At 65.2% G+C, this 56,959-nt stretch carries 50 protein-coding genes and 5 pseudogenes (1 of these 55 cut by a window edge); 18 read left to right on the top strand and 37 right to left on the bottom strand.

What is annotated here, in order from left to right:
* The 7 genes and pseudogenes from ALC15_RS23255 to ALC15_RS23230 all read right to left on the bottom strand — a co-directional run.
* Positions 1-903, bottom strand: a pseudogene (locus ALC15_RS23255) (ABC transporter permease) (it extends 179 nt beyond the left edge of the window).
* Positions 903-1,667: an ATP-binding cassette domain-containing protein gene (locus tag ALC15_RS23250; RefSeq protein ID WP_050629265.1), complete on the bottom strand. Its 765-nt coding sequence runs from the start codon at positions 1,665-1,667 to the stop codon at positions 903-905. The pseudogene ALC15_RS23255 and the gene ALC15_RS23250 overlap by 1 nt, the downstream one beginning before the upstream one ends.
* A gap of 38 nt (positions 1,668-1,705) precedes the next feature.
* The gene (locus ALC15_RS23245; protein ID WP_050629264.1) at positions 1,706-3,055 is read right to left on the bottom strand and encodes a carbohydrate porin; all 1,350 of its coding nucleotides are present in this window, start codon (positions 3,053-3,055) and stop codon (positions 1,706-1,708) included.
* Positions 3,056-3,138: 83 nt separating this feature from the next.
* Entirely contained in the window at positions 3,139-3,282 is a 144-nt protein-coding gene (locus tag ALC15_RS45500) for a hypothetical protein (RefSeq protein ID WP_158226457.1), read from the bottom strand.
* A gap of 74 nt (positions 3,283-3,356) precedes the next feature.
* Positions 3,357-4,418, bottom strand: coding sequence for an ABC transporter permease (locus tag ALC15_RS23240; protein WP_050629263.1), 1,062 nt, complete (start codon positions 4,416-4,418; stop codon positions 3,357-3,359).
* A pseudogene (locus tag ALC15_RS23235) lies at positions 4,415-5,940 on the bottom strand (sugar ABC transporter ATP-binding protein). Before ALC15_RS23235 ends, ALC15_RS23240 begins: the two are co-directional and overlap by 4 nt.
* A gap of 61 nt (positions 5,941-6,001) precedes the next feature.
* On the bottom strand, positions 6,002-6,967 hold the full coding sequence (locus tag ALC15_RS23230) for a sugar-binding protein (RefSeq protein WP_050629262.1): 966 nt from the start codon (positions 6,965-6,967) through the stop codon (positions 6,002-6,004).
* A gap of 242 nt (positions 6,968-7,209) precedes the next feature.
* Between ALC15_RS23230 and ALC15_RS23225 the strand changes: the two genes are divergently transcribed.
* Both ALC15_RS23225 and ALC15_RS23220 read left to right on the top strand, forming a co-directional pair.
* Positions 7,210-8,481, top strand: a complete 1,272-nt coding sequence (locus tag ALC15_RS23225; protein WP_050629261.1) for an ROK family protein — start codon at positions 7,210-7,212, stop codon at positions 8,479-8,481.
* Between the two features lie 79 nt (positions 8,482-8,560).
* Positions 8,561-9,319, top strand: coding sequence for an SDR family NAD(P)-dependent oxidoreductase (locus tag ALC15_RS23220; RefSeq protein WP_050629260.1), 759 nt, complete (start codon positions 8,561-8,563; stop codon positions 9,317-9,319).
* Positions 9,320-9,367: 48 nt separating this feature from the next.
* On the opposite strand, the gene ALC15_RS47245 is transcribed toward ALC15_RS23220, so the two are convergent.
* From ALC15_RS47245 to ALC15_RS23115, 23 genes are all read right to left on the bottom strand, one after another.
* Positions 9,368-10,132: a xanthine dehydrogenase family protein molybdopterin-binding subunit gene (locus tag ALC15_RS47245; RefSeq protein WP_283806287.1), complete on the bottom strand. Its 765-nt coding sequence runs from the start codon at positions 10,130-10,132 to the stop codon at positions 9,368-9,370.
* On the bottom strand, positions 10,114-11,736 hold the full coding sequence (locus ALC15_RS47240; RefSeq protein ID WP_283806286.1) for a xanthine dehydrogenase family protein molybdopterin-binding subunit: 1,623 nt from the start codon (positions 11,734-11,736) through the stop codon (positions 10,114-10,116). The genes ALC15_RS47245 and ALC15_RS47240 overlap by 19 nt, the downstream gene beginning before the upstream one ends.
* A gap of 16 nt (positions 11,737-11,752) precedes the next feature.
* On the bottom strand, positions 11,753-12,193 hold the full coding sequence (locus ALC15_RS23210; protein ID WP_430649187.1) for a (2Fe-2S)-binding protein: 441 nt from the start codon (positions 12,191-12,193) through the stop codon (positions 11,753-11,755).
* Between the two features lie 33 nt (positions 12,194-12,226).
* Positions 12,227-13,120, bottom strand: a complete 894-nt coding sequence (locus tag ALC15_RS23205; RefSeq protein ID WP_244486221.1) for an FAD binding domain-containing protein — start codon at positions 13,118-13,120, stop codon at positions 12,227-12,229.
* Positions 13,117-14,130 carry an ABC transporter permease gene (locus ALC15_RS23200; RefSeq protein WP_050629257.1) on the bottom strand — a complete coding sequence of 338 codons (1,014 nt, stop codon included), beginning with the start codon at positions 14,128-14,130 and terminating at the stop codon, positions 13,117-13,119. Before ALC15_RS23200 ends, ALC15_RS23205 begins: the two co-directional genes overlap by 4 nt.
* Positions 14,123-15,139, bottom strand: a complete 1,017-nt coding sequence (locus tag ALC15_RS23195) for an ABC transporter permease (RefSeq protein WP_050629256.1) — start codon at positions 15,137-15,139, stop codon at positions 14,123-14,125. Before ALC15_RS23195 ends, ALC15_RS23200 begins: the two co-directional genes overlap by 8 nt.
* On the bottom strand, positions 15,136-16,674 hold the full coding sequence (locus tag ALC15_RS23190; protein ID WP_050629255.1) for a sugar ABC transporter ATP-binding protein: 1,539 nt from the start codon (positions 16,672-16,674) through the stop codon (positions 15,136-15,138). Before ALC15_RS23190 ends, ALC15_RS23195 begins: the two co-directional genes overlap by 4 nt.
* Positions 16,675-16,735: 61 nt before the next feature.
* The gene (gene torT / locus ALC15_RS23185; protein ID WP_050629254.1) at positions 16,736-17,842 is read right to left on the bottom strand and encodes a TMAO reductase system periplasmic protein TorT; all 1,107 of its coding nucleotides are present in this window, start codon (positions 17,840-17,842) and stop codon (positions 16,736-16,738) included.
* A 105-nt stretch (positions 17,843-17,947) separates the two neighbouring features.
* The gene (locus ALC15_RS23180; protein WP_050629253.1) at positions 17,948-19,909 is read right to left on the bottom strand and encodes a hydantoinase B/oxoprolinase family protein; all 1,962 of its coding nucleotides are present in this window, start codon (positions 19,907-19,909) and stop codon (positions 17,948-17,950) included.
* Positions 19,910-19,912: 3 nt separating this feature from the next.
* Positions 19,913-20,464, bottom strand: coding sequence for a hydantoinase/oxoprolinase family protein (locus tag ALC15_RS46425; RefSeq protein WP_244486220.1), 552 nt, complete (start codon positions 20,462-20,464; stop codon positions 19,913-19,915).
* Positions 20,376-21,935: a hydantoinase/oxoprolinase family protein gene (locus ALC15_RS23175; protein WP_244486219.1), complete on the bottom strand. Its 1,560-nt coding sequence runs from the start codon at positions 21,933-21,935 to the stop codon at positions 20,376-20,378. The genes ALC15_RS46425 and ALC15_RS23175 overlap by 89 nt, the downstream gene beginning before the upstream one ends.
* A gap of 182 nt (positions 21,936-22,117) precedes the next feature.
* Complete coding sequence (locus ALC15_RS23170; protein WP_050629252.1) at positions 22,118-23,077, bottom strand: AraC-like ligand-binding domain-containing protein; 960 nt, start codon at positions 23,075-23,077, stop codon at positions 22,118-22,120.
* 106 nt (positions 23,078-23,183) lie between these two features.
* The gene (locus ALC15_RS23165) at positions 23,184-24,149 is read right to left on the bottom strand and encodes a LysR family transcriptional regulator (RefSeq protein WP_050629251.1); all 966 of its coding nucleotides are present in this window, start codon (positions 24,147-24,149) and stop codon (positions 23,184-23,186) included.
* A gap of 210 nt (positions 24,150-24,359) precedes the next feature.
* On the bottom strand, positions 24,360-25,337 hold the full coding sequence (locus ALC15_RS23160) for a 5-oxoprolinase subunit C family protein (protein WP_050629250.1): 978 nt from the start codon (positions 25,335-25,337) through the stop codon (positions 24,360-24,362).
* A complete protein-coding gene (locus ALC15_RS23155; RefSeq protein ID WP_050629249.1) occupies positions 25,327-26,202 on the bottom strand; it encodes a 5-oxoprolinase subunit B family protein in 876 nt (291 codons plus the stop codon). The genes ALC15_RS23160 and ALC15_RS23155 overlap by 11 nt, the downstream gene beginning before the upstream one ends.
* A gap of 42 nt (positions 26,203-26,244) precedes the next feature.
* Positions 26,245-27,645 (bottom strand): acetyl-CoA carboxylase biotin carboxylase subunit, encoded by a 1,401-nt coding sequence (locus ALC15_RS23150; RefSeq protein ID WP_050629248.1) that lies wholly within the window; start codon positions 27,643-27,645, stop codon positions 26,245-26,247.
* A 13-nt stretch (positions 27,646-27,658) separates the two neighbouring features.
* A complete protein-coding gene (locus ALC15_RS23145; RefSeq protein ID WP_050423756.1) occupies positions 27,659-27,901 on the bottom strand; it encodes an acetyl-CoA carboxylase in 243 nt (80 codons plus the stop codon).
* A 39-nt stretch (positions 27,902-27,940) separates the two neighbouring features.
* Complete coding sequence (locus tag ALC15_RS23140; protein WP_050629247.1) at positions 27,941-28,669, bottom strand: LamB/YcsF family protein; 729 nt, start codon at positions 28,667-28,669, stop codon at positions 27,941-27,943.
* 90 nt (positions 28,670-28,759) lie between these two features.
* Positions 28,760-29,947 (bottom strand): ABC transporter substrate-binding protein, encoded by a 1,188-nt coding sequence (locus ALC15_RS23135; RefSeq protein WP_094194042.1) that lies wholly within the window; start codon positions 29,945-29,947, stop codon positions 28,760-28,762.
* A gap of 31 nt (positions 29,948-29,978) precedes the next feature.
* Positions 29,979-31,052 carry a branched-chain amino acid ABC transporter permease gene (locus tag ALC15_RS23130; RefSeq protein ID WP_050629246.1) on the bottom strand — a complete coding sequence of 358 codons (1,074 nt, stop codon included), beginning with the start codon at positions 31,050-31,052 and terminating at the stop codon, positions 29,979-29,981.
* Positions 31,053-31,055: 3 nt separating this feature from the next.
* Entirely contained in the window at positions 31,056-31,970 is a 915-nt protein-coding gene (locus tag ALC15_RS23125; protein WP_050629245.1) for a branched-chain amino acid ABC transporter permease, read from the bottom strand.
* 1 nt (position 31,971) lies between these two features.
* Positions 31,972-32,694 (bottom strand): ABC transporter ATP-binding protein, encoded by a 723-nt coding sequence (locus ALC15_RS23120; protein ID WP_050629244.1) that lies wholly within the window; start codon positions 32,692-32,694, stop codon positions 31,972-31,974.
* Positions 32,691-33,464: an ABC transporter ATP-binding protein gene (locus ALC15_RS23115; RefSeq protein WP_050629318.1), complete on the bottom strand. Its 774-nt coding sequence runs from the start codon at positions 33,462-33,464 to the stop codon at positions 32,691-32,693. Before ALC15_RS23115 ends, ALC15_RS23120 begins: the two co-directional genes overlap by 4 nt.
* Positions 33,465-33,564: 100 nt before the next feature.
* On the opposite strand from ALC15_RS23115, the gene ALC15_RS23110 reads away from it, so the two are divergent.
* Positions 33,565-34,485 (top strand): LysR substrate-binding domain-containing protein, encoded by a 921-nt coding sequence (locus tag ALC15_RS23110; RefSeq protein ID WP_050629243.1) that lies wholly within the window; start codon positions 33,565-33,567, stop codon positions 34,483-34,485.
* A 188-nt stretch (positions 34,486-34,673) separates the two neighbouring features.
* A complete protein-coding gene (locus ALC15_RS23105; RefSeq protein ID WP_050629317.1) occupies positions 34,674-35,327 on the top strand; it encodes a TetR/AcrR family transcriptional regulator in 654 nt (217 codons plus the stop codon).
* A 9-nt stretch (positions 35,328-35,336) separates the two neighbouring features.
* Here the strand turns inward: ALC15_RS23105 and paaZ are convergent.
* Both paaZ and paaG read right to left on the bottom strand, forming a co-directional pair.
* A pseudogene (gene paaZ / locus ALC15_RS23100) lies at positions 35,337-37,363 on the bottom strand (phenylacetic acid degradation bifunctional protein PaaZ).
* Positions 37,364-37,476: 113 nt separating this feature from the next.
* Positions 37,477-38,268: a 2-(1,2-epoxy-1,2-dihydrophenyl)acetyl-CoA isomerase PaaG gene (paaG, locus tag ALC15_RS23095; protein ID WP_050629242.1), complete on the bottom strand. Its 792-nt coding sequence runs from the start codon at positions 38,266-38,268 to the stop codon at positions 37,477-37,479.
* Between the two features lie 388 nt (positions 38,269-38,656).
* Between paaG and ALC15_RS23090 the strand changes: the two genes are divergently transcribed.
* Complete coding sequence (locus ALC15_RS23090) at positions 38,657-39,637, top strand: AraC family transcriptional regulator (protein WP_063781864.1); 981 nt, start codon at positions 38,657-38,659, stop codon at positions 39,635-39,637.
* Here ALC15_RS23090 and ALC15_RS23085 read toward each other — a convergent pair.
* On the bottom strand, positions 39,634-40,065 hold the full coding sequence (locus tag ALC15_RS23085; RefSeq protein WP_244486218.1) for a hypothetical protein: 432 nt from the start codon (positions 40,063-40,065) through the stop codon (positions 39,634-39,636). The genes ALC15_RS23090 and ALC15_RS23085 overlap by 4 nt on opposite strands.
* A gap of 210 nt (positions 40,066-40,275) precedes the next feature.
* On the opposite strand from ALC15_RS23085, the gene ALC15_RS46420 reads away from it, so the two are divergent.
* On the top strand, positions 40,276-40,497 hold the full coding sequence (locus ALC15_RS46420) for a helix-turn-helix transcriptional regulator (RefSeq protein WP_094194055.1): 222 nt from the start codon (positions 40,276-40,278) through the stop codon (positions 40,495-40,497).
* Positions 40,498-40,534: 37 nt separating this feature from the next.
* Here ALC15_RS46420 and ALC15_RS23075 read toward each other — a convergent pair whose 3' ends face one another.
* Positions 40,535-40,759: a hypothetical protein gene (locus ALC15_RS23075; RefSeq protein ID WP_128089561.1), complete on the bottom strand. Its 225-nt coding sequence runs from the start codon at positions 40,757-40,759 to the stop codon at positions 40,535-40,537.
* Positions 40,760-41,066: 307 nt separating this feature from the next.
* Between ALC15_RS23075 and ALC15_RS23070 the strand changes: the two genes are divergently transcribed.
* The 8 genes and pseudogenes from ALC15_RS23070 (at position 41,067) to ALC15_RS23035 (ending at position 48,995) form a co-directional block, all read left to right on the top strand.
* Positions 41,067-41,633, top strand: coding sequence for a hypothetical protein (locus ALC15_RS23070; protein ID WP_128089560.1), 567 nt, complete (start codon positions 41,067-41,069; stop codon positions 41,631-41,633).
* Between the two features lie 85 nt (positions 41,634-41,718).
* Entirely contained in the window at positions 41,719-42,690 is a 972-nt protein-coding gene (locus ALC15_RS23065) for a DUF4424 domain-containing protein (RefSeq protein WP_050629237.1), read from the top strand.
* A gap of 163 nt (positions 42,691-42,853) precedes the next feature.
* The gene (locus ALC15_RS23060) at positions 42,854-44,068 is read left to right on the top strand and encodes an acyl-CoA dehydrogenase family protein (protein WP_050629236.1); all 1,215 of its coding nucleotides are present in this window, start codon (positions 42,854-42,856) and stop codon (positions 44,066-44,068) included.
* A gap of 31 nt (positions 44,069-44,099) precedes the next feature.
* On the top strand, positions 44,100-44,588 hold the full coding sequence (locus tag ALC15_RS23055; RefSeq protein ID WP_050629235.1) for a hypothetical protein: 489 nt from the start codon (positions 44,100-44,102) through the stop codon (positions 44,586-44,588).
* A 227-nt stretch (positions 44,589-44,815) separates the two neighbouring features.
* Positions 44,816-45,936: pseudogene (locus tag ALC15_RS23050) on the top strand (branched-chain amino acid ABC transporter substrate-binding protein).
* 192 nt (positions 45,937-46,128) lie between these two features.
* Positions 46,129-47,178: a hypothetical protein gene (locus tag ALC15_RS23045; protein ID WP_128089559.1), complete on the top strand. Its 1,050-nt coding sequence runs from the start codon at positions 46,129-46,131 to the stop codon at positions 47,176-47,178.
* 68 nt (positions 47,179-47,246) lie between these two features.
* Positions 47,247-48,104, top strand: a complete 858-nt coding sequence (locus ALC15_RS23040; RefSeq protein ID WP_050629233.1) for an alpha/beta fold hydrolase — start codon at positions 47,247-47,249, stop codon at positions 48,102-48,104.
* Positions 48,105-48,155: 51 nt separating this feature from the next.
* A complete protein-coding gene (locus ALC15_RS23035) occupies positions 48,156-48,995 on the top strand; it encodes a class I SAM-dependent methyltransferase (protein WP_050629232.1) in 840 nt (279 codons plus the stop codon).
* A 14-nt stretch (positions 48,996-49,009) separates the two neighbouring features.
* Here the strand turns inward: ALC15_RS23035 and ALC15_RS23030 are convergent, their stop codons facing one another.
* On the bottom strand, positions 49,010-49,414 hold the full coding sequence (locus tag ALC15_RS23030) for a GFA family protein (RefSeq protein WP_050629231.1): 405 nt from the start codon (positions 49,412-49,414) through the stop codon (positions 49,010-49,012).
* A 37-nt stretch (positions 49,415-49,451) separates the two neighbouring features.
* A complete protein-coding gene (locus ALC15_RS23025; RefSeq protein ID WP_050629230.1) occupies positions 49,452-50,027 on the bottom strand; it encodes a TetR/AcrR family transcriptional regulator in 576 nt (191 codons plus the stop codon).
* A gap of 82 nt (positions 50,028-50,109) precedes the next feature.
* On the opposite strand from ALC15_RS23025, the gene ALC15_RS23020 reads away from it, so the two are divergent.
* The 4 genes and pseudogenes from ALC15_RS23020 to ALC15_RS23005 all read left to right on the top strand — a co-directional run bounded on the left by ALC15_RS23020 (position 50,110) and on the right by ALC15_RS23005 (position 54,927).
* A complete protein-coding gene (locus tag ALC15_RS23020; protein ID WP_050629229.1) occupies positions 50,110-50,424 on the top strand; it encodes a hypothetical protein in 315 nt (104 codons plus the stop codon).
* 157 nt (positions 50,425-50,581) lie between these two features.
* The gene (locus ALC15_RS23015; protein WP_050629315.1) at positions 50,582-51,619 is read left to right on the top strand and encodes an aldo/keto reductase; all 1,038 of its coding nucleotides are present in this window, start codon (positions 50,582-50,584) and stop codon (positions 51,617-51,619) included.
* The gene (locus tag ALC15_RS23010; RefSeq protein ID WP_050629228.1) at positions 51,616-52,470 is read left to right on the top strand and encodes an amidohydrolase family protein; all 855 of its coding nucleotides are present in this window, start codon (positions 51,616-51,618) and stop codon (positions 52,468-52,470) included. The genes ALC15_RS23015 and ALC15_RS23010 overlap by 4 nt, the downstream gene beginning before the upstream one ends.
* Before the next feature lie 118 nt (positions 52,471-52,588).
* A pseudogene (locus ALC15_RS23005) lies at positions 52,589-54,927 on the top strand (Tex family protein).
* 45 nt (positions 54,928-54,972) lie between these two features.
* On the opposite strand, the gene ALC15_RS23000 reads toward ALC15_RS23005, so the two are convergent.
* Positions 54,973-56,436, bottom strand: coding sequence for a catalase (locus ALC15_RS23000; RefSeq protein ID WP_050629314.1), 1,464 nt, complete (start codon positions 56,434-56,436; stop codon positions 54,973-54,975).
* Positions 56,437-56,959: the final 523 nt, after the last annotated feature.

Raw genomic sequence — 56,959 nt, 5'->3', positions numbered from 1 at the left:
CGCCGCCGATCACGGCGGCCGCGATGACGTTGAGCTCGTAGGAGGTCGCCATGTTGGCCGGCGCGGATCCGAGCCAGCCGCAGACGATGATGCCCTGCAGGCCGGCCGCGAGAGCGCAGATCACGTAGACCTCGATCTTGACGCGCACCACCGAAATGCCGGTCAACGCCGCCGCCTTCTCGTTGCCGCCGAGGGCAAAGACGTGGCGGCCGAAGCCGGTGTGATGCAGCACGACCGCCATCGCCGCGGCGAGCACCACGAGGTAGATGAAGGGCGCGGGCATACCGAACACGACGCCCGATGTCAGCTTGTAGAAGGAATCGGCGTCGGGCCCGCTGGGAAAGCTGCCCCGGCCGTTGGAGACGACGTAGCCAAGGCCGCGTACGATCGAGAGCATGCCGAGCGTGGTGACGAAGGGCGACAGTCCGAGCGCTGCGATGCAGAAGCCATTGACAAGGCCGACCACGAGCGCAACGCCTAGCCCTGCCAGGATCGAGACCAGCAGGATCAGCCCGGGCATGTTGGCGATCACGGTCTTGCCGTCAGGCGCAAGATGCACGAACCAGTCCGCGCCCGGCATGCCCGGCGTCGAGATGGACGTCATGACCATCGAGTGATCATCGCGGAGAAGCACATCACCGAGCCCACCGAGAGGTCAATGCCACCCGTGATGATGACGAGGGTTACGCCGAGCGTGGCGATGGCGATGAAGGAAAAGTTCTTCGCCACATTCTGCAGATTACCTTGGGTGAGGAAGTAAGGGCTGGCGAAGTTCATCACCACGAACAGCGCCACCAGCGTCAGCAGGACGTAGCCGGTCTGCGAGGCGAAGAAGCCGCTTCGCCACCATTGGGTCTTGCCGACATTGGTGAAGGTGAGGGGAGATTCCACGGGCGTGGCCATCACGCAGCCTCCTTCGCTCCCGTGATCAGGGAGGTGACTTCCTCGGGGCTGGTGTCGCCGATCGACTTGTCGGCGCGCTTCTCGCCGCGCCGCATGACGACGACGCGATCGCAGACCGCGAACACGTCGGGCATGCGGTGCGAGATCAGCATGACGGCGACGCCCTGTTCCTTCAGGCGATGGATCAGGCCCAGGACCTGCTCGACCTGGCGGACCGAGATTGCGGCCGTCGGCTCGTCCATCATGACGAGCTTGGCGTTGGAGAGCCGGGTCCGCGCGATCGCGACCGCCTGGCGCTGGCCGCCCGACATCTGCTTGACGAGATCGTGCGGCCGGGTTTCCGAGCGCAGCTCGCCGAACAGCTCCAGCGCACGCGCGGCCATCGCCTTGTGGTCGAGAAGCGCGAACGGACCAAGCTTGCGCTTGAGCTCACGGCCGAGGAATACGTTGGCCGCTGCCGTGAGATTGTCGGCGAGCGCGAGGTCCTGATAGACCACTTCGATCCCGACCGCGCGGGCATCGATCGGACGGGCGAATTGCACCGGCTTGCCGTCGAAGCGGATCTCGCCGTGGCTTGGCGGGAAGTTGCCGGCGATGATCTTGACCAGCGTCGACTTGCCGGCGCCGTTGTCGCCCATCAGGCCGACAACTTCGCCGGGAGAGATACGCAGGTCGACGCCATGCAAAGCACGAATGGCGCCGAACTCCTTGCCAATACCCTTCAGCTCCAGGACTGCCAGCCCGGCGTCGTGAGGGGTCACCATGGCTGGCCTCGCTCAGGCATGCTGGCAACACCTTCGGCTCAGAAGTGCACCAGCGTGCGCAGACCAAGCACCCAGGCGTTCTCGGTCTTGACGCCTGCAGCGTTGTAGCCGCGTCCGCCAGGATTGATCACATACTGGGCGTCGAACTTGAGGTTCATCCAGCCGGTCGCCTGCCAGCCGTACCAGGCCTCGATCGGCACTTCATTGCCGCCGGCATTCGGGGTGAGCGCGGCCGAATTCACGTGGGTCGTACCCACTGCGAAGCCGACTTCGTCTTCAGGGCGCCAGGAGAACGTTCCGGTGTGCCTGACGCCCAGGGCGACCTGGTAGTCCTGATACGACGTCCGATGATCGGCGACCGTCGTATTGAGGAACATGTACCAACCCTGTGCCTTTGCACCGTCGACGGTCAGCCGCTGCAGGATCGACTCATAAACGCCATAGCGGCCGCGCTGATCTCCGAGATTCTGGCCCGGGACACCATCGACGCCGGGGATAGCCGCAATGATGCCCGGCAGGCCGCCGTCAATCGTCGAAGCGCTGTCATACCAGCCGCCGAATCTCCAGGTTCCGTTCAAGGGACCGCTCGGCGCCCAGACCACCTCGACCGGCACCAGCACGCCGGAGGCCCGGCTCGAGCCGGGGACGCCCGGCAGGAAGTAGGTCGCGGAATCCGACGTCGTCAGATAATTCGGATTGGCGTCGTAGACGCCGACCGACAGCTGCCATTCCTTGGCGAAGTTGTAGTGGGCCACACCGGCCCATTGGCTCACCGGCCAATTGTAGATGTAGCCACCCTGGATGTTGCCGGGCTGGCCGCCGCAGAAGGTCAGGTTGATGAACTCGCACAGGCCGAAGAAGAAGTCGGAGCCGACCGGCAGACGGCCGCCCTTTAGTTCGAGGCGGTCATCGAACAGCTTTTGCGAGTAGTAGAGTTCTGTGAGGCGCAGGATATTGCCGCGGCCGAACACTTCGTTAGTCAGCTGCAAGGCCGGAATGCCTGCGTCGTCGTTCAGATTGTGGCCGAAGCGGTCGACCAACGTGAGGCCGACGGTGCCGCCCTGGATGCCGGCGAGCTTCGCCATGTCAAACTTTGCCTGGAAGAACAGCTGTCCGGCGTTAGCCCCGACATTCTTGTTGCCGCCCGAAAGATTGCCTACCGCTTCATCGCCCAACGTCAGGGCCAGCGAGATGCCCCATTCCTTGAGCTGCGTTCTGCCGAGATCGCCGAACAGATACGGTCTCGTCCAGAAATCATCGGTTTCCGTGTAAGGCACAGGCGGAGCCTTCGTTAACAGATCGGCAGCATGTGCGCCGCCGCCGAACAGAGATAACAAGGCGATCCCCACGCCGCACGCCCGCGCGGTGCTTTCAGACCAAAGTGACATTTTCTGCACTCCCAGCGTCCCCGGCTTTGTCGATTTTCGTGTCGCGTCCCCGCCCAAAGCCCTTCAGCCGGAACGCGCTCCGTTCAGTGCATGGAACTTTCAACGTTAGATAGAAAACTCAAGCACACCAAAGCCTTCGAGGCGGCGGTGAGCCCGAGCTGCGGCCGCCCTCGGGCCGCAGCGCCGACCTGCACGCGAGCGCCGTGTGCTTCATCGGTCATGCGCATCGAACTTCTCCCCTTGGTCCTCTACCTGCGTCACCGCGCTCATATTCCCGATCGCGGCTCTCGGTATCGTGTTTTCACGCCTGATCACCCGCGCTCGTCGGCAACGCGGCCGCGCCGTGTGCGGACGCGCTCTGCCTAATCGTGGGTTCCTTCGATTTGGGTGCCGTGCGGGCGAGGCCGGCCAGCGCGGCCTTGCGCCGCCGCCGGGCCTGCAATTGCTGATCCGCCAGCACGCCGATCAGAATCACGGTGCCCATCACCGCGAAGTTCAGCGAGTTCGGAATGCCGAGGATGTTGACGAGGTTCTGCAGCACCTGCAGCAGCGCCGTCCCGAGCACTATGCCGAGAATGGAGCCTTCACCGCCGCGCAGGCTGCAGCCGCCGAGGACGGCCGCCGCAATCGCATAGAGTTCGTAGAAATTGCCGAAGGAACTCGGCGAGACCGAGTTGGTGTAGAAGACGAACAGGACGGTCGAGACGCCGGCAAGGCCGCCGCTGATGACATAGGCGGTCGCGATCACGAGGTTAGTCCTGATGCCGGAGTAGCGCGCCGCTTCCTCGTTCTTGCCTACGGCATAGAGCCAGCGCCCGTAGACCGAACGGTGCAGCAGCACGCCGAGGATCACCGCCAGGATGATCAGGAAGATGAAGGTGTTCGGAATACCGGCAACATTGCCGGAAGCGATGTTGCTCAGCGTGCTGGCCTCGTCGCCGTAGCCGAAGCCGCGTGTGGAATCGCTGGTGTAGTAGCGCGCGGCGCCGCGATAGATCAAAAGCCCGCACAGCGTCACGATGAAGGGCTGCATCCTCAGCCGGGTGATCAGGAAACCCTGGATACCGCCCAGCGCAAGCCCACCCATCAGGACCAGCAGCAGCGCGAACGGCCAGGGCACCTGATAGGTCGTCAGCAGGTCGATGAAGACGACGCCGAGCAGCGCGAACATCGAGCCGAGCGAAAGATCGATGCCTCCGGTGATAATGACGAGCCCTTCACCCAGCGCGAACACACCGAACAGGCCGATCAGATTGGCCATGTTCAACAGGTTCACGAACGACAGAAAGGCCGGGTTGATCGCGCCGGTGATGGCGGAGATCACCGCCAGCAGCAAGAACAGGCCGAGTTCTTTCTTCATCATGGCGTTGCGGCCTCCACGGTTTCGAGCGCTTGGCCGACCGCCAGCCGCAACACGTTGTATTCGCTGAACTGATCACGCTCGAGCACGCCGCTGACGCTACCTTCATGCATCACCGCGACGCGGTCGGAGACGCCGATGACCTCTTCCATGTCGGAGGAGATCATCACGATCGCGACACCCTGGTCGGCGAGGCTGCGCATCAGCGCGTAGATCTCGCTCTTGGCGCCGACGTCGATGCCGCGGGTCGGCTCATCGAAGAACATCACGCGGGGCTGCATCGAGAGCCACTTGCCCAGCACCACTTTCTGCTGGTTGCCGCCGGAGAGCGTCACCGCTTCGATGTCGATGCTCGGCGCCTTGATCGACAGGCGCCTCGCCTGGTCCTTTGCGACCTTGCGCTCGGCCGTGCCGTTGACCAGCCACATCCGCGCGTGGTCCAGCAGGCTCGCGAGCGTCACGTTTTCGCGGATCGGCAGTTCCAGAACCAGCCCGGATTTCTTGCGATCCTCCGGCACCAGGTAGATTCCCTGCCTGATCGCCTCGCGCGGCGAGGTGACATCGACCGGCGCGTTGTCGATCCTGATCTCGCCGCCCAGCACCGGATCGATGCCGAACACCGCGCGGGCCAGCGAGGTGCGGCCGGCGCCCACGAGTCCGGCGAGGCCGAGGATTTCGCCGCGCCGCACCGAAAGGTCGATCTGCCGATCGGGAAACGCCGTCGTCACCACGCCGGCGATGTCGCAGCCGCCCGGCTGCGGCGAATGCGCCGGCGGCGTATAAAGCGCCTTCAGGTCGCGGCCGATCATCAGGCGGATCATGGCAGCATGGCTCAGCTCGTTCCGCGCCAGCTCGCCCACGGTGCGCCCGTCGCGCAGCACGACGACGCGATCGGCGCAGCTCATGATCTCGCCGAGCCGATGCGAGATGTAGATCACCGAGATGCCGTGCGCCTTCAGGTCGGCGATCACCTCGAGCAGCCGTTCCGTCTCCGAAATCGTCAGGCTCGAGGTCGGCTCGTCCATGATGATCACGCGGGCGTCGATGGAGAGCGCTTGGCGATCTCCACCATCTGGCGCTCCGCGATCGACAGATTGTCGACCAGCGTGCCCGGCGTGAAATCGGCGCCCAGCCGTTCCAGCAGCGGCGTCACGCGGGCGCGCATCTCCGCATTGTCGACCAGCTTCAGTGGGCCGCCGACAAGCTTCTCGCGCCCGATGAAGACGTTAGCTGCGACGTCGAGATTCTCGAACAGGTTCAGCTCCTGGTGCACAAAGGCGATGCCGGCGAGCGTCGCCTCGTTCACCGTCATCCGGGCGTGCTCGGTGCCACCGATGCGGATCGCGCCCGCGCTTGGCGCGATCACGCCGGCCAGCACGCGCATCAGCGTCGATTTGCCGGCGCCGTTCTCGCCGATCAGGCCCAGCACCTCGCCGCGGCCGACGCGCAGATTGACGTCGTCGAGCGCCCTGACGCCGGGATAGGTCTTACTGATTCCGCTGAGTTCGAGCAGCGTCTCCGCCATTCGGCATATCCTCCTGCGCATCGCCCGGCCTGTCGCGGCCGGGCGATGAAGCCGACTGAAGTTACTTCTTCAGCAGCTCTTTCAGATGGGCGGCGAACTCCGCGACGTTGGCCTTGGTGATCACCTTGGTCGGCACGATCAGCTTGCTGTCCTTCGGGATCCAGGACTTGTCGCCATTCAGCGTCTTGATGATGTTGGTGGCGGAGAGGTAGCCGAACTCGTAGGGCTGCTGCACGACGGTGGATTCGATCGTGCCGTCGGAGATGCCGCGTAGCGTGCGCTGATCCTCGTCGAAGCCGACGATCTTCACCTTGCCGGCCTTGCCCGCGGCCTTCACCGCGTCATAGATCAGCGGGGTCTCGTAGCTCCACAGGCCGGACAGCAGCGCGATGTCGGGGTATTTGACGAGCACGTTCTCCATGTTCGCCTTGGCCTTGGCGAAGTCCACCTGGTCGGTGAACACGTCGACCAGCTCGACCTTGGTGCCGGCGATCGATTCCTTGATGCCCTGCACGCGCTCGCGGGCGTTATCGGCGTCCATCGTTCCGACGAACAGCGCGATCTTGCCGCCGTTCGGCAGCGCCTTCTTGATCTCCTCGCCGGCCTGCCGTCCGGCCGCGACGTTGTCGGTGCCGATATAGGCGAGGCGATTGCTCTGCGGCGCGTCGCTGTCGGTCGTGATCAGCACGGTCTTGGCCGCAACCTTGTTGAGTTCTTCGGTCGCATGCGGTGCATCGTCGACGGAGATCGAGATGCCGGCGACGCCGCGCACCAGCAGGTCGTCCAGCTCGCGCCTTTGGCCGGCCGCAGTGCCTTCGTTGGTGACGATCAGCTCGATATTGTAGTCGGAGTGCTCTTTCTGCGCCTTCTCGAGCCCGCGGCCCGCGATGGTCCAGAAGTCGGCCGCGACGTTGGTCACCAGCGCGATGGTCTTTTTTTGCTGCGCCTGTGCTATCCCCGTGGCCATCGCGAGCGCGGCTGCGCCCGCCAACAACGGCACGATCAATCTTCTTGTTGAGTCATTCATATGCACCTCCCTGTCGACACCCCCGGTGAGGGGATTTCACACCCGGCGCTTTTCACGCCTTATTTTATTCACGTAACTAATAAATTAGCGCGACAAAATGTCCAGTCAAGGATGTTCGAGTCCATACCTTGCAAGCAAGAATAGTAGGAAGGTGATGTATTTCGGCCGCTATCGACGCTTTCTGGCCAATATTTGAGGCGTATCCGTTGAATAATTTTATCAAGCGAATTAAAAAAGCCGGCATGAATGAGCAGCCCGAACCGCTGAGACGCGCTTCAAGTCTGGCCCGCGGATCGAACCGCGACCGTCTCGTCGAAGTCTTGCGGCGCCAGGGGCCGTTGCCGCGCGTCGAACTGGCGCGCAGCACCGGGCTGAGCTTCCCGGCCATTTCGGCCATTACGTCGAAGCTGATGGCGGAAGACCTGCTGGTTGAGGCCGAGACGGATGCCGCGACGTCGTGGCCGGACGATACCGAAGACGAGGATACGGATGGGCTGAACGGCCGCCGCCGCGGCCGTCCGGCCGTCCTGCTCACCTTGAATCCTGAATTCGGTCGCATCATTGCCGTCTCGCTGCGCATGAATTTGATCGAGACGTTGATCGCCGATTTCAGCGGCTCGGCCATGGCGCAGTCGCGGCTCGAACTGACGACGCGGGGCCTCGATGCAGACGCGTTGCGCGATCTCGTGATCGCGCAGATCGAGGCCATGCTCGAAGCGACCGGCACGCCGCGAGACCGGCTGCTGGGAATCGGGATTGCGCTGCAAGGCATCGTCGACGCCGACGCCGGCCGGCATCTGTGGAGCCCCGCGCTGTCGATCACCGACGTCGACCTGGCAAAACCGATCCGCGAGGAATTCGGCGTCGAAGTCGTGATGGCGAACGATGCGGTCGCGGTGGCGCTCGCGCTCGTCGCGGCCGAGCCGGCACTGGCGCAGGGCCTCACGGCCACGCTCATGGTCGGTCACGGCATCGGCATGGGCATCGTTGTCGACGGTGAAGCGCGCTGGGGTGCCGGTGCGGGCAGCGAGATCGGCCATGTCAAGTTGACGCCGAATGGCCCGCAATGTCGCTGTGGTCAGCGCGGCTGCATCGAGGCCCATCTCGCCGACTATGCGCTCTACCGCGACGCCCGTACCTTCCTCGACCTGCCGCCGGCGGTGTCGCAGCAACCGTCCGAGGCGCAGATGGCGCTGCTGCGCGCGCGGGCACGCGCCGGCGATCCCCGTCTCGAGCAGCTATTCCGCCAGGCGGGCCACGCGCTCGCCGAAGCGGTCGCCACGACGATATCGGTGTTGCGCCCGCATCATTTGATCCTCGCAGGTCCCGGCCTGGAGGCGTTCGACATGATGCGCACCGCCTATGAAGAGCGGCTCGAGCAGGCGGTGCTGCCGTGGCTGCTCAAGTCGACGGCGATCCATGTGCGTCCCAGCGAGTCGGCGACGATCGTCGACGGTATGGTGCGGCGGACGCTGCGGGTCGTGGACCGAAGCCACATGGAATCGACCGAGTGAATCTCGGGAGCTGTGGCTCTCCGCTTGAGCCGCAGCAGAGCAACCGACGCGCTTCAGGCGCCAAATCGAGAGAATGCCAATGCAGGGTGCCGTCTATCCAAGCCTCAAGGACCGGACCGTTCTGGTCACCGGTGGCGGTTCCGGCATTGGCGAGGCCATCGTCCGCCAGTTCATCAACCAGGGCGCGCGAGTCGGTTTCATCGACATCGATCTGACGTCCTCGGAGCAACTGCTGTCCGATCTGGGAGCGCAAGCGCGCGTGCACTTCGAACACGCCGATCTGCGCGACATCGGCGCGCTGCGCCGCGCGGTCGACGGCATTCGCGAAGCGCTCGGGCCGATCACCATCCTGGTCAACAACGCAGCGCGCGATGATCGTCATGCGATCGAGGACGTCACCCCGGAATTCTGGGACGAGCGGATCGCGGTCAACCTCAAGCATCAGTTCTTCAGCGCCCAGGCGGTCGCACCCGACATGAAGCTGGCGGGCGGCGGTGCGATCATCAACATCGGATCGGTGAGCTGGGTGATCGGACAGGGCAACATGCCCTGCTACACCACGGCCAAATCCGCGGTGCAGGGCCTCACCCGCGCGCTGGCCCGCGATCTCGGACCGTACAACGTGCGGGTCAACTCCATCCTGCCCGGATGGATCATGACCCAGCGGCAGCAGGATCTGTGGCTGACGCCCGAGGGCGTCACTGAACTGATGCAGCGGCAATGCCTCAAGCGCAAGCTTGTGCCTGACGACATCGCCCGCGTCGTCCTGTTCTTCGCCGCCGACGACAGCGGCGCCTGCACCAACCAGAGCCATATCGTCGACGGCGGCTGGGTCTAGCGGTTCAATTGACCGCGTTGACGCGCCGGACGGGCGCGGGTTGCGCTGCTATTTGTCGTAAGCTGTCTGATGCGAACGGATCAGATTGTCGGTCCACGCATCGGGTATGTGGGGCAGGGCCAGATCCTGCGTGCGGTCGAGCAGCAACTCGAGCACCCGCGGCGGGGTTAATGGAAGCGTCTGGACGCGCTTGCCCGTGGCGTTTGCAACGGCGCAGGCGACGGTCGCTCCGACGTTGAGGATCGGCACCTCGCCGGCCCCCTTGGTGCCGAGCGGTCCGATTGACGGCGCCCCCTCGTAGAGACTGATTTCGACCGGCACGACATCGAGCGCCAGCGGCACACGATAGGTTTCGAAGCCGTTCTGGCAGACCCGGCCGTTGCCGCCGATCGTGACCTCCTCGTGCAACGCATAACCCAGCCCCTGCACGACACCGCCCTGGATCTGGCCGTGGATCGCGCGCGGGTTCAGCGCGCGGCCGACGTCCTGCACCACGCGATAGCTCAGCACCTCGACATGTCCGGTTTCCGGATCGACGGCGACCTCGCAGTCATGGACCGCGAAGACGGGAATGTCGATCGCGTCGATGAAATGTCCGGCGACGCAGCCGGGCATCGCGGGCACGCCGGCGCCGGTGAAGGCGCCGGTGCCGGAGACCGGGCCACCGAGCGCCTGGGCGCGGGTTGCGACCTCCGTGACGGTGCGGCCGGAGCCCGGCACGCCGGCGATTTCGATCCGGCCCTCGCGCATGACAAGATCATCGGGCGCAGCCTCGATCATCTCGGAAGCGACCTTCAGGAGCTTGGTGCGCACCTCCTGCGCTGCCGACAGGCTGGCCGCGCCGAGCGAGACGGTGGTGCGGCCACCGCCGACGCGACGTCATAGCCGGCCGCATCGGTATCGGCGGCGCGCACGATCACATGCTCGGGCGCGATGCCGAGCGTACTGGCGACGATCTGCGGCAGGCTCTGCATCATCGAGCCGGACCCAATTTCGACGCCAGACGTGACCAGCGTCGCTGTGCCGTCGGCGTTCATGTTCACCGTCGCGGCCGACGGGCCGACGAAGACGAACCAGGTGCCGACGGTGGTCGCCCGTCCATAGAGCCGGCCGTCGCCGCGCGCCGGCGGCGGCGCGGCCGCATCGCGCAGCGTATCCATCCGCTCGAGCATCGGGCCGAGCACGTTGCCTTCGAATATCTGGCCGGTGGCGCCGAGATCCCGGTCGCCGAGCACATTGCGGCGGCGGAGGGCGAGCGGATCCATTCCGATCCTTGCCGCGATCTCGTCGGTGTGCCGCTCCAGCGCAAAGGTGTTGTAGACTCCGTTGCAGCAGCGGAACGCGCCGTTCGGCGCCGTGTTGGTGTAGACCGCGCGTGAGACCATGCGCACGCTTCCGAGCCGGTAGTTGCCGCCGAGCGTGTGCGCGGTCATGGTGGTCAGGAAGATCTGCTCGCCGCCATAGGCGCCGCAGTCCATCAGGACCACCGCCTCGCGCCCAACGATGTCGCCCTCGCGGGTCACGGCCGAGCGGATGCGGATATCGGCGTTCTCGCGGAACAAGCAGGTGAGCATCTCCTCCTCGCGCGAATTGACCAGGCGTACCGGCCGGCCGCTGGCGCGGGCGAGCAGGGCGGCGAACGGTTCCACCGCCAGATCGAATTTGAGGCCGAAGCCGCCGCCGACCGGCGGCACGGTGACACGGACCTGTGACGCCGGCACGCCGAGCAGGCGCGCGGTCGCATTGCGGATGCTCCAGGGAACCTGCGTCGACGTCTCGATGTGGAAGCGCCCGTCCTCGTAGCTCGCGACCACCGCACGCGGCTCGAAGGCGACGTGGTTCTGCCGGCCGACGCGAAAGCAGCTTTCGACGATCTCGACGTCAGGCCGGGCAAAGGCGGCATCGACATCGCCGCGAACGACGGTCGCCTCCCAGGCGACGTTGCCGCCACGTGTGCTGCCTTCGAGCAGGACCTCGTAGTCGCGCCAGTCCGGATGAACCAGACGTGCATCCGGCGCCAGCGCATCGGCCATGGTCAAGACGGCGGGAAACGGCTCGATCTCGACGTCAATCGCCGCGAGCGCGGCTTGCGCCTGCGCCAGCGTGACGGCTGCGACTGCGGCCAGTGGTTCGCCGTCGTAGCGGATGACGTCGCGGGCGAACAGCGGGTGATCGGCGATGCCGATCCCGATCATTCCGGGCGCATCGGCCGCCGTTACGATGGCGCGCACCCCCGGCATGCGGGCTGCCCTGGAGGTATCGAGACGAATGAGCCGCCCGGCCGGTACGCTGGCGCGCAGCACCGCGGCATGCAGCATGCCCGGCAGATACCGATCGATGGTGTAGCGCGTGCGGCCGCGCAGCTTGTCGGCGGCGTCACGCCGGCGCAGATCCATCGTTGCGGAAACGTCGGACATTCCTGCACCTCCCCGATCATCTCGTGGCCAAGGCGAGCAATGTCGCCTCGACGATGCGTTCATAGCCGGTGCAGCGGCAGATGTTCCCGGTCAGCGCCGCGCGGATATCGTCACGGGTTGCATCCGGCCGGGTCGTCAGCAGGTGTGTCAGGCTCACCACCATGCCGGGAAAGCACATGCCGCATTGCACGGCATCGCCGGCCTCAAGCGCAGCCTGGATGCGATTCAATTGGCCGTGCGGCGCAAGGCCTTCGACTGTCTCGATCTCGCGGCCGTTGGCCAGCGCCGTGGGCAGCAGACATGACGGCATGGGCTCGCCATCGACCAGCACCATGCAGGCACCGCAAAAGCCCTCGCGACAGACCGGCTTCGCACCGGTCAGGTGCATCTCCTCGCGCAGCACATCGACCAGCGGGGTGGCAGGGTCGGCCGCGGAGGAGAGGCGATCGCCGTTCACGGTCAGATTGAATCCCATGTCATCCCCGCGCGTTCATGAGCCGAGCGCAGCGATCGCTGCACGGCGGACGAGGCCGGGCAGCACGCTGACACGATACCAAGCCGGCGCATCGACGCTGTCGCGGCCGGTGAATTCGTCGCTGAGCTCGGCGGCAATCCGTGCCGCTTCTGCGGCGTCGAGTGGACGTCCGAGAAGTGCTGCTTCAAGCCGCGGCCAGCGGCGCGCGCTTGATTCGACCGATCCGACCGCGATCCGCGCCACATTGATCCGGTTCGCCGCATCGACGCGGACTGAAAGGCTGACGATGGCGACCGGATAGTCGCCCGACCTGCGCAGAGGCAGTCGGATATGGGCGGTCCTGCGTTCCGCCCGCGCCACGATGATCCGTGTCAGCAGCCGGCCGGAGGCGAGGGTTGACCGGACCTCGAGGAAGTGCGCCAGGCTGATGCGCTCGCAACCGTCGCGGCCCGAGATCTCGACCTCGGCGTCGAGACACAGCAGCGCCGGCACGCAATCCGCCGCGGCGAAGTCCGATGCCGCGAGATTGCCGCCGATCGTCGCCATCGCGCGGATCGCGGGGTTGGCGGAGCGTCCGGCGGCCGCGGCGAGGCCGGCAAATTCCGGAAGGTCGGCCAAGGCTGCCGCTAGCGCCGCGTGCGTGACTGCCGCACCGATCTCGACTGCGTCGCTGCCGATCCGGATTGCGGTCAGCTCGGCGATCCTTCCGATCGCGACATAGTGGGGCCTGAGCGGCTCGTGCCGGATCGGAGATCGCATGATCCATGTGCCGCCGGCCAGGGGAGAACCTGCGGCTCCGCAGTCGTTCAGCGCATCGAGGGCGGCGGTGAGCGAGGGTGCGATATAGATCGATGTCGGTGTATCGCGCGCCGCGACCGGGATGTTCCGGATCGGTGTGCCTGCCATCATGCGCTCCGCTCCTGCCGCAGGCGATCCAGCAGGACGCCGATGATGACGATCGCGCCGAGCACGACCATCTGGACGTATCCGTCGATCCGGGTGAGGTTCATGCCGTTGGACAGGATCGTGATGAACAGCGCGCCGAGCACCGCGGTGCCGACCCCGCCGCGTCCGCCGGCCAGGCTCGTTCCGCCGACCACGGCGCCGGCGATCGCCTGCAGCGAGAGCGCGCCGCCGAGGTTAGGTTCACCTGATCCAGTCCGCGCCGTCATCATGATCGCACCCAGCGCGGCAAGCCCCGAGCACAGCACATAGGTCGTGACCAGAATGCGCTTGACCGGCAGGCCGGCGACCGCCGCGGCACGCGGATTGGTGCCGATCAAATAGAGCGAGCGGCCGAACACGGTGCGGGCCAGCAGCAAATGCAGTCCGACGCCGACTGCTAAGGTGATCGCAATCGCTGCCGGCACACCGAAGATGCTGCCGCTGTAGAAGATCTGCGAGAACGGAGCCGGCACGCCCTGGACAGGCCGTCCCGACGAAAGCGTGGTCGCAATCCCGATCGCGATGTTGTAGCTGCCCAGGGTCGCGACGAACGGATTGACGCCGAGCAACGCGACGACCACGCCGTTGAACAGGCCGCATGCGATGCCGAGCGCGAAGCCGGCCGCGAGCCCGGCGAGCAGCACGGCAGCCGGGCCATGGCCCGACGCGGTGGCGCTGGCCATCGCGAGCGCAGTGCCGACGCTCACCATCGATACGGTCGGGCCAAGGGCGAGATCGAAGCCGCGGGTCAGGATGACGACGGTCTGCGCCATCGCGAACAGCGCCAGATAGCTGGTCTGCTGCGCGATGTTGAGCAAATTGGCCGGCGACAGCACGCCGTGGTCCACGGTGGCGAAGCCGAGCAACAGCACCGCCAATGCGACCGGCAGCACCGCGCTCCAGAGCCGGCGGCCAAGCGTCAGCTTCGGGCGGTCGGTGTCCTTGGCGGCAACGGTCAATTCGAGGTCAGACACGCGGCTTGCTCCGTCGGCTGAGTTCGTCGAGCGCCACGGCGGCGACCATGATGATGCCGAGGAAGACCGGCTGAAGCCGCGAGTCGACGTGCAGGAGGTTGAGCGCGTTGCCGAGGATGGTCAGGAACAATGCGCTGACGGCGACGATCTCGATGCGCCCGACGCCGCCGCGCAGGCTGACGCCGCCGATCACCGCGGCGGCGATCGATTGCAGCATCATCCGGTCGCCGCCGAAGCTGGCCTGGCCGGAGCCGACCTGCGCCGTCAGCAGAATGCCGGTCAATGCCGCAAGCACGCTCGAGACGACGTAGGTGCCGACGATATGACGCTGGATCGTCACGCCCGACACCACCGCCGCATCGACATTGCCGCCGATCGCGTAGACGTAGCGGCCGAACAGCGTGCGCCGCTGTGCAAACACCATCACCAGGATCACGATCAGCGCGACATGGGCGGCCGTCGGCAGTCCGAGCGCCCGCGCGCGGCCGAAGCCTTTCACGAAGATCTCGGGCATGCCGTAAACCGGGATGCCGTTCGTAATCATGAGGCCGACACCGGTGGTCGCCGACATCGTGCCCAGCGTCACCACGAAGCCGGAGACCTTGAGCCGTGCCACGCAGAAGCCATTGACGAGCCCGACCACCACGCCGCAACCGAGCCCGGCCGCGACCCCGCTGGCGATGATGAGGCCGTTGGAGCCGGGAAAGGCGGCCGCCGTGACCGCCATGGTCTTTGCGGTGACGACGCTCGCCAGCGCCACGAGCGCACCGACCGAAAGATCGAAGCCGCCGGCGATGATGACCAGCGCCTGGCCGCAGGCGACGATCGCCAGCAGCGAGGCATTGCGCAGGATGTTGAGGACGTTGATGAGGCCGTAGAACTGCGCATCGATCGCCGACATGCCGGCCACCAGCAGCACAAGCAGGGCCGGCAGCAACCCGATTCGGCCTGCGATTGACCGGAGGCTGACCGAGCGCCGTGGCGCGGCGACGACGAGGGCCGTGTTCATGCGACCTCCGCGGTCAGATGCTCGCGGAAGAAGCTCGAGAGCACATTCTGTTCGGTCTTCTCAGTGCCGGTCAGCTCGGCGGCGACACGGCCCTGATGCATGACGTAGAGCCGGTTCGACAGCGCCAGCACCTCGGGCAGTTCGGACGACACCACGATCACGGCGGCGCCCGCGTCGACGAGGCGCTTCATGAACTCGTAGACCTCGAGCTTGGCGCCGACATCGATGCCGACGCTCGGCTCGTCGAACAGGAACACGGTGAGCTCGCGCGTCAGCGCGCGTCCCAGCATCACCTTTTGACGATTGCCGCCGGACAATGCGCCGGCGCTCCGTTCGATGTTCGGCGGCCTGAGCTGCAGCTGTCCCATGATGCCCGCGATCTTCACGCGTTCGGCGGCCTGCCGCAAAATGCCGAAGCGGGCGAAGGCCGGCAGGTCTAGCCCGGTCATCGACGCGTTCTCGCGGATCGGACGGGACAGCGCGAGCCCTTCGGCGATCCGGTTGGCGGGAAAGTAGGCGACGCCGCGCTTGAGGCTGTGCCTCGGGGTTGGAAATTCGTAAGGCGCACCGCCGATCCGGATCGTGCCGGTCGACGCGCGCTCGATGCCGTAGATCGCGCGGATCAGCTCCGACTTGCCGCACCCGACGAGGCCCGCGATGCCGGTGATCTCGCCGGCTCGGGCATGGAAATTGACGCCTGTAACGCTTCCGTCGGCGAGCGTCAGGTTCTCGACCTCTACCATCACCTTGTCCGGCTGGTGGGCGATGGCGGGGAACAGCAGGTCGATGGTGCGGCCGGTCATCAACTCCACCAGCTCACTGTCGGTCGAGGTCGCGGCGTCGAGGGTCCGGATGTGACGGCCGTCGCGCAGCACCGTCACGCGGTCGGCCAGCGCGCGGATTTCGCGCATGCGATGTGAGACGTAGATCAGCCCGACATTCTGGTCCTTCAGGCGCGCGATCAGTTCGAACAGCCGTCCGGTCTCGCGTTCGGTCAATGACGCGGTCGGTTCGTCGAGGATCAAAAGGCGGACGCGGCCGAGCAGGGCCTTGGCGATCTCGGCCATCTGCTGATGCGCGCGGGACAGGTCGTCGATCCGTCGCGCGGGATCGAGGTCGAAGCCGAGCTCGTCGATCAGCGCGCTGGCGCGCTTGCGCATCTGGCGCGAATGCAGCACGCCGCCGCGCGTGATCTCGCGGCCAAGGAACAGGTTCTCTTCAACTGTGAGGCTCGGGATCAGAGAAAATTCCTGAAACACCGGGCTGATGCCGATCTCTCGCGCGCGCTGCGGCGTCAGATGGTGGATCTCCTCGCCGCCGAAATGAAAGGTGCCCTCGTCGGGTGGAAAGGTGCCCGAGACGATATTGATCAGGGTCGACTTGCCGGCGCCGTTTTCGCCAAACAGGACGTGTAGTTCGCCGGCACGGACATCGAGGTCGACGCGGTCGAGCGCCCGGACACCGGTGAACCGCTTCGATATGCCGCGCAACTGAAGTAGGGGCGCGGCCGGCTTCGGATCGATCTCGACGTTCATCCGCGTCTCCGTGGCCGTGAGCGGGCAGGCGGGAGTCGTGCTCCCGCCCCGATCGTTCGGCCTACTTGGCCTTGACCGAATAGACCGGTGTCCAGCTTGCAGGTGCCAGCACGAGATCCATCTGCAATTTCGGCACGGTGGTCTTGTCGATGACGGTGGCCACCGGCTGGACGAGGCTCATGACCGGCTTCTTCTCGATCAGACGCACCGCCTGGTCGATTGCGATCGCGCCTTCGCCGACGGGATATTGCGTTGCGAAGGCGAGGATGTCGCCGCGGTTCAGCGCATCGAGCATGGCCTGGTTCTCGTAGGACGATACGATCTTCAGGTCGCTTCTGCCGGCCTCGGCAACCGCGCCGATGGCGGCTTCGGCGGTGGGGGCGGTGCCCCAGATCACGTTCATGGCGGGATAGGCCTGCAGCGCGTCCTGGATGAGCTGAAGCTGCACGGCGACGCCGGAGTCGCCGAACTTCTCGGCCAGGATCTTGGCGTTCGGGTTCTTGGCGATCGCCTTCTTGAAGCCCTCGTTGAACGACTCTGCCCAGCCTGAGCCGGCCGGACCGGGGAACGTAACGATATTGAGCTTATCGCCGGGCTTTGCCTGCGCCAGCAGACCGTCGCCGGTGACCTCGCCCATCGCGACGAAGTCGACATAATTGGCCGCGGGCAGCGCGTTGGGCGGCAGCGGATTGGTGACGCCGACCACCGGCACGCCCTTGGCCTTGGCTTCCTCGAATTTCTTGCTGAGGCCCGCGCCGGAGATGGCGCCGACGATGATCGCATCCGGTCCGCTTGCCATGCAGTCGTCGAACTGCGACAGCTGCTTGGGCAGATTCTCGTAACCGCCGGCCTCGTAGAGGTTCATGTTGACGTTCATCGCCTCAGCTTGCTTCACGATGCCGTAGGCGACGGCGACCCAGAAACTGTCCTTCATGTGGGGAAACAGCACGCACAGTTTGTAGGGCTTCTCGGCCTTCGGCAGCGGCGTGTAGTCGGCGGGCTTCGGCGTGCCGGATGACGCATCGTAGACCCTCATCGGAAACCATGGCGTCTCGGTCCCCGCCGCCGCCGGAGTGGCGGCGCTGGCAAGAGCAAGAGCGGCGGCGATGCCGAGCACGGAGCGGATCGGCCTCAGCCGGTTGGAAGAAAGGCACGTCGAGATCGTCATAGCGCAATCCTCATGGTTCGAATGAAACTGCAGGGCGGCGGCTTCTCGTCCTCTTTCGCTAGATGGGCCGCGCCGTCTGCTGGCGGCGCGGGCCGTCGATGACGATCAGCCCGCCTTCCACATCGCGACCGAGCGCCGCTCGAACGCTTCGCGGAACTGGCGGGTGGATTCGGCAAGCAGCGCGCCGGTGCCCCAGTCGAGGATCACCGCGTGCTTGCGGATCACGTCGAACGTGTTGAGCTCTCCGTTGCGGTAACGCTGCGCCACCGTCTCCGGATCGAGTCGGACATTGGCGACGCGTTCGGAGCGGATCCTGGCGCGGAGCGCCGCGGTCGCGACCTTGTCGACCTCGTAATTGCAGAGCTCGGCATCGATCGTGTGCACCACGACGCCATAGTCCTTGGCGGCGCGCTCCACCGAGACGTAGTCGTCCTTGATGTCTTCGATCACGAGGTTCGGATCGCGCTCCAGCGGATCGCCGAACCCGCCGCCGCCGGCGGTCGGACGCGAGAAGACGTCGCCCTCGCCGATCGGCACGTCCGAGAAGATCGAGCCGAGCCGCTCCTCGGCCGCGCTGCCGGCGCGCTTCAGGGTCAGGCCGTGCGGCATCGACGGCAGGCCGCCCTCAATGCCCCACACGATGGCGCGCTCGCGGTCGCAGATATAGGAGATCACGGTCTTCTCGGCCTGCAGCATCCGCGACGTCTTCATGACGCCGGCGCCACCGCGCCATTTGCCGGGGCCGGGCGAGTCCGTGAGGATCTCGCATTCGGTGGTCAGGATCGGGTTGGCGCGCTCCTGGCCTTCGACCGGCTGCGACATCAGCCCGGTGCCGAAGCAGGCGGTCGTGACATTGCTGCCGTCCTTGCCGTTGCGTCCGCCCCAGCCGCCGGGCAGCCAGTCGTAGAACATGAAGATCGGCTTGTCGGAGCTGCGGGCGTCGAGCCCGCCGGTCAGCAGATATTCGAGATTGAAGGCGCAGGCGAGCGCGCGCTCCGGCATCAACTTCGACCACATTTCGTAGATCGAGTTCATGATCTTCTCGAACGGCATCAGGAAGCCGGTCACCGCGATCGGCCATTTGGCATCGACGATCGAGCCTTCGGGGGCGATGATCTCGAAGCAGCGGTAGAAACCGGAATTGAGCGGCAGGTCGGGGAAGAAGGTCTTCGTGCCGGCCGCAACCGCCGAGAAGGTGGCGCCGAACGCCGAGTTGTAGATCGAGCCGATGGTCGGATGGCTGCCGGTGAAGTCGTAGATCGCGCGGTCACCCTTGATCGTCAGCTTGATGCGGATCGGGATCATGCCTTCGCCGCCGGCCGGATCGCGGTCGATGAAGTCGACGGTTTCCCATTCGCCGTCGGGCAGCGCTGCGATGCGCTGCCGCGCCGAGCGCTCGACATAGTCCTGGACCGCGGCAAGCCCGGTCTCGACCGTGTCGCGGCCGTATTTGCCGACCAGGCGCAGGATCTCGCGTTCGCAGACCGCGGTAGCTTCGGCCTGCGCCTGGATGTCGCCGATGATCGAAGCCGGGTCGCGGGTGTTGGAGGCGATCAGATGCGCGACGTCCTTGCGCAGGCCGTTCTTGTCGAACAGGCGGACTGGTGTAATGCGCAGGCCCTCGCGGAACATCTCGCGGGCGGCGACGTCGAACGATCCCGGCACGCTGCCGCCGACGTCCGACCAGTGTCCGTTGGACTGGCTGAAGGCGATGATCTTGCCGTCGGCGAAGATCGGGCGGATCAGCCGCACGTCGGAAAAGTGCGTGCCGCCGGCATAGGGATCGTTGATCGCGAAGACGTCACCCTCATGCATGTCGCCTTCGAAATGGCGCATCACGTCCTTGCAGGTGAAATGCAGTGTGCCGACGTGGACGGCGATGTCCTGGTTGCCTTGCGCCGCGCATTCGCCGTTGGCGTCGTGCAGCGCGCTCGAGAAGTCGCGGTTGTAGATCACGAAGGAGTAGCAGGTCCTCAAGACCTGCTCGCCCATCTGGTCGACGCTGGTGATGAAGGAGTTCTTCAGGACCTCGAAGGTCACGGGATCGAGCGGGAGAGCCGTGTCCATGGTTCACTCCTTCACGCGGATGATGATGTTGAGATATTTGTCGACCTCGGCGCTGGCGCCGGGCGGCACGACAGTCGTCGCATCGAGCTGCTCGATGATCGCGGGGCCTTGAAAGGAGAAGCCGCAGGGCAGGTCGTCGCGCTGATAGACGGGCGTATCGAGCCCGCTGCCCTCGAACCACACCCTGCGGCGGCTGACCGGCCCGGGGCTAGCGCCAGTCGGCTTGTGAACGGCAAATTCGGCCTTCGGAACCACACCGACGGCCTTCAGGTTGAGGCGGAAGAAGCTGACAGGTGCGGTGTCGCGGCGGAAATTGTATTCGCGCTGGTGCTCGGCGTGGAAGCTCTGCACCAGGTTGGCGATCGCGCCGATCGGCTGCGGCGCGTTCACCGCGAGCGAACGCCACTGGCCGCGATACATCATGTCGATCGAGCGCTGCAGCACGATGTCGTTCTGCGCGACGCCCTCATGGATGAGGCGCGCGAGCGCGGCTTTCTCGAGCTCGGCGAACTGTGCTTCGATCTCGGTGGCGTCGGCGTCGACCGCGTCGACCATGCAGCTCTGCGAGAAATCGTGCTGCATGTCGACGAGCAGGCATCCGAGCGCGGAGGTCACGCCGGGATTGGGCGGCACGATCACGACCGGAATCGACAGCTCGCGCGCGACGTCGACCCCGTGCAGCGCCGGCGCCACCGAACGCCACCAGCGCGAAGTCGCGCGGATCGTAGCCGCGGCTGATCGAGATCAGCCGCACCGCATCCGACATGTTGGCATTGGCAACCTTGACGATCGCGTCCGCGGCTTCGTGCAGGCCGAGGCCGAACGGTTTTGCGACGCCGTCTTCGACCGCCTGCTCGGCCAATGCCGGATCGAGCTTGACCTTGCCGCCGGCAAGATCGGTGCCGAGCCGGCCCAGCGTCACATTGGCGTCGGTGTTGGTTGGCTGCGTATTGCCGTTACCATAGCAGGCAGGTCCCGGGTGGGCGCCGGCCGATTGCGGGCCGTTGCGCAGGGAGCCGGCCGGATCCGTCCACGCCAGCGAGCCGCCGCCGGCACCGATGGTAAGCACCTCAATCGAGGCGAAGCGGATCGGATAGCCGAATTCGATGTGCCAGTCCTTGGTGACGCGCGAGTGGCCTTCATAAGCCAGCGAGACGTCGGTGGAGGTACCGCCCATGTCGAGTCCGATCGAGTTGGGGAAGCCGCAGAGGCCGGCGATATAGCGGCTGGCGATCGCGCCGGCGGCGATGCCGGAGCCGGCGAGGCGGGCGGCAAAGTCCTTGACGCTCGCCGGCGTCATCACCCCGCCGCCGGTGTGCAGCAGCAGGAGATCGCGGGTGTATCCCTCGCGGGCGAGGCGCTCACCGAGCCGGCTCGTGTAGTTGACGACGACCGGGCTTACGACGGCGTTGGCAACCGTGGTCGAGAACCGCTCATGCTCGAAGATTTCGGGAAGCACCTGCGAGGAGATCGACACCGGAATATCGGGCATCTCCGCCAGCAGGATGTCGCGCATCGCGCGCTCATTTGCTCCGTTGAGATAGGCGTTCATGAAGCAGACCGCGACGGCGGCGACGCCACGGCGCTTGAGGATGCGTGCCACCTCGCGCGCCGCCTCGACGTCGAGCGGCTCGATCACCTTGCCGCCGGCATCGACGCGCTCGGGCACGGTCAGGCGATCGCGCCGCGGCACATAGGGCCGCACGACGTCCTTGTAGGTGTCCCAGAGGTCTTCCTTGTTGGCGCGCCGGATCTCGATGACGTCGCGGAACCCCTTGGTCGTCACCACGGCGGTGCGGGGCAGGCGGCGCGTGATCAACGCGTTCGTGGCGACGGTCGTGCCGTGCGAGAACAGCGCCACCCTGGACAGATCGATCCCGGCCTTGGACACGCCGCCCATGATCCCTTCGATCGGATCGCGCGTGGAGGAGGTCTTCTCGATGCGGATGAGACCAGTCGTCTCGTCCATAATGCAGATGTCGGTGAATGTGCCGCCGACATCGACAGCCACACGAAGGTCCTGCACCATGCGTCTTCCTTTCGAACAAGCGTTTCGCTGATCTTAGGCAGAGCGGCGGCCCGCCTTCTTGACGCTGAGCGCAGGAAGACTTGTGCGAGAGAGCGAACCGCTTGGCAGACCATGCCTGCCCGAACCGGCGGCGGGCTGCCCAACAAACGATCAGGGGCGGTGCGGTAGTGGTGCCGTCGTCAGGCGTTGGCGGCGCGCGAGGTGGCGCGCGCTTCGCTCGGGGTGCAGCCGAACCGGCCGCGATAGTTGCGGCTGAATTGCGCCTGGTCGGCAAAGCCCCATTGATAGGCGATTTCCGAGATGCTCTTGCGGCAGCTCGCATCGCGCAGCAGGGCGTCGCACATCGCCAGCCGCTGGTTGCGGATATAGGCGCAGACGGTCAGACCCTCGCCTTCGAAGATCTGGTGCAGATAGCGCAGCGAGATGCCGCAGCCGTCGGCGATCATCTGCGGCGTGAGCCGCATGTCATCGAGCCGGGCACGGATGAACTGTTCGCAGCGCAATAGATGCCCGTTGCGCACCGAGGACGAGTGGCCGGTCAGCACGCGGTCGTCGGATTCGATGGCCATCGCAAGCAGCTCGATCAGGTGCTTGCCCATGATCGTGCGGGCGGTGTCGTCCATCTCCTCGATGCGTTCGCCGGAGAGGCGCAGCGTGTCGACGAACAGCGCGCCGACGCTGCGGCTGGCGTCGAATTGCAGCGTAGCGAGGCGCTCCGGCCGGGAAATACGTGCGCGCAGCACCGCGCTCGGGATCTTCAAGCACCACAACGCCGTCGGGTCCTGATGGCTGAACTCGTAGGGCAGATGGCTGCGCTCGATCAGGAATGCGCCGGGCCGGCAGTGCACCACCTTGCCGTCCTGCTCGAAGCGGATTTCCGCAAGCTCGGGCACCGTGATCAGGAAGGATTCCTCCCGCTCGCTCAGGAGATGCCGCTCATGGCGCTTGTACAGCAGGCCATTGGCGATGTTTCGCGAGACCGAGAGGGGACCCATCGACCAGGCGCCGAGGCGGGCGTCGAATTCGCGCGTGCTCGGGAAACGCAGGTCGAGCGAGTAATAAGTCTTCGAGACGACCTCCTGCCAGTACTGGCGGCGGCTCTGCAACGGGATGTCATTGGTCGTGTAGGTGACTTGCATGTCTCACTCCCCGCCGCCGGCTGTACCTCCGGTCGTCGTGTCCCCGGACAAAGTTTGGCGAGGACAGCCGCACGGCGTCAAGTCGAATAAAACGGAAACAGATATTCTAGATTTCGATCGCCTCCTCGGCCTGGTGCCGGGGATCCATGCTGACGGGGGGGCGCCCCGGGCCGACGCCGGCAACCGCAAAGCGCATGAAATCGCGGAACGCCATCGCCGCTTCCGACGGCCTGGTGTCGCGCCGCCAGGCAAGACCAATATCCATGCTGGGCACCTCGTCCTCGATGACGCGGGTCTCGATCCGCTGTCCCTCCAGCGACCAGGGCCGGTAGATCAGGTCGGAGAGGATGGCGATGCCCATGCCGCCTGCGACCATCGAGCGCACGGCCTCGACCGACGAGGTGCGGAAGATCGTGTTCGGCTCGAGCGAGGCATTGCTCCAATAGCGCATCGAGGTGTGCTTGGCCTCGTCGACGGTGAGCATGACGTAGGGATAGGTTGCGATGTCGGCGAGATGGACCCGCTCGGCGCGGGTCAGCGGATGTTCGGGCGCAAGCCACAGGCGGCGCGGCGACCGCAGCAGCGTCTCGCTCGTCAGCATGGCGTTGTCGCGCAGGTTCGAGACCAGCATCACAGCGAGATCGAGCGCACCGTCGACGAGCGCGCGTTCCAGCACGTCGCGCGGTGCCTCGAACAGTTCGATCGTGATGCCGGGAAAGCTTGCCTGGAAGCGCTTCTGGTGGCGCGGCAGGAAATAACCGGACACGGTATAGGTGACGCCGATGCGGATCGTGCCGAACAGCGGTCCCGCCGATATCTGTGTGTTGCGCACCGCCTCGGCGACGGCAGCGAGGATCTGGCGACCCTGCGACAGGAATCGGCTGCCCTCCATCGTAACGGTCACGCCGTTCGGCGCGCGCTCCAGCAGGCGGGCGCAGACGGTCGCTTCGAGCTGCTGAATCGCCGCGGTGACCGCGGATTGCGAGACGTTGAGGTCGATCGCCGCCTGGCTGATGCGCCCGGTCTCGGCGGCGGCGACGAAGTAACGGATCTGTTTCAGAGAAACGGACATCGCGGTTGTTCCGATGTTGCCTAACTCGTGAGCGGTGTTTCTCAGCCCGGCGGTATTCTTTGCAACTCTCGTGCCGACAAGCCGAGAGCGCGCGGCGGCGCCGATTCCGGACCTGAGAGGCCGCAACCGACGGCCTGAACCGCAGGACGTGATCACGCGGTCACCGGATCGGTGACCGCGGTCTTGGCGGGCAGGGCAGCTTGCCGGCGACTATGCCAATGCGCTGTGCAGCCTGCCGAGCAACTCCGAGCGGCTTTTGCGCGCCGCGAGCGCCTCCTTCATATCGACCTTGACGAACTTCACCGGTGTGTTGGGCTGCAGCTGGCCGATCAGGTCCATGTCTGCGGCGATGACGGTCCCGACCATGAAGTAACCGCCGCCGGAGACTGCATCACGATGCAGCACGATCGGTTCGGTGCCGCCGGGAACCTGGATCGAGCCGTAGGGATAGCAGGCATCGGTGATGTTGGACGGGTCAGAGCCGGCGCCGAACGGCGGTTCACGTGGAACGAATTCGAGCGGCTTGCCGCCCTTGAAGCGATAGCCGATCCGATCCGCCTCCGGCGCAACCTTCCAGGTGTCGGAGAAGAATCCGTTGCCGGCCGCCTCGGTGATGCGGTGCCAGTAAAGACCAGGCATCGCGCGCAGCTCGGTCGGCATTCCCGCCGGTTGTCCGCGCAAATCCCTGGCGACGCTGCGTCCTTCCTTGCCTGTCGCGGCGGCATGGCCGATCGGCAGTTCGTCGCCGGCCTCGAGCTTGCGGCCCTTGAAGCCGCCGAGCGCGCCGAGCGCGTAGGTCGAACGCGAGCCGAGAACGACGGGCACGTCGATGCCGCCGGCAACCGCGATGTAGCCGCGCGCCCCCTGCTTGAGGAAGTCGAAGGAGAGGATCTGGCCGCGCTTCACCTTGAAGCTGGTCCAGGTCTCGCGCGGCGCGCCGTCTAGTTTCGGCGGCAGTTCCGCGCCGGTGACTGCGACGACGGCGTCCTCGGTGAATTCGAGCTCGGGTCCCATGAACACGGCTTCGAGCACGGCCGCGCCGGCCTCGTTGCCGACCAGCAGATTGGCAGCCGCGAGCGCGTGACGGTCCATGCCCCCGGAGAGCGGAATGCCGATGTGATAATAGCCCGGACGTCCGAGATCCTGCACGGTGGTCGCAAGACCCGGCTTCAAAACCTTAACGGCCATGGAGAACTCCATCGAGCTTGGCGTTGTAGGCATCAACGTCGCGGTTGAACTCGGTCAGGGAGAACGAGACATCACGGATGATCGGAGCAAAGCGCCCGGCGTCGACGTCGGCGACCGCAGCGTCATAGGCCGCCCGGTCGATCGGCTTCCACTTCACGATGTCGCCCGGTTTGAACAGGCACATGAAGTCGCGCAAATAGCTGATGCTCTGGTTGGGGTCATAGATCGGCATCGGCGTGATGCCGAACATCTGGTAGCCGCCGGCGCCGCGCACCGAGTAGATGCAGCTGAAGCAGCCGCCATGCCCGACGGTGAGTTTCGGCGTGTCGGTGCGCGGACGCAGGTATTTCGGGGCCTGCAGCTGCCGCTTGCGCTCGACCATCTGGTAGAGGAAGGGCAGTCCGGCGACGAAGCCGACCATCGAGACGAACCAGGGTGCGCTGGAATGCGCCTTGATGAAGGCGTCGACGCTGTCGAGGCCATTGATGCGGGCGGCGTATTCGAGGTCGGTTCCGTTTGGGTCCTGATGACGTTCGCGGAAGCGCATCAGCGTTTCATGCGTCCAGGGATCGTTGTAGAGCACGGGAATCTCGATGATCCGCGTCTTGATCACCGGCTCCGATTTCTCCGATGCGGAATCCAGCCGCTTCAACTCGGTGAGGAGATCGTCCGGCTTGATCTGATCGGGATCGAACTTGACCTGATAGGACGCGTTGGCCGGACAGATCTCGGTGACGCCCCTGATCTTTGCGTCGCGCACCGCGTTGGTGATGAAGAGGCTCTTGAAAAAAGCCTCGAGCGACATTGCCTCGCCGACCTCGGCGAAGATGTGCTCGTCGCCGCCGAAGGAAAATCGAGTTTGCATGACTAGCGGCCTCCTGTTGCTGACGGAGCGGTTGTTTCGTCATCATGGTGCGACCTTGACGGCCGATGGTGGCTGAGCGGTGGCGAGGGCTGCGGCATGGGACTCCAGCCATGGCTCGAGCCACGCCGTATGGAAGCGTCCGGCCTGCACGTCGGCGTCGCGCGCCAGCGCCTGGTGCAGGGGCTTTGTCGTGAAAATGCCCTCGACGCTGAGCTCGGCCAGCGCGCGTTCGAGCCGCCTGATGGCGCTCGGCCGATCCTTGTCGTGCACGATCAGCTTGCCGAGCAGGCTGTCGTAGAACGGCGGCACCGTGTAGCCCTGATAGAGCATGCTGTCGAAGCGCACGCCGTCACCGCCGGGTACGCCGAGCGCGTTCACCGTGCCCGGATTGGGCAGGAAATTCCTGGCGGGATCCTCGGCATTGATACGGACCTCGATCGAATGGCCGCTGACGCGCACCTCGTCCTGGCGGATGCGCAAGGGTTCGCCGCCGGCGATACGGATCATCTCGCGCACGAGGTCGATGCCGGTGACCATTTCGGTGACGGGATGCTCGACCTGGATCCGGGTGTTCATCTCCAGGAAGTAGAATTCGCCGGTTCTATCGTCGTAGAGATATTCGAGCGTCCCGGCGCCGCGGTAGTTGACCGCCTTGGCCAGCGCCACGGCCGATGTGCATAGCTTTTCACGCACAGCCTGGGTCAGCGACGGCGAGGGCGCCTCTTCCCACACTTTCTGGCGGCGCCGCTGCAACGAGCACTCACGCTCGAAGCAATGGATCACGTCGCGTCCGTCGCCGAGCACCTGGACCTCAATGTGCCGTGCGCCTTCGACGAGTTTCTCGACATAGAGCCCGCCATCGCCAAATGCAGCCAGCGCCTCAGCCTGGGCCTGCGGCATCAGGTGATGAAATTCCTCGGCGGACCGTGCGATGCGAATGCCGCGTCCGCCGCCGCCGGCAGCGGCCTTGATCATGACAGGGAAGCCGGTTTTCTCGACCAGCGCAAAGGCCGCTTCCGCAGACTCCAGCCGCCCCTGGCTGCCGGGGACGGTCGGCACCCCGGCCGAGGCGGCGGCCTCGCGGGCGGCAACCTTGTCGCCCATCAGCCGGATCGATTGCGCGGTCGGGCCGACGAAGATCATTCCGGCCGCTTCGACGGCGGCCGCGAACTCGGCGTTCTCCGCGAGGAAGCCATAGCCGGGATGGATCGCATCGGCACCGGTGCTCTGCGCCGCGGCGAGGATCGCAGCCTGGTTGAGATAGGATTTCGCCGCCTGCGGCGGACCGATATCGACCGCTTCGTCGGCGAGCCGAACCGCGAGCGAGTCCTTGTCGGCCTTGCTGTGGACCTGAACGGTCGCAATGCCGAGATCGCGCGCGGCGCGAATGATGCGCACCGCGATCTCGCCGCGATTGGCTATGAGGAGTTTTCTGATCGCCATGGCTGGTTGGGGTTCAAACGTCGATTTCGGCGATCGGCTGGCCGGCCATCACGGCATCCTCGTTCTCGGCCAGGAAGCGAACGATCTTGCCGGCGGCGCCCGCCTTCACCTCGTTGAACGATTTCATCACCTCGATGAGCCCGATCGTGTCGCTCTCCACGACGACGTCGCCGTCGTTCTTGTAGACCGGCTTGTCGGGGGCGGGCTTGCGGTAAAAGATGCCCGGGAGCGGCGAGAAGATCTGCTGCGTTGCCATTGTTTCCTCGTACGTAATTGGTTTCTTTGCCGCGACGGCTCAGCGCGCGGTGAGGTAGGGGCGGACCGCTTCGCGGACGGCCTCCGCGATGGCGACGGCGTTCGGCGTGTCGGAGTGAATACAGATCGAATCGGCGCCGACCACGATGTCGTTTCCCGCGACCGTGCGGGTCTTGCCCTCGTTGACGGCTCTCGCGCATCGGGTCGCGGCGTCGGCCGGGTCCTTCGCCTCGTGCTCGCGCGTGATGATCAGGCTGCCGTCGGCATTGTAGTCGAGGTCGGCATAATACTCGGCGACGAAGGCGTGACCGCGGCGCTCATAGACCTGCTGGTGCAGCGTTCCCTTCATGCCGAGCAGCGGCACCTTGTAGACGTCAGCGGCATCAGCTACGGCCTCCGCAATGTCCTCGTTGCGCGACGCCATGCCGTACAGCGCGCCGTGCGGCTTGATGTGGTTGAGCGGCATGCCTTCGGCGTCCAGGAACGCCTTGAGCGCGCCGATCTGGTAGAGCAGGCAGTTGGACAATTCCTCGCGGCTGATCTTCATCTCCCTGCGGCCAAATCCCTGCAAATCCGGCAGCGAGGGATGCGCGCCGACCTTGACGCCGAACTCCCTCGCGAGCTGCACGGTCTTGCGCATGTGATTGAAGTCTGAGGCATGAAAGCCGCAGGCGACGTTGGCGACGTCGATATGGGGCATCAACGCCCTGTCGTCGCCCATCTTGTAGAGGCCGTAGGCCTCGCCCATGTCGCAGTTGATCACGACCATCTCCTGATTTCCTTCCAACAGGCTTCGTAGAGGACCGGCAGCGAGGCCGCCCTGCGTACGTCTGGCGCACCCAGGGCGGCGCGTTGCCGATTACTTGGACACCAGATAGTCGAGCGGGATCTTTTCCGAGATCGTCCACTGGTCGATGACCTTCGGCTTGCCGGCCTCGGTGTCGACGATCAGGTAACGGCCCTGGTTCTGGTGGTGGATGTCCTTGGTGAAGGTGCGCGGCCCGAACAGCGTGGGTTCGTTGTTCATCTTCTCGAGCTCGGCCACGACGGCCGCCGCATCGGTCGACTTGGCGCGTTCGACCGCCTTGGCCCAGACGTCGATCAGGACGTAGCCCGGATAGACGTACTGGCTCGACGGGTCGCCGCCGGTGACTTCCTTGTACTTCTTGTTGAACTCGTTGACCTTCGGGTTCGGGTCGTCGCCATAGACCGAGCCCTGTACCGGAACATAGAAGTTCGAGAGGTCGGGAACGGCGTTCATCCAGTAGCTGCCGTCGACGCCCGAACCGTTGAGGATCATCGACTTGATGCCGGCGGCGCGGATCTGCTTGATGGCGGAGACGGCGCCCGGCATCATCGTGCACAGCATGATGGCGTCAGGTTCCTTCGGCAGGCTCTTGATCCGGGTGATCTGCGAGGCGATCGAGGCGTCGTCGTTCTTGAAGGTGTCGCTGCCGACCAGCTTGGCTTCCTTCAGGCGCGGCAGCATCCAGTCGAAGCCGTCGCAGATGCCCTTGTTATAGACGGTCCAGCTGTCGAGCAGCCGATAGAAGCTGCGCGCGTTCTTCTTGGTGTACGCCCATTCCGACATGGTTGCGCCCTGCACCGGTGCCAGCACGGAGGCCGAGAACGAGAACGGGCCGACGCCGGGAATTCCGGCCTTGATCGATTCGGCGCAGAGGAAGAACGAAACCTTGCCGGCGGCCTGCGCCTGCAGCGCCGCGGGCGCGCCGAAATCGTAGTCGCAGGAGACGATCACGAGGTCGGCGCCCTGGTCGAGCACCGCAAGGCCGGCCTTGGCGCCTTCGGCCTGATCGGTCTTGGTGTCGGCAAACACCGGCTTGAGCTTCTTGCCGAGCAGGCCGCCGGCCTTGTTGATCTCGTCGATCCGGATCAGCGCCGCGTCCTGCGCCGGCTTGTCATAGGCCTGCATGAATCCGGATGCCGCGGTCGCAAAGCCAACAACGATCTCGTCGGCCGCCTGGGCCGGCGTGAACCAGAGCGTGGATGCTCCGGCCAGAATTCCGAGTAATGTCGTCAAGCGCATATGCCACTCCTCCAATTGTACAAAACGGGCGTCAGTGCAGTTCCTTCAATGCGGTCTGGACCGGACGGGCCAGGCGCCGCTGCAACGGCCATCGGCGCCAGGAGAACTCCCGGTTGCGGGTCAACCCGCTCGGCAGGTACATCAGGATCACGATGGTGATGATGCCGATCGCGATCTCCTGGGCACCGTTCGGCAAACCGACGGTATGCCCGCCGATGCTGATGCCCTTCTCGAGATCGCGGAACAGCTCGATCAGGACCGAGATCGCGACCACGCCGGAGACGGCGCCGCTGAGGCTGTACATGCCGCCGACCACCAGCATCGACAGCGTGATGAAGGTGGTCCGCAGATAGAATGCGCCGGGATTGACGATGCTCAGGAAGTGCGCGTACAGCGCGCCGGCGAGCCCGATGATGAAGGCGCTGACGACGAAGGCGATCAGCCGCTCGCGGACGATGTCGATGCCGGAGGCGCTGGCTGCGACCGCTTCGTCGCGGGTGGCGCGCAGCGCGAGGCCCGAGCGGGAGATCGAATACAGATAGGCGATCGCGATCGCCACGGCGCCGCCGATCCATCCGGTCCAGACGTTCATGGTGGGTGGAATGCCGACGATCGAGCCTTGCCCGCCGGTCACCGAGTCCCAGTTCGAATAGACGTTGTTGATGACGCCGAGCAGGCCGAAGGTCGCGATCGAGGCGGCGATGCCCGACAGGCGCATGATGACGCGCCCGACGATCAGCGCGAACAGGGCGGCAAATATCCCGGAGATCGGTGTCGCCACCCACATCGGCAGCTGTGCATGGAGCAGCCACGCCGGAAGGCCCTTGAGCGTGATCGATTTCATGACCGGCGGAATGGTGAGCCATGCGGTCATGTAGGCGCCCAGGCACATGAAGCTGATATGGCCGAACGACAGCAGGCCCGAATTGCCGACGAACACGTAGAGGCCAACCACCACCATGATGTTGATGAACATCTCGACCACGGTGCGGTTGAAGGCCCGGCTGCCGAATTGATAGGAGAGGGCAGCCATGATGAGCAGCGCCACGATCAGCACGATCGGCGTGATGATCGTTTGCCGGATGACGGACGGCCGCTGCGACATCGATCAGACCCTCTGCTTGGCGGATTTCGGTGCGAACAGGCCCTGCGGCCGCACCAGAAGGACGACGATGACGGCGCCGTAGACGAACGCGTCGCGGAACACGCGGGCGTCGTGCGGCAGGGTCGCCTGGAACACGACGCTGGCCGCACCGATCAGGAAGCCGGCGGCAACCGCGCCGGGAATGCTGCCGAGGCCGCCGATTACGGTCGCGATGAACGCGATCAGCATCACGTTGGCGCCCATGCCGATGTCGGCGGTGCCGGAATTCGTCGCCAGGATCAGCCCGATCGCCGCCGCCAGCATGCCGCTGATGGCGAAGGCCAGCAGGATCACGCCATTGGCGCGGACCCCGAGCATGCGCGCCATGGTGAAATTATCGGCGGCCGCGCGCATCTCGAGCCCGTAGCGTGTGCGCTTGAGGAACAGGACGAGGATCACCAGCACCGCCAGCGTGATGATGATGGTCACGACTTGGAGCATCGGGATGTGGGCGCCGAGGAATTCGACTGGCAGGCCGAGGCTCGGCCACAGCGTGATCGACTTCGGCCGGCTGGAGAACAGCATCAGCAGGAGATGTCGGATGACGAAGCCGAGCGCGAAGGACGCGATCATCATCGTCGCCGGATTGGTGTTGCGGAAGCGCCGGAAGACGACGATCTCCGACAGGATCGACAGCGCGGCGCCGGTCAGGAGCAGCAGCGGGATCAGAAGATAGAACGGCAGCTGGCCGGCAAAGACCACCGCCGCCGCATCGATCGACGGCCACAGCATGGCGAACACGCAAAAGGCGATGAAATCGCCATGGGCGAAGTTGACCAGCCGCATGACGCCGAAGATCAGGGCGATGCCGAGCGCTCCCAGCGCATAGAGGCTGCCGAGGCTCAGCGCGTCGAAGATGATCTGGAGCAACTCACGCATCTCAGTGATCTCCGAAGCCGAAATAGCTCTGCTTCAGGCGATCGTCCCTGACCATGTCGGCGGCGGAGCCCTCCAGCACGATGCGCCCGCCCCGGATCAGGACCATCCGCCCGCCCGTCATCATGGCGCGCGTCGAACTCTGCTCGACGATCAGGAGGGTGAGCTTGCGCAGTGCCCGCAGCCGCAGCAGGATTTCGTAGACCTGGTCGATGATCTTCGGCGCAAGGCCGAGCGACGGCTCGTCAATGGCCATGATGCGGGGCGCGGCCATCAGCGCGCGGCCGATCACCAGCATCTGCTGCTGGCCGCCGGAGAGCATGCCCGCCGGGGTGTGGCGGCGCTCGGCCAGCATTGGGAATTCTTCGTAGATCTGATCGAGGTCGTCGGCGATTGTCCTGCGGTCGGCGCGCATGCCGGTGCCGACCTTCAGGTTCTCTTCGATCGTCAGCGCGCCGAAGACGTTGCGTCCCTCCGGCACCAGCGAAAATCCGCGCCGGGCGATGTCTTCGGGCGCGGCGCCGGCAATCCCCACGCCATCGATCATGATGGAGCCGGAGGCCGGCGGCACGACGCCCGCGATGGCGCTCAGCAGCGTCGACTTGCCGGCGCCGTTCGGGCCGGTCACGAACAGGATCTCGCCTTCGTCGACCGTCAACGTCACGCCGCGGAGTGCCGTGAGGCGGCCATAGCTGACCGTGATGTCGTTGACGACGAGCGCGGTCATGACGCGACGGCCGCGTCGGCCGGGAGCGGTGCAAGCAATTCGTCGCGCTGCGTGCCCATATAGGCGTGTCGCACCGCATCGCTGTCGCGGATCTGGGGCGGCGTGCCGACCTCGATGATTTCGCCGGAGTCGAGCACGAAGATGCGTTCGCAGAGCTCGAGCACCAGCCCGATATTGTGCTCGATCAACAGCACGCCGACATTGAGCTCGCCCGCGATGCGGCGAATGATCGCGGCAAGCTCGTGGCTCTCATGCTCCGACATGCCGGCGGCGGGCTCGTCGAGCAGCAGATAGCGCGGCGTGCACATGATGGCGCGGCCGATCGCGACACGGCGTTCGTCCGTATAGGGCAGCGCGCCGGCGATGGTGTTGGCGAGATGCGAAATGCCGAGCCAGGCCAGGACCCGTTCGGCCTCGCTGATCGCGTCGGGCCGGCCTTGGCCGAGGCCGACGCCGGTCACTTCCAGGTTGTCCATGACCGGCAGGTCGCGGAAAAGTCGGCCTGACTGAAAGGTTCTCGCCACGCCTTTGCGTCGCAGCATGTGCGCTGCAATGCCGTTCAGCGTTTCGCCTTCCAGCTCGACGGTGCCGGTGCCGACCGGCTGGAAGCCGGTCAACACATTAATAAGAGTGGTCTTGCCGGCGCCATTGGGCCCAATCAGTCCGACGATACGCCCGCGCGGCACGGCCAGTGTAACGTCGGACAGCGCTTTCAGGCCTTCGAACTGGACGCTGACACTGCGAGCGACCAATTCCAAACCATCGGACATCATCCCAACGCCTTCTCACCCGGAACCGACGGATTGATTTTTCCGTTCCGTCGCGGGATTGTAAAATTCGAAATATCGTTCGCTGATATCGGAAATTTTTATGTCTCTGACGTTCCGTCAAGTCCGGCATTTCATCGCGACGGCGGAGAGCGGCCGCGTGTCCGCGGCCGCGGCGGCCTTGAACGTGACGCAGTCGGCGGTCACCTCGTCGATCAAGGCGCTCGAGGCCGAGCTCGGCCGCAAATTGTTCGACCGCCATTCCAACGGCGTGACGCTGACCTTCGACGGCCACGAATTCCTGCAGCGCGCCCGCGCGATCGAGGCGAGCGTGTCGGATGCGACACGGGGGCCGCATCGCTGGGGAACGCAGGTCGACGGCACGGTCGACGTGGCGGTGAGCTACACCGTTGCCGGATATTTCCTGCCGCCGCTGCTGACGCGGTTCTGGCGAACCTTTCCGGGCATCACGGTCCGGCTGCACGAGTTTCAACGCGATGCGATCGAGCAGAGCCTGATCAGCGGCAGCGTCGATGCGGCGATCATGCTGATCGCGAACCTGCACGACCGGCACTCGATTCGCTCGCGGTTGCTGTTGCGCTCGCCGCGGCGCTTGTGGACCTGCGTCAATCATCCGCTGCTGCGCAAGGACAGCGTCAAGCTGGCGGATCTCGCGAGCGAGCCGTATCTGATGCTGACCGTCGATGAGGCCGAACGCTCCGCGATGCGCTACTGGCAGCACACGGCGTACGTTCCCAACGTCATCTTCCGCACCCTGTCGGTGGAGGCCGTGCGCAGCATGGTTGCGACCGGGATGGGGATCACGATCCTGTCGGACATGGTCTACCGTCCCTGGTCGCTCGAGGGACATCGCATCGATCTCAAGACGCTTGACGACGATGTCCACACCATGGATGTCGGATTGGCTTGGAAGGGCAACGCGACGCTTTCGCCGGCGGCCCGCGCCTTCTGCGAGTTCGTCGCGCATTCCTATCCGGGATCGGAGCCGTTCAAGCTCGACTGACGTCCCGGATGGCAGCACCGCGTGTCCGCACGACAGGGCGCCATTCCAATTCAGCCATGGAATTGCCTGACCGGATGGTCAATAAATGATGGTTCGGATGCGGCCCAGCCCGGCCGGTGTTCCGGAACCTTGCCGTTGAGCGACATCCTCTGACGAAGGCCGGACGGCGGCCGATGGAACGGAACGACATGGCCCGATCGCGCGCCAAGGACTACGACGACAAGCGCCTCTCGATGCTGCATCGCTCGGCCGAGCTGTTTGCCGCATCGGGATATGTCGGCACGTCGATGAACACGATCGCGGATGCGTGCGGTGTCTCGAAGGCGCTGCTCTACCACTATTACCCGGACAAGCAGGCGATCCTGTTCGATATCCTGTCGTCGCATCTCGAGACGCTGCTGGCGGCGGTTCGCAAGGCGAGCGCGTCGGCCGGCGATCCCATCGAGCGCTTCAGGACAATCGTTGGCACCCTGCTCGAGCTCTACCGGCATGCCGACGCCGAGCATCAGGTCCAGATCGCAAGTCTCAAGCTGCTGCCGAAGGACAAGCAGCAGCCGCTGCTTGCGAGCGAGCGGATCCTGGTCGGGATCATGTCGGATGCGCTCGCCGCGGCGGTGCCGGCGGCGAAGCAGAAGCGCGTGCTCAAGCCGCTGACGATGAGCGTCTTCGGCATGCTGAACTGGCACTATATGTGGTTTCGCGAGGGCGGGCCGATGACCCGCGCCGAATATGCCGACTTTGTCGCGCAACTGGTGCTGGCCGGTGCCGCGGATGCCGCCGCCGCCCGGCCGCGCAGCAAGGCAAAGCCGGCCGGCCGCAGCCGGCAGGCGGAATTGCTCTGAAGCGGGCCTCTAGCCCCGCATCGCATTCATCGTCAGCAGTTCGTAGGTCGCCGCGGTCTCGCCGGTGCCGGTCGTGATCTCGACGTCCCAGCGCACCTCGCCATACTGCTTGTTGCGCGGTGTCTTCTCCTTGGCGGTCAGCCGTACCTGGATCTGTTCGCCCGGTTGCACCGGCTTCACGAAGCGCAGGGAGTCGAGGCCGTAATTCGCCAGCACCGGACCATAGTCGGGATCGACGAACAGGCCGGCCGCGAACGACAGCAGCAGATAGCCATGCGCGACGCGGCCCGGGAAGAACGGATGCCCCTTGGTCGCTTCCTCGTCCATGTGGGCGTAGAAGGTATCGCCGGTGAAATGCGCGAAGTGCTCGATGTCGTCGAGGGTGATCTGCCGCGACTTCGAGACCAGCGTGCGGCCGATCTCGAGATCGTCGTAGTGATAGCGGAACGGGTGCAGGTCGCCCTCGAGCACCGGGCTGCCCTTGAGCCAGCGGCCGGTGACACCGCTCAGCATGCGAGGGGAACCCTGCAACGCGGTGCGCTGCATGTAGTGTTGCAGGCTGCGGACACCGCCCAGCTCCTCGCCGCCGCCGGCGCGGCCCGGCCGCCGTGGACCATCTGCGGCATCGGCGAACCGTGCCCGGTGTGCTCGGTCGCGCAGTCGCGGTCGATGATCGCGACACGGCCGTGGAAGCTGCCGATGCCGAAGGTGAGCTCGGCCGCGGCCTGGATGTCGTGGGTGTAGACCGATGCGACGAGGCTGCCGCCGCCGCGATTGGTCAGCGCGATGGCTTGGTCCAGCTCGTCATACCCCATCACGGTGCAGACTGGTCCGAAGGCCTCGATCTCGTGCACCGCGGTTGCCGCGACCGGCTTGGCACAATGCAGCAGCAGCGGCGGGACGAAGGCGCCGCGCCTGGCGTCGGCATCGACGAGGGGGAAATTGTCGGGATCGCCGGCCACCAGCTCCGCCTCCGTGCGCAGCTTCGTGACATGGGCGAGCACGTCGCTGCGCTGGCCGAGTCCGACCAGCGGTCCCATCCTGACCTTGTCGCTTTCGGGATTGCCGATCACGACCTTCGCCAGGCGGTCGCGCAAGGCCGTGATCACGGCGTCGAGCTGCGCTGACGGCGCCAGCGCGCGGCGGATCGCGGTGCATTTCTGCCCGGCCTTGACCGTCATCTCCTTTGCCACTTCCTTGATGAAGAGATCGAACTCCGGGCTTCCCGGCTCGGCGTCCGGAGCAAGGATCGCTGCATTCAGGGAGTCGCGCTCGGCGATGAACCGGACAGCTTCGCGCGCAACGACCGGATGCCGTTGCAGCTTCTGGGAGGTGTCGGCCGAGCCCGTGAACGACACCACGTCCTGGCAGGTGAGATGGTCGAACAGGTCGCCGGTCGATCCGACGATGAACTGGAGCGCGCCTTCCGGCAGTGCACCGGATTCGGTGATCATCCGCACGAGCTCGTAGGCGACGTAGGCGGTGACCGTCGCGGGCTTGGTGACGACGGGAACGCCGGCGAGCAGCGCGGGCGCCAGCTTTTCCAGCATGCCCCAGCACGGGAAGTTGAACGCGTTGATGTGCAGGGCGACACCGTGCAACGACGTCACGATGTGCTGACCGGCAAACGCGCCGCCCTTGGAGAGCCCTTCGACATTGCCGTCGAGCAGATATCTCGTGTTCGGAAGCTCGCGGCGTCCCTTGCTGGCATAGGCGAACAGCGTGCCGATACCGCCATCGACGTCGATCATGGCGTCGGTGCGGGTGGCGCCCGCATGGAGCGACAGCTTGTAGAGCCGGTCCTTGTGCTGGCTCAGATAGTCGGCCAGCGCCTTCAGCAGGCCCGCACGCTGGTGGAACGACAGCTTGCGGAGATTCTTGCCGCCGACCGCGCGGCCATAGGCGAGGATCTCGCGCATGTCGAGATCGCTCCTGGTCGCGAGCGCCACCACGTCGCCGGTGACGGCGCTGTGAATCTCGGCGGCCGGATCGCCCGCGCCGGACCACTTGCCGCGAACGAAGCTGTCGAGTTTCATGACGTTGTCGGACGCCCGAGCGCCGCTGGATTGGGGCTGTGTCATCGAAGTCGAATCCTCTGACTTGTGATCAATGTTGCGTCTTGCCTTGCGGGCGGAACGTTCAATCGGTGTCAGGCTCTTCCGGCGAAACGCGGTGCGCGCTTGTCGAGGAAGGCGGTGACGCCTTCGGCATAGTCCGCCGATCGTCCGGCGCGGCCCTGCAGGTCGCGCTCGAGTTCGAGTTGCGCATCGAGCGTGTTGGTCTCGGAGGCATCGAGCGCCTGCTTGATCAACGCAAGGCCGTCGGTCGGCTGCGTCGCGAGCGAGGCGGCGAGGGCGTGGGCCTCCGTGGCCAGCTCGGAATCCTCGACCATCTTCCAGATCATGCCCCACGCTTCCGCCCGTTCGGCGGAGATCGGCTCGGCCAGCAGGGCCAGCGCTCGCGCCCGCGCTCCGCCGACCAGCCGCGGCAAGAACCAGGTGCCGCCGGAATCGGGGACGAGGCCGAGCTTCGCAAAAGCCTGAATGAACTTGGCCGACCGTGCGGCGATCACGATATCACAGGCAAGCGCCACGTTCGCGCCGGCGCCGGCGGCCACGCCGTTGACCGCGCACACGACCGGCATCGGAATGCTGCGCAACTTGCGCACCAGCGGGTTGTAGTATTTTTCGATCGGCGCTGCGAGATCGGGCGTCTCGCCGGGGGTGAAGACGCCGTCCGAGAGATCCTGCCCGGCGCAAAAGCCGCGTCCCGCTCCGGTCAGGATCAGCGCGCGGCAGGATTTGTCCTGTTCTGCCGCGATCAGCGCGGCCATCAATGCGGTATGCAGATCGGCGCTGAACGAATTCAGGCGGTCGGGTCTGTTGAGCGTCAGGACGCGATATCCCGCGCGGATATCGGTCAACACCAGATCGCTGACCATGATTACCTCCCGTTCTCGGCTTTTGATGATTGAGATCGCATGACCTGCGACTGGATTACTATTGACCGTCCGGTCAGTCAATTATAATTCTCCGCGCTCCGATGCGGACAGGGTCTTCGGGCTGATCGGAGCGGGGACAATTTTAGTCCCGGCCGACGAATTTCGGACCGACAACCCATCAAGATCGGAACAATTTCGTGCGCCGTGCCAGCACCGCGTATTTGCGATGCTTATGCAGAGACGCTTGACAGTTGTCAGATCGAGGCATCGGCGGAACCCGCGAAAGGTTCACGTTTGCGGGCACGCCGCATGGCCCCCATGCCGCGTGAGCGCCGCCACAAATCAGCCGCATATCAACGGCGACGTCCGCCGCCATGAGGGCAGGCCTATGACAATGCAGTCGGGCGATATCGCGGGGTTTCGGTTCTCGACTGCGCATTTCGGCGAGCGAGATCGCTTGCCGGTGTTTCGCGAGCAGATCGGGCGGATGATCGTCAAGCTCGATCCAGAGCCGCTCGACGACGGGGCGTTTCATGCGGAAGCGCACGTGCGCGAATTGTCCGGGCTCGGCATCGGATCCTGGGCGTGCAGCAATCTCAAGATCGCAAGACCGCGCGAACTGCTCGACGGCACCGACGACCTGGTGCTGACGATCATCACCAGCGGCAACACCCGCGCCTCGCAGCGCGGCCGCGACATCGAGCTCAGCCTGGGACAGGCCGTGCTGCAGTCGAGCGCGGAGGCCGGCGATATGTTGGTCCCGATGTCGCCGAGCCGTTTCGTCGGCCTCAGGTTGCCGCGCAAGGCGCTCGCATCGCTGGTTCACGATCCCGAGGATATGTTGATCCGTCCGTTGCCGGCGAACACCGAAGCCATGCGCCTGCTCGCGCTCTATGTCCGGGAGCTCGAAGACAGCTATCAGTTGGCAACTCCCGAACTGCGCGGTGCCGTCGTCAAGCATCTGGTCGATCTCGGCGCGCTGATCATCGGCGCGAACCGGGATGCAGCGGTTGCCGCCGAAGACGGCGGGCTGGCGGCCGCGCGGCTTGCCGCGGTCAAGGCCGACATCAATGACAATCTCGGCTATGGCGATCTCACTTTGCCCGCGGTGGCGGCCCGGCTGAAGCTCACGCCGCGCCATATCCAGAGGCTGTTCGAAAGCGCAGGTTCGACCTTCTCGGAATTCGTGCTCGGCCAGCGCTTGGCGCGCGCGCATCATCTGCTGACCGATCCACGCCACAGCGGCACCACCATCGGCACGATTGCGTTCGAAGTCGGGTTCGGCGATCTCTCTTACTTCAACCGCACCTTCCGCCGGCACTACGGCGCAACGCCGTCGGATATCCGCGCAGTGCCGCGAATGCGCTAACCGACGTCGATCTTCGATTGCAACTCATCGCGTCCCGCCCCGTTGCGGAAAACGATGAAGGCAAACAGGGCAGCTCCCACGAACACGACGAGCGAACCGACCACGACGACGGGCCGGTAAGTCGGGCCACCGATCCGGATGGCCGCAATCCCGATTGGAAAGATGACGGCCCCGATCACGGAGAGCCAGGCCTGAATCCTGGCAAGCGGACCGGTGGCTGCGGCTGGAAACGCATGGTAGTAAAGCCCGGCAAGGAACAATCCGACGAATCCGAGCAGGTTGAGATGAGCGTGGGCGGGCGCCAGCGTGAAATCCTCGGCCACACCCATGCCGATGCCGAAGCCGATCCCGACGACAAAAAGTACGACGCTGATACGCAAGAGATTTGATGCGAGCATTGCTCCTCCGTTTGGTGAACTCGATGCCATCCCTTGTCCCATGCCCGAAAATTCCTAAGCCGTGTGTGCTTGGCAACTTGCCGGCCGACCCTTAGGCGTCTCTGAAACGCGATGCATGGACTGATGCGACATGCATTTGGACGGAGACGACATCGTGCACAATCGAGCCCGGCGTTGCGGAGCCGCCACAAGTCAGCCGCGGATCGCGAGCGCTGTGCCGCGGCACCAAGAGAATCGATGATGCCAAACGCTTCGGATGGGACGACGTTCTCGGAATTTGTGCTCGACCAGCGGCTGGCGCGCGCACATGGCTTGCTGGTCGATCCACGCCGCACCGGCCGCAGCATCAGCACCATCGCATTCGAGGCGGGGTTCGGCGACTTGTCCTACTTCAACCGCGCGTTTCGCCGGCGCTACAACGCGACGCCGTCGGACATCCGCATCGCGCCGCGCCGTTTCTGACGGAACGCACGCCTCGGGCTGTGGTTGTGGCCATTGCCTACGGCTCGCCGCAGCCCGGCACCCGCCGGATCTGTTCGATCAATCGCTGCTGCCGCTCAGCGGACAGCACGCTCTCATTCGCGCACATCAGCATGGCGACGCATGCAGCCTCCGGCTCGGAGGGCCAGGCGATGGTGCCGTCGATCGCGCCGTCGCATTTGCGGTAGGCATTTTTAGCGTCCCAGCGGATCGCGACTTCGGATGTGAGCGTCGAAGCGGCCATCACGATCAGTGCTGCTCCGATCAACAGGAGCGATCGGGATATCCGCCGATATGATCCGCGCATGCCGCTTGTCCATCCTTATGAGGGTCGTCGACGAAACAGGAGCGTCCGAGGCGGGCGATCATTAACGGGCAGCCTGCCTGCCTACAACATTGCCGTCGGACGACCATACGACGGGCGGAGACAAGTTCGATTCAACTCGTGGACCGATGTCGCATATGTCCAAGTCAGTGTCGCATCGGTCCGTGCCGCACGTCCGCGAAGCACATAAAAGGTAGCTTCCGTCTGATCGCGACAGGAAGAGTCCTTGCCATTCAATATCGTTCGCAGCGACGGCGCGCGTGCGCGTGCATCGATACCGGATTCGGAGAAAGATCACGACTCAGCGAACCGGCTCGGCCTTGCGCGCACTCATTCAGGTGGGATTGCGCTCATGTCGGTTTCGTTCATTCGATCAGCATCGATGATGGTCTGCATTCTAGCGGGAATAGCGCCGATCGCCACCGAGGCCGCCGGTGCGAAACCTGTGCTCAGGATCGAAAACGGGTTCCAACAGACCGTCGCGGTCTCACCCGGGAGCGAACTCTCGTTTGGACCACCGCGGCGATCGCCGATCCGGCCTGGTGGCACCAGCGCCGGCGAAATCACGATCTCGCTTGCGGCCGGCGCTGCCGCCGGCATTGCCAAGCTGCATGTTTTCGAGCGCAGTGCTGTGCCGATCGGATTCATGGCAACTGCCTGGCAGGGCCGGAAATCGATCGCTGTCGTAAAGCTGTGCGGTCATCTCGAGATGGACAGTTGGGTCGTGCTGCCGATCGAGACGACGCACGTCGACGTATCCGATTTCTTCCCGGTCAAGGATGGATGCGACTGATGACCGGGAGTTTGCTCCCCCAATCAAGAGAGAAGGAATGACCATGCCTCCGATAGCCAAAGGGGCTTTTCCAGTCCTGCTTGCCATGCTGATGCCCTGGTGCGCGCGGGCGAACGACACGTCGGCTGCACTGGAAACCGGGGGGCTGCGTTTCAAGCAGGACCCCGACATCGTGATGCGCTCCGAGGACCTGTTCATTTCCGAGAAGGAGATCCGGATCGTCTACCGGTTCTTCAACACCGCGGCCACCGACAAGACGATCATGATCGCGTTCCCGATGCCCGATATCGCCGGCACCGAGGGCGACGAGAATATCGGACTGCCGACCGATAATCCCGAGAACATCTTTGATTTCCACGTCACGGTCGACGGCAAGGCGGCTGCGCCGCATCTCGAACAGACCGCGCTCGCGAACGATGTGGATCAGACCGCGCTGCTGCGGAAGCTCGGCATTCCGTTGATGCCGATCAGGGGGCCTGCCGGCGATCTGCTCGACAAAGTGCCGAAATCGAACTGGCCGGAACTCGTCAAGCTCGGCGTCGGCGCGATCGAGACCTATGGGTCGGGTGGCCCGATGCAGGATCATCTGGTGCCGACCTGGACGTTGCGCTCGGCCTATACCTGGACGCAGACCTTTCCCGCCGGCAGGGAGATCACCTTCGAGCAGACCTATCGTCCGAGCGTCGGTGGCTCCGTGCAGACCATTATCGGCGCCGACAACTGGCGCAGCAATCCGGAAGCCAAGAGCTTCCTGGCGTCGTATTGCATCGACGACGATCTGGTCCACTCGATCGAGCGCGCGCGTGCGACGAGACGCGCTCCCTATCCGCCGTTCAGCGAACGGTCGATTGCCTATGTGCTCTCGACCGGCGCCAACTGGGCGGCGCCGATCGGGGATTTCCATCTTACCGTGGACAAGGGCGAGCCCGCCAATTTCGTCAGCTTCTGCGCCGAAGGCGTCAAGAAGACCGGACCGACCCGCTTCGAAGTCCGGCACACGAACTTCACGCCGTCGCGAGATCTGAAGATTGTGATCTTCGTTCCGAATCCGAATTAGGCAGGCAAGGAGCATGCAATGAAGGCGAACATTGCTGAGTGATGTCGCATGCGTCCCGATCGCCGTCGCCTCCGTCCGAGCCTTGCATCGCCGAGGCGATTAAAAGGGCGGCTCCGGTGGATCACCTTGTGCGGGCGATCGACAGCGATGCTGCGAGGCAGCTATGATTGACACCATCCGATCTTCCTTCGTCGATGCTGCCGCGGCGCTCGCGCCGCTGGTTCAGGCATCCGCGCAGGAGAGTGAGCGTTCGCGGCGGCTGGCCGTCCCGCTGGTTGAAGCGATGGCGCAGGCCGGGCTCTTCCGGCTCTGGATTCCGCGCGCCATCGGTGGCGAGCAGGCCGACCCGGCGACGCTCGTTCGTGTGGTCGAGGAAATCTCGCGCGCCGATGGTGCCGCAGGCTGGTGCATGGCCATCGGCGGCGTCTACGGCGTGTTCGGCGGTTATCTCGCGAAGGATGCCGCACGAGAAATCTACGGCAGCGACCCGTTGGTTCGAACCGCGGGAGCCTTGCGGCCGTTCGGCATCGCGAAGGTCATTGACGGCGGTTATCGCGTCACGGGCCGCTGGCCGCTCGGAAGCGGCTGCCAACACTCCGGCTGGATGATCGGAAACTGCCGGATATTCGACGGCGATCAACCGCGCTTGCATCCTGACGGCACCCCGGTGATGCGCTTCATGATGTTTCCGACCGCGCAATGCGAGATCTTCGACACTTGGCACAGTATCGGGCTGCGCGGCACCGGCAGCCATGACTATGGGATCGCGGATGCTTTCGTGCCATCCGTGCGCTCGCTCTCGTTTCGCGAGCCGCCGGTGGAGCAGGGGCCGCTCTATGCGTTTCCGACCATTGCGCTGTTCGGGGCGGCGCTCGCGGCCGTGCCGCTCGGGATCGCCCGCCACGCCATCGACATCCTGGTCGGGCTTGTCGGACGTAAGATCGCGGCGCGCTCGCGCAAGCTGCTCACCGAGGATGCATTGGTCCAGGCGGATCTCGGACGTGCCGAGGCCTTGCTGGGCTCGGGTCGGGCTTTTCTCTACAGCACGCTGGGAGAAGCATGGCAGGCGATCAGTGCCGGCAAGGCACTCAGCGTTGCCGAGCGCGCCACGCTGTGGCTGGCATCGACCCATGCGGCCAACGCGGCCAAGCAGGCCACCGAGTTGATGTTCGGCGCCGGCGGCTCGGCCTCGCTCGACGTGAGTTGCGGGCTCGAACGCTGCGTGCGCGACGTCCATGCTGCTGTCCAGCACCTGGCATTGGCGCCAGCCAACTATCAGATGGCAGGTCAAGCGCATCTCGGCGCGGACATGCGGTCGACACCCCTGCTGTTCTCGGATGACCGCGGTGATGCATGCTCCCTGTCAGCCGCTCAGTGAACGGTCGATCGCCCGTGGACTTGAGGCGGTCGTGAAGCCGGCGCTCTGCCTGCTTCTCTGGATTGGCGCGTTGATTGCCCCGGCATCGGCGCAGTCCACCGATCCGCGTCATCCGGTCGTGCTCGGCGTCGGGATCAATCGCGCCAACATCACCAATGATGTCCGTGGCCATTACTACACGTTCATGGCGGGGCCGGGCCATGTCGATGTCGAACTCGCCTTCAAGGAGATGGGCGTGTTCGGCCGTCCGCTGCCGCAGCATCTCAACTTCGACTTCTCGAACGCGGACGGCGTTCGGCTGTCCCACATCGAAGTGCTGTCTCAGGGCATCATCGCGCGCCGGCATACCGATGCCGATCTGCCGGCGCGACAACGCATCAATCTGGCGGTCTCGACGCAATGGGGCGCGATCAAGATCGGCGGCTATTACGAGATCGAGTTGAAGGGCGCCGTCGAGGCGGCCGCACCGGTCGGAGCCGGCGTCAAGCCGGAAGAGTCAGAGCCGCTGGTGCGGCCGTGATGTGCTGTCACGCACACAAGGTGGCTTCTTGTACGATTCGAGCACCAATGCACGGCAACGTGTTTCACATTGTTGCCCGATGTCGCATATGTCCAATCCCCCGTCGCCCCAGTCCGAGCCTGCGGGCTGCCGCGCGCATACAAGGCAGCCCCCGGTGATCGTCGCACCCGGCGATTCCAGTCGATTGCGATGCATTGAGGCGACTTGAGACCATCGAGGAGAATGTGATGAAGTTTGCACTTCGAGGATACTTTCTTGCGCTTGGCGCGAGCCTGGCCTTGTCCGGCGCAGCCATGGCGCAGGATATCAGTGTTGCAGTGGTCGGGCCGATGACCGGTTCGGAGGCGAGCTTCGGCCAGCAGTTCAAGAACGGCGCCGATCTCGCGATTGCCGACATCAATGCGGCCGGCGGCGTGCTCGGCAAGAAGCTGAAGCTGGAAGTCGGCGACGACGCCTGCGATCCGAAGCAGGCAGTGTCGGTTGCCGAGAAGATGGCGAGCGCGAAGATTCCGTTCGTCGTCGGGCACTTCTGCTCGTCGACGTCGATTCCCGCCTCTGACGCGTATGCCGAGGGCAATGTCCTGCAGATTACGCCGGGCTCGACCAACCCGCTGTTCACCGAACGCGGGCTGTGGAACACGTTCCGCGTCTGCGGCCGGGATGACCAGCAGGGCATGGTCGCGGCCGCCTATATCATCAAGAACTACAAGACCAAGAACATCGCGATCATCCACGACAAGACGACCTACGGCAAAGGCCTTGCGACGAAACCAAGAACGCCATCAACGCGGCGGGCGTGAAGGAAAAGCTCTATGAAGCCTACACCAAGGGCGACAAGGATTTTGCCGCGCTGGTGTCCCGCTTCAAGAAGGAGCAGATCGATTTCGTCTATGTCGGCGGCTACTACGCCGAAGCGGCGCTGATCCTGCGTCAGATGCGCGAGCAGGGCGTCAATGCCGTGCTGATGGGTGGCGACGCCTTGGTCGACAAGCAGTTCGCGGCGATCGCGGGTCCGCTTGCCGAGGGCTCGCTGTTCACCTTCTCGCCGGATCCGCGCAAGAAGGTGACCGCGGCCGCGACCTTGAAGAAGTTCAAGGACAAGGGCATCGATCCGGACGGCTATACGCTCTACAGCTATGCCGCGTTCCAGATCTGGAGCCAGGCAGCCACCCGCGCCCAGACCACGGACGCCAAGAAGGTCGCAGCCGCCATCAAGGCCGGAAGCTGGGACACCGTGCTCGGCAATATCAGCTACACGCCGAAGGGCGACATCACGCTGATCGACTATGTCGTGTACCGCCGCGACAAGGACGGCAACTATGCCGAGCTGCCGGCCGCCGGTCAATGATCGCTGGCCGCGACATCGGCTCATCTCCCTGATCGATGTCGCGGCTGTGCCGGCTCACAGCGCCAACGGACCAACCCTCAGCCAGCCCCGGAGGTGTTGGCGCTGTGACGCCAGGCGGCAACGCTACCAACTGATTTACCCAACGACTGCCATCGCCGGACGTCGTTCGACGGCAACGGAAGAGAGCAACACGTGTCTGACATGAGTCTGAGCAATGGCGGCGGTCGTTCTGGCGAATGGCGTGCCGCGGGGGAGTCCCAAGGGTCGTCTCAAGGATCGTCGCAAGGGCCATCGCATTCCTATCCGCTGCTGGTGCGCGATCACGGGCTTGGCACCGCGCTGAAACTGTTGCTCGAGACGCTGCCTTATGCGCTGGCGCGATGGGGCGTGCTGCTGGGCTTTGCCGCGGCGTGCGCCGTGTTCGCCTTTGTCGTCGTAGGCGGCGCGGTCTGGCTCGGCACCCATGTCGCCAGCGTGTTCGGCTATTGCTGGCTGCTTGGCACGCTGCTGCTCGGCGGATGGATCTGGGGCGCCGTCCTGCGCTACACGCTGCACATGATCGCCTGCGGCCACGTCGCCGTGCTGACCGAGCTGATCACGCATGGCCGCATCGGCAACGGCACCGAAGGGCAGTTTGCCTATGGCCGCCGGATCGTGATGGACCGGTTCGGCGAGGTCGCGGTCCTGTTCGGGCTCAACGCGCTGATCCGCGCCGTGCTGCGCGCGTTTCACAATGCGCTCGATAGTCTCGGCGATTGGCTGCCGGCACCCGGCATGAAGGCGATCGTCGGCCTGCTCAACACCATCCTGGCAGCGGCGACGCGCTATCTCGACAAGGTGGTGCTGTCCTACGATCTGGCGCGCGGCGGCGATCATCCCAGCCGCAACATCCAGGACGGCCTGGTCTATTATTGCCAGAACGCCCGGCCGATCCTGACCACGTCGGTTTGGATGGTTATCGTCGAGCGCATCCTGAGCATCCTGCTTTGCCTGCTGCTGCTGGTCCCCGCCGGGCTGGTGACGGTCTGGTTGCCGGAGGCGGTCAGGGAGTACGGCGCAGTGGTCACCGTGTTCATCGCGGCTTTGCTGGCGGTGACGATCCGTGCGGCGTTCATCCAGCCGCTGTTCCTGATCTGCATGATGATCCGCTTCCACGCGCTGATCGAGAACCAGCCGATCAATTCGACCTGGGTCGGCTATCTCGACGGCCTCACCGACAAGTTCCGGCAGATCGGGCGTTGAGACCGGCGGGTGTCGTGCTGAGTTGCCCGCCGCCCGGTGTCGATCGCGTTTCGTAACGGAGATGTTCGTTGACCGATATCACGCTCGATAACCGCGGCGTCGGGCTTGCCGCTTCTGTTGATGGCCCGACGGACGGCGAACCGCTTCTGTTCCTGCACGGCCTGTCGTTGAGCCGGGACACATGGCAGGAGATCGGCGGTCGGCTGAAGGATCGATATCGGGTCTGGACCTTGGATTTCCGCGGCCACGGGCACTCGGACCGGGCCGCAAGCTATGCGCTCGCCGGCTATGTTTCCGATGCAGAGGCGGCGCTCGCCGCGATCGGACGCCCGGCGGTGATTGTCGGTCACTCGCTCGGCGGCTGCGTTGCAGGCGTGCTGGCGCAAGGCGGCGATGCCAATGTGCGTGCCGCCTTTCTCGAGGATCCGCCGTGGTATCTGGGGCAGCCGGGGGAGTGGGAGACATCGGTCTTCCCAAAACTGTTTTCGATCGTCAGCGCGCGTCAGGCGACATGGCAGCAAGCGCGTGCACCGCTCGGCACATACCTTGCGTTCGTTGCGGACTCACCGACGCCGATGGGCGGGATCGGCGGCGATCACTTCAACCCTCGTCATCTGTTGAGCCATGCCTCTGCGCTGCAGCGGCAGGACGGGCGATGCTGGGCGGGCGGAAACGTTGCGGGCTCGGTTCTTGCGGCGATCGCGACCGGGCGGGAATTCCTGTGTCCCGTCCAGATTGTCCAGGCCGATCCGAGATGCGGGGCAGCGTTGCTGGAGGGCCACGAGGTCCGCTTCGCGCGCGACAATCCGCGCGCCGGCATCGTTCGCTATGAAGGTTGCGGCCATTCACCCCACCGCGCCATCGCGTTCGAGCAGCGCTTTGCGGCCGATCTGCAAGCGTTTCTGGCGCGCCTGCCGTCGCAGTGAGCACGGCCGCAATTGGCACCTCTGATTCACGAACCGAAGGTGGGACCATCCATGCAAGAGACGTCCGGCTACGATCCCTACTATGTGATGGGGCGCTCGACCGCGGAGACTGACCGGCTCAAGCGCCAGTCACAGCTCTACGATTCGTCGACATGGCAACTCCTGAAGGAGGCCGGGCTTTCGCCGGGCATGAAGGTGCTCGATGTCGGAAGCGGCGCGGGCAACGTGTCCTTCATCGCCGCGGGCCTGGTCGGCGAGAGCGGCGCGGTCGTCGGCGTCGACAGCAATCCCGCCATCGTCGCGGAGGCTGCGGCTACGGCGCGCTCGCTCGGCCTGCGCCAGGTGTCGTTCAGGGCCGGCGACATCAACACGATCGAGCTGGAACGGGATTTCGATGCGGTGGTCGGCCGGCTGGTGCTGATCTATGTCGGGGATCCCGCGGCGCTGGTTCGACGCTTGCTTGCCCACGTCAAGCCCGGCGGCATCGTGGCGTTCCAGGATCTCGACTGGGGCGAGGGGCCGATCGCCAATCCACCGTCGCCGCTGCTGTCACAGGCATGGGGCACTGTGAAGGAGATGTTCCGCCGGGCCGGGCTCAACAATCGGATGGGCTTTGCGCTGCACGGCGCCTTCGTCGCCGCCGGGCTTCCCGCGCCGCGCATGAGCTTGTTCGCGCCCGCCGGCGGCGGCGCGGATTTCGACGGCTATGACTACATGGCGAGCGGCCTGCGCAGCAACCAGCCGCATATCGTCAAGCTCGGCGTCGCCACCGAAGCTGAGCTGGCGCTGGACAGCTTTGCCGAACGCCTGCGTGCCGAGGTGGTTGGCATGCAGGGCGTCTTCGCGCTGCCGACCTTCGTCGGCGCCTGGTCGCGCAAGCCGCCGGACTGATCACCGCGGCGCCGTCAGACATTCTGCGCAAAGCGCGTGGTGCCCGCGACCGGCGCGAGCCATGTCGCGGCGTGGTCGGTGTAGATTTCGATCTGCGGCCGCAAGCCGTCCATGCTGTCGAGCGTGCCGGCCTTGACCACGACCTTGCCCGGCATCAGCGCGGTCCTGGACAGGATTGGCGAGCCGCAGCCGCTGCAGAAGTGACGCTCGACCGGGTGGCCGCTGTCGCCGTTGTCGATGAAGACCGCGGTCTTGCCGGACTGCTGATAGTCGGTCTCGCGGACCACGAGGTTGAACGAAAACAGGCTGCCGCTCAGCCGCCGGCAATGCGTGCAGTGACAGATCGCGATCCCGCGTGGTTCGGCCTTGAGCACATAGCGCACCGCGCCGCATTGGCAGCCGCCGCTTCGATCCTGCATGATGTTCCCTCTTAAATCCCGGCCCGACAAATCCGGCTCAGACACCCGCCACCGCGTCGACGAAGGTCGCAGCCGATTCCCTTAGCTGCTTGCGGCTGTAGCCGGCGCGCTCCATCACGGCGAGGCCGCGCGTGAAGGTCACGATGACCCGCGCCAATCGGTTGGCGTCCGCCCCGCGCCGCCTGCCGTGAGCCGCGCTGAGGGTCTTGCCGATCAGTTGTTCGAGCCGGCCCAGCACGTCCTGCACGCGCTGCCGTACCTCGGTGCTCGAGATCGCCGCATCGAGCGCGGTACGCGTCGTCAGGCATCCGCGCGCCGGCGAACCGTCGGTCATGTTGACGATGATCATGTCGAAGAAATTTCGCAAAGCGGTCGCTGCGTCGGCGTGATCGAGAGCATAACCGGCCGCTTCCAGGAATTGCCCGGTATATTGGTCGAAGGCGCGCAGGAAGATCGCTTCCTTGTCGCCATAGGCGTTGTAGAGGCTGCCGCGCTGCACGCCGGTGGCCGCGGCAAGGTCCTGCATCGTCGCGTCGCGCAGGCCCTTGCGCCAGAACACGTCGAGCGCGGTCGCAATCACCTCGTCCTCGTTGAACTGACGTACACCTGCCATGCGACTCGCTCCGTGGGATCATTCTTGACATCATCGTCAAGATTGACAATTGTGTCAAGAATGATTGTCTCAGGAGTTCGCGATGATTACCGCCGTCACGTCGTTCAGTCTGCCCAAGCCGATCACGCGCGAGCAAGCGCGCGCCATCTTCCTTAGCACCGCGCCGATCTATCGCGGCGTACAGGGGCTGCTCCGGAAAACCTATCTGCTGTCCGAGGACGGCATGACGGCCGGCGGTATCTATTTCTGGAACTCGAGGAGCGAGGCCGAAGCGCTGTACACCGATGCGTGGCGCGCCCGCGCCCGCGAGAAGTACGGCGCCGATCCGACGGTGACCTATTTCGAGAGTCCCGTGGTGGTCGACAACGTTGCCGATCGGGTCGTCTCCGACGGCTAGGAAGGCGTCGTCACCTCGGGTTGACAATGGTACGGAACTTTCGGCCCGCTTGGCGGCTAACTGTCCGCATATGGCACGCGGCGCGCATGCGCTTGTGCTCGGCCAGTCCGCGAGGCTAGTCTCCCTGCAAGCAAGAAGACTGCAGGGAGCCGTCACGGTGAACCAAACTCCATCTTCACATCCAGCGCTGCCCCGCCGCAGGCTCGGTCGCACCGGGCTCGATGTCTCCATTCTCGGCTTCGGCACCGCGCCGCTCGGTGATCTCTTCGCGCGGCTCGACGACACCGCCGCGATCGCCGCGATGGAGCGGGCGTTTGCGCTGGGCGTGAACCTGCTCGATTCCTCGCCGCTCTACGGCCATGGCCTAGCCGAGCATCGCTGCGGCACTGCGCTGCGGCGCGTGGCGCGGGACGACATCGTCGTATGCACCAAGGTCGGGCGCTGGATGGACCCGTTCCACGGCCGCGGTGACGGCTCCAATTTCGTCGGCGGCCAGCCGCATCGCGCGGTGGTCGATTATTCCTATGACGGCACCATGCGCTCGGTCGAGCAGTCGCTGCTGCGGCTCGGCACCGATCATATCGACCTGCTCCTGATCCACGACGTCGACGTCTGGACCCATGGCACTGAGGCGATCGAAGCCAGGTTCCGCGAGGCGATGGAGGGCGCCTATGTTGCGCTCGACAGGCTGCGCGCCGAGCGCGTGGTCAAGGGCATCGGCATCGGCGTCAACGAGGCCGAGATGTGCGTGCGATTCGCCAAAGCCGGAACGTTCGACACCATGCTGCTCGCCGGCCGCTACTCGCTGCTCGAGCAGCCGGCGCTCGCCGAATTCATGCCGCTGGCGGAGAAGCAGGGCATCGGCTTGATGCTCGGCGGCGTGTTCAATTCCGGCATCCTGGCGACCGGCGCGGTGGCCGGCGCCAAGTACAATTACAAGGACGCGCCGGCGGACGTGATGCAGAAGGTGGCGGCGATCGAGCGCGTCTGCCGCGCCCACGGGGTGGCGCTGCCGACTGCCGCGCTGCATTTCGCGCTCGGCCATCCGGCGGTCGCAAGCGTCGTGCTCGGCGCGCAGACGCCGCAGGAAGTCGAGCGCAACGCCGCGGCGCTCTCGGCTCCGGTACCCGCCGCGCTGTGGCATGACCTGAAAACCGAGGGGCTGCTCGACCAGCATGCGCCGGTGCCGGCATGATGCGGATCGACGCTCATCACCATGTGTGGACTTTGGCGCGCGCCGACTACGGCTGGCTGACGCCCGAACGCGGGCCGATCTATCGCGACTTCGGTCTGGCTGACCTGATGCCGCATCTCGCGGCAGCCGGGATCGAAGGCACGATCCTGGTGCAGGCCGCGCCGACCGAGGCCGAGACGGCATTCCTGCTCGACGTCGCCAAGGGGGCCGAGCAGGTGCGCGGCGTGGTCGGCTGGATCGACTTCGATGCGTCCGATGCCGCGGGCCGGATCTATGCGATCGCCGGGCGCGAGCTCCTGGTCGGGCTGCGGCCGATGGTGCAGGACATCGCCGACGATGACTGGCTGCTGCGCCCGGAACTGGCGGCGCCGCTCGAGGCCATGGTGCGGCACGACCTCGTCTTCGATGCACTGGTGCTGCCACGCCATCTGCCGCGGCTCGTCCAAGTGGTCGATCGCCATCCCGACCTGCAATTCGTGCTCGATCATTTCGGCAAGCCGCAGCTCGCCACCGGCGACATCGCTGGCTGGAAGGACGACATCGCAAACCTGGCAACCCGATCCAACGTCGTCTGCAAGCTGTCCGGGTTGGCAACCGAGGCGGCGGCGAACTGGCAGGTCAAGGATCTGCGCGAGGCCGTCGTTCATGCACTCGCATGCTTCGGGCCGCAGCGGATGCTGTGGGGCAGCGACTGGCCCGTCGTCAATCTCGCCGGCGGCTATGCGCAATGGTTCGCCGCCGCGGAGAGCCTGCTGGCTGATTTGTCAAGTGACGCGAAGGCTGCGATTTTTGGCGGCAATGCTGCGCGCATCTATTTGTCAAGCCGCGGACGGCCGGCATCCCGGAAATAGATTGCCGCCTGCGCCTCATTTGATCCACAGCGCGCCTTGATGAATCAATCCGGGATGGTTCATAAGCGGCGTCCGCGCCGTCGGTGATCCGCGGCGCAACGGGGTGAGAGAGAATAGCGTGGCCAAGATTCATCATCAGATTGCGCAGGAGCTGGGAGTTCGCGACGAGCAGGTCGAGGCGGCGGTGACGCTGCTCGACGGCGGCGCCACCGTGCCGTTCATCGCGCGATACCGCAAGGAGCTCACCGGCGCGCTCGATGACGCGCAGCTGCGCACCCTGGAAGAGCGGCTGACCTATTTGCGCGAGCTCGAGGAGCGCCGCACCGCGGTGCTCAATTCGATCCGCGAGCAGGGCAAGCTCGATGCCGCGCTCGAAGCCCAGATCTTGGCCGCCGACAGCAAGGGTCGTCTGGAAGACATCTACCTGCCGTACAAGCCGAAGCGCCGCACCAAGGCCGAGATCGCCAAGGAGGCCGGGCTCGAGCCGCTCGCCGACCTCCTGTTGACGAAGCCCGAGAACGAACCGAACGCCACCGCTGCGCCCTTCGTCAATGCCGAAAAGCAGGTCGCCGACGTCGCCGCGGCGCTGGACGGCGCGCGCGCAATCCTGGTCGAGCGCTTCGCCGAGGATGCCGACCTGATCGGCGCGCTGCGTGAGGAGATGTGGTCGAACGGCATCATGGCCTCGACCGTCCGCACCGGCAAGAAGACCGATGGCGAGAAGTTCAAGGACTATTTCGACTTCTCCGAGCCGCTGCCGAAGCTGCCGTCGCACCGCATCCTGGCGCTGTTCCGCGGCGAGAAGGAAGAGATCCTCGACCTTGCGATCAAGCCGGAAGCGCAGGAGCCGGTGATCGGCCAGCCCGGCCTCTATGAGCTGCGGATCATGAATCGCTTTGCGATCTCGAGCCAGGGCCGCAAGGGCGACAAATGGCTGACCGAGACCGTCCGCTGGGCTTGGCGCACCAAGATCCAGATCCATCTCAACATCGATTTGCGGATGCGGCTGTGGACCGCGGCCGAGACCGAGGCGGTGCGTGTGTTCGCCTCGAACCTGCGCGATCTGCTGCTGGCGGCCCCGGCCGGCCCGCGCGCCACCATGGGGCTCGATCCCGGCTATCGCACCGGCGTCAAGGTCGCGGTGATCGATGCGACCGGCAAGGTGGTGGCCCACACTGCGATCTTCCCGCACGAGCCGCAGCGGCGTTGGGACGAATCGCTGGCCATCCTCGGCAAGCTCGCGATCGAGCATGGCGTCGAGCTGATCGCGATCGGCAACGGCACGGCCTCGCGCGAGACCGACAAGCTCGCGACCGAGCTCGTGAAGCGGCTGCCCGAGCGCAAGATGACCAAAATCGTGGTCTCCGAAGCCGGCGCGTCGGTCTATTCGGCCTCCGCCTTCGCATCGAACGAACTGCCCGATCTCGACGTCACCATTCGCGGCGCGGTCTCGATCGCGCGGCGCCTGCAGGACCCGCTGGCCGAACTGGTCAAGATCGATCCGAAGGCGATCGGCGTCGGCCAGTACCAGCACGATCTCGGCGAAGCCAAGCTGGCGCGCTCGCTCGATGCCGTGGTGGAAGACTGCGTGAACGCGGTCGGCGTCGATGCCAACACCGCCTCGGTGCCGCTGCTCTCGCGGGTGTCGGGCATCGGCCAGGGGCTAGCGCAGAGCATCGTGCAGCATCGCGATGCCAACGGCCCGTTCAAGTCGCGCAAGGCACTGAAGGACGTGCCGCGGCTCGGGCCGAAGGCCTTCGAGCAGTGCGCCGGCTTCCTGCGCATCAGCAATGGCGAGGATCCGCTCGATTCATCGGGCGTGCATCCGGAAGCTATCCGGTGGTGCGCCGCATTCTCGAGGCGACCAAGAGCGATATCAAGGCGCTGATCGGCAACGCCGATGTCGTACGCGGGCTCAAGCCGCAATCCTTCGTCGACGACACGTTCGGATTGCCCACCGTCACCGACATCCTGCGCGAACTGGAGAAGCCTGGCCGCGATCCACGTCCCGCGTTCAAGGCGGCGGTGTTCAAGGACGGTGTCGAGGAGGTCAAGGACCTCAAGCAGGGCATGATCCTCGAAGGCACCGTGACCAACGTCGCCGCGTTCGGCGCCTTTGTCGATATCGGCGTGCACCAGGACGGGCTGGTGCACATCTCGGCGATGTCGCGGAATTTCATCAAGGACCCCCGCGAAGTGGTGAAGCCGGGCGACATCGTCAAGGTCAAGGTTCTGGACGTCGAGGTCGCACGCAAGCGCATCGCGCTGACGCTGCGGCTCGACGACGAGGTCGGACCGAAGAAGGACAACGCGGGACCGTCACGCGATTTTTCGCGCGGCTCGGCCAAGATGACATCGTCTGCTCCGCGCCGTCCGCAGGAGCAGTCTGGCGGCGGCGCGCTCGCCGACGCGCTGCGCCGCGCCGCCGAGAAAAGCGGGCGCGGCAAGCCGACCTGAGAGCAGACCAGGGCGGCGAGCCGTACTCGTCGCCCCTCATTTCCGTTACAGCTTTCCGGCCGCGAACCGGGCGAGCGCAGCCGCGACGCCCTGGCCGTAGGCCGGATCGGCCTTGCTGCAGTTCGCAACATGCCGTTCCTGGATGTGCTTCGACGCCTGGCCGACCTGGCGCGCGGTGTTGTCGAACAGCGCCTGCCTCTGTGCAGCGTTCATCTTGCGGAACAGGTCACCCGGCTGCCGCCAGTGGTCCTCATCCACGCGATGATCCCAATGTGCGGCCGCGCCTGAGATTTCGAGCAGCGGCTCGTTCAGCTGCGGCTGGTCGGTCCACTCGCCGTGACTGTTCGGCCAGTAAGTCAGCGTCGCGCCGAGATTGCCGTCGGTGCGCATGGCGCCGTCGCGGTGATAGCTGTGGAACGGGCATTTCGGCGCGTTCACCGGGATCTGATGGTGGTTGACGCCGAGCCGATAGCGCTGCGCGTCGCCGTATGAGAACAGGCGGGCTTGCAGCATCTTGTCCGGCGAGTAGCCGATGCCGGGTACGACATTGGCGGGCGTGAACGCCGCCTGCTCGACCTCGGCGAAGAAGTTCTCCGGGTTGCGGTTGAGCTCGAAGTATCCGACCTCGATCAGAGGGTAGTCCGCCTTTGGCCACACCTTGGTCAGATCGAACGGGTTGAACGGGAATGCCTTGGCCTGCGCGTCCGTCATCACCTGGATGAACAGCGTCCAGCGCGGGAAATCGCCGCGCTCGATGCTGTTGAACAGATCGCGCTGATGACTTTCGCGGTCCTTGCCGACCAGCGCCTCGGCCTCGGCATCGCTCAGGTTCTCGACGCCCTGCCGGGTGCGGAAATGGAATTTCACCCAGACGCGCTCGTTGTTGGCGTTGATCATGCTGTAGGTGTGGCTGCCGAAGCCGTGCTGGTGACGGAAGCTCCTGGGGATACCGCGCTCGCTCATCACGATGGTGACCTGATGCAGCGCTTCCGGCAGCAGCGTCCAGAAATCCCAGTTCATGTCGGGATCGCGCACGCCCGTGCGCGGATGCCGCTTGATCGCGTGGTTGAGGTCGATGAAGCGCAGGGGATCGCGGAAGAAGAACACCGGCGTGTTGTTGCCGACCACGTCCCAATTGCCTTCGTCGGTGTAGAATTTCAGCGCGAAGCCGCGGATGTCGCGCTCGGCGTCCGCCGCGCCGCGCTCGCCGGCCACCGTCGAGAACCGCGCGAACATCGGCGTCTGCTTGCCGATCGCCGAGAAGATGCTGGCCTTGGTATAGTGCGTGATGTCGTGGGTGGCGGTGAAGGTGCCGTGCGCGCCGGCGCCCTTGGCGTGCATGCGTCGCTCAGGGATCACCTCGCGGTGAAAATGCGCGAGCTTTTCGATCAGCCAGACATCCTGCAAAAGCGCCGGCCCGCGCGGCCCCGCCGTCATGATGTTCACATTGTCGGCAACGGGCGCGCCGGAAGCGTGGGTCAGGAACGGTCTCTTGGTCTCGTCGCTCATCGAAAGCTCCTTGCTGGAAGTCGGCACTCGTCGTCCCGGCTCTGAGGGAAGCCGGTGAAAGACGATTGCGTTACGGCCGGCGCGATGAGGAGGCCCGGTGATCGACAAATTGTGAACCGGATCTGAAATCCCGCCGCGACGACGTCGTTTCCTGGATAAGCCTAAGGTTAAGAAATCGGGGGGATCGATTCAACGCGCGCTACCCGCTGATTCCAGCCAAATGTCCGTCGATCTCGGCCAACGCGGTTGCGGCCCGCGATCCGGTCATTTGCTGCGCATGCCGACGCGCTCGCCAATCCTAAACCCGGTGTCAGAATCTGGCGCATTTGTCAGTTGAAGTTGGCCGCCCGCCTGCGTCTTCTGATCATGCTCGCGTGCGGCGATGCGAGGTTCGCCGCGGTCCCAATCAGGGAGGATTTGATGAAGAGCAGACTTCTCACGTGTCTCACGGCGGCGACACTCGCTGTCAGCGTTGCGCTCGCACCCGCGGCTCTTGCCAGAGGCGGCGGTGGCGGCGGCGGCG

Source organism: Bradyrhizobium viridifuturi, assembly GCF_001238275.1.
Taxonomy (GTDB): Bacteria; Pseudomonadota; Alphaproteobacteria; order Rhizobiales; family Xanthobacteraceae; genus Bradyrhizobium; species Bradyrhizobium viridifuturi.
Note: the sequence above shows the minus strand (reverse complement) of the source record. Positions and strands in the feature narration are given on the sequence as shown.

Coding starts and splice junctions, on each gene's coding strand:
- ALC15_RS23250 (WP_050629265.1), bottom strand. CDS start 1,667: ATGGTGACCCCTCACGACGCCGGGCTGGCAGTCCTGGAGCTGAAGGGT.
- ALC15_RS23245 (WP_050629264.1), bottom strand. CDS start 3,055: ATGTCACTTTGGTCTGAAAGCACCGCGCGGGCGTGCGGCGTGGGGATC.
- ALC15_RS45500 (WP_158226457.1), bottom strand. CDS start 3,282: ATGCGCATGACCGATGAAGCACACGGCGCTCGCGTGCAGGTCGGCGCT.
- ALC15_RS23240 (WP_050629263.1), bottom strand. CDS start 4,418: ATGATGAAGAAAGAACTCGGCCTGTTCTTGCTGCTGGCGGTGATCTCC.
- ALC15_RS23230 (WP_050629262.1), bottom strand. CDS start 6,967: ATGAATGACTCAACAAGAAGATTGATCGTGCCGTTGTTGGCGGGCGCA.
- ALC15_RS23225 (WP_050629261.1), top strand. CDS start 7,210: ATGAATGAGCAGCCCGAACCGCTGAGACGCGCTTCAAGTCTGGCCCGC.
- ALC15_RS23220 (WP_050629260.1), top strand. CDS start 8,561: ATGCAGGGTGCCGTCTATCCAAGCCTCAAGGACCGGACCGTTCTGGTC.
- ALC15_RS47240 (WP_283806286.1), bottom strand. CDS start 11,736: ATGTCCGACGTTTCCGCAACGATGGATCTGCGCCGGCGTGACGCCGCC.
- ALC15_RS23205 (WP_244486221.1), bottom strand. CDS start 13,120: ATGATGGCAGGCACACCGATCCGGAACATCCCGGTCGCGGCGCGCGAT.
- ALC15_RS23195 (WP_050629256.1), bottom strand. CDS start 15,139: ATGAACACGGCCCTCGTCGTCGCCGCGCCACGGCGCTCGGTCAGCCTC.
- ALC15_RS23190 (WP_050629255.1), bottom strand. CDS start 16,674: ATGAACGTCGAGATCGATCCGAAGCCGGCCGCGCCCCTACTTCAGTTG.
- torT (WP_050629254.1), bottom strand. CDS start 17,842: ATGACGATCTCGACGTGCCTTTCTTCCAACCGGCTGAGGCCGATCCGC.
- ALC15_RS23180 (WP_050629253.1), bottom strand. CDS start 19,909: ATGGACACGGCTCTCCCGCTCGATCCCGTGACCTTCGAGGTCCTGAAG.
- ALC15_RS46425 (WP_244486220.1), bottom strand. CDS start 20,464: ATGGTCGACGCGGTCGACGCCGACGCCACCGAGATCGAAGCACAGTTC.
- ALC15_RS23170 (WP_050629252.1), bottom strand. CDS start 23,077: ATGCAAGTCACCTACACGACCAATGACATCCCGTTGCAGAGCCGCCGC.
- ALC15_RS23165 (WP_050629251.1), bottom strand. CDS start 24,149: ATGTCCGTTTCTCTGAAACAGATCCGTTACTTCGTCGCCGCCGCCGAG.
- ALC15_RS23160 (WP_050629250.1), bottom strand. CDS start 25,337: ATGGCCGTTAAGGTTTTGAAGCCGGGTCTTGCGACCACCGTGCAGGAT.
- ALC15_RS23155 (WP_050629249.1), bottom strand. CDS start 26,202: ATGCAAACTCGATTTTCCTTCGGCGGCGACGAGCACATCTTCGCCGAG.
- ALC15_RS23150 (WP_050629248.1), bottom strand. CDS start 27,645: ATGGCGATCAGAAAACTCCTCATAGCCAATCGCGGCGAGATCGCGGTG.
- ALC15_RS23145 (WP_050423756.1), bottom strand. CDS start 27,901: ATGGCAACGCAGCAGATCTTCTCGCCGCTCCCGGGCATCTTTTACCGC.
- ALC15_RS23140 (WP_050629247.1), bottom strand. CDS start 28,669: ATGGTCGTGATCAACTGCGACATGGGCGAGGCCTACGGCCTCTACAAG.
- ALC15_RS23135 (WP_094194042.1), bottom strand. CDS start 29,947: ATGCGCTTGACGACATTACTCGGAATTCTGGCCGGAGCATCCACGCTC.
- ALC15_RS23130 (WP_050629246.1), bottom strand. CDS start 31,052: ATGTCGCAGCGGCCGTCCGTCATCCGGCAAACGATCATCACGCCGATC.
- ALC15_RS23125 (WP_050629245.1), bottom strand. CDS start 31,970: ATGCGTGAGTTGCTCCAGATCATCTTCGACGCGCTGAGCCTCGGCAGC.
- ALC15_RS23120 (WP_050629244.1), bottom strand. CDS start 32,694: ATGACCGCGCTCGTCGTCAACGACATCACGGTCAGCTATGGCCGCCTC.
- ALC15_RS23115 (WP_050629318.1), bottom strand. CDS start 33,464: ATGTCCGATGGTTTGGAATTGGTCGCTCGCAGTGTCAGCGTCCAGTTC.
- ALC15_RS23110 (WP_050629243.1), top strand. CDS start 33,565: ATGTCTCTGACGTTCCGTCAAGTCCGGCATTTCATCGCGACGGCGGAG.
- ALC15_RS23105 (WP_050629317.1), top strand. CDS start 34,674: ATGGCCCGATCGCGCGCCAAGGACTACGACGACAAGCGCCTCTCGATG.
- paaG (WP_050629242.1), bottom strand. CDS start 38,268: ATGGTCAGCGATCTGGTGTTGACCGATATCCGCGCGGGATATCGCGTC.
- ALC15_RS23090 (WP_063781864.1), top strand. CDS start 38,657: ATGACAATGCAGTCGGGCGATATCGCGGGGTTTCGGTTCTCGACTGCG.
- ALC15_RS23085 (WP_244486218.1), bottom strand. CDS start 40,065: ATGGCATCGAGTTCACCAAACGGAGGAGCAATGCTCGCATCAAATCTC.
- ALC15_RS46420 (WP_094194055.1), top strand. CDS start 40,276: ATGCCAAACGCTTCGGATGGGACGACGTTCTCGGAATTTGTGCTCGAC.
- ALC15_RS23075 (WP_128089561.1), bottom strand. CDS start 40,759: ATGGCCGCTTCGACGCTCACATCCGAAGTCGCGATCCGCTGGGACGCT.
- ALC15_RS23065 (WP_050629237.1), top strand. CDS start 41,719: ATGCTGATGCCCTGGTGCGCGCGGGCGAACGACACGTCGGCTGCACTG.
- ALC15_RS23060 (WP_050629236.1), top strand. CDS start 42,854: ATGATTGACACCATCCGATCTTCCTTCGTCGATGCTGCCGCGGCGCTC.
- ALC15_RS23035 (WP_050629232.1), top strand. CDS start 48,156: ATGCAAGAGACGTCCGGCTACGATCCCTACTATGTGATGGGGCGCTCG.
- ALC15_RS23030 (WP_050629231.1), bottom strand. CDS start 49,414: ATGCAGGATCGAAGCGGCGGCTGCCAATGCGGCGCGGTGCGCTATGTG.
- ALC15_RS23025 (WP_050629230.1), bottom strand. CDS start 50,027: ATGGCAGGTGTACGTCAGTTCAACGAGGACGAGGTGATTGCGACCGCG.
- ALC15_RS23020 (WP_050629229.1), top strand. CDS start 50,110: ATGATTACCGCCGTCACGTCGTTCAGTCTGCCCAAGCCGATCACGCGC.
- ALC15_RS23010 (WP_050629228.1), top strand. CDS start 51,616: ATGATGCGGATCGACGCTCATCACCATGTGTGGACTTTGGCGCGCGCC.
- ALC15_RS23000 (WP_050629314.1), bottom strand. CDS start 56,436: ATGAGCGACGAGACCAAGAGACCGTTCCTGACCCACGCTTCCGGCGCG.